We start from the raw sequence: 55389 nt of genomic DNA on the forward strand, positions 1-55389 counted from the left end.
GGATCGCGGTCCTCTTTGGCGGGCGTTCCGCCGAGCATGAGGTATCGGTTCTTTCCGCAACGAATGTCATGAACGCATTGGACCCGGCCAAATATGAAGCCATCCCGATCTATGTCACCCCTGAGGGTCAATGGCTGCTGACGAGCTTTGCAGGCGGCAAGCTGGAACGGCCCGACCATGGCACTGAAGTTTCATTGCTACCGGGCGGCAAGGGGCGCGCCGTTGCGCTGCCCGAAAACGGTTTGCCTTATGAGCTGGCGCGGATCGATATCGTCTTTCCGGTCTTGCACGGACTTCACGGCGAAGATGGCAGTGTACAGGGGTTGGCCGAAGTGGCACGTGTGCCGATGGCGGGTTGCGGTATTTGCGGTTCAGCCAATGCGCTCGACAAGGATATTGCGAAGCGCCTGCTGATGGAAGCTGGCATTCCCGTTGCGCGCGCCATGACGATCACGCGCGAAACGGCTCCATCCTTCGAGACGCTGACGGAGGCGCTTGGCCTGCCGGTCTTCATCAAGCCCGCCCGTCAGGGTTCGTCCGTTGGTGTCAGCAAAGTTCAAACGGAAGCCGATTATCAAAAAGCGCTTGCGGAAGGCTTCCGGCACGATGCCAAGCTTCTGGCGGAAGAGTTCATTCAGGGTCGCGAGATTGAATGTGCGGTGCTGGAGGACGAGAATCACGGCCTGTTTGTGTCGAGAACCGGAGAGATCGTTCCGGCAGAAAGCCATGGCTTTTATAGCTATGACGCCAAATATATCGATGAGGACGGCGCGGCGCTGAAAGTCCCGGCAGATTTGCCGGTGCAAATCGAGACAGAAATTCTGGCGCTGGCAGCGCGGGCGTTTCGGGCGCTCGGTTGTGACAGCATGGCGCGTGTCGATTTTTTCGTCACGCCGGATATGCGGTATCTCATCAACGAGCTGAATACCATTCCCGGCTTCACGAATATCAGCATGTATTCAAAAGTCATGGCGGTCAGTGGCGTCAGCTATCCCGAAGTCATCGACCGGCTGGTGGCCCACGGGCTGGCTCGGGCAGCGCGTGACTGATAAATTGCGGGCGGCATTGCAAAGATGCCGCCTTTTGTGTCTTTAAGAACTTATGACGACAGATCGCCTTTTCCTTGGAATAAAACAATCTGCAACCGGCCAGAAATGGGTGGATCGGCTGGGCCTGCGCGAAGCGAACACAGCGCTTGCCATCGCCCAGCATCACGGCATTTCCGATCTGGTGGCGCGGGTTTTGGCAGGGCGGGGCGTAACGGTCGAAGGCGCGCCGGAATTCGTTGATCCGACACTGCGCAATCTCATGCCCGACCCATCGACGCTGACCGATATGGAAAAGGCGGCAGGCCGTATTGCGGACGCCATTGAGCGCCGCGAGACGGTGGCGATCTTTGGCGATTATGACGTGGACGGTGCATGTTCTTCGGCGCTGATGGCGCGTTTTCTGAAACATTACGGCATCCAACATTCGATCTATATTCCCGACCGCATATTTGAAGGTTACGGCCCAAATCCCGATGCCATGCGCGAGCTGGTTTCCAAGGGCGCGAGCCTGATCGTCACCGTTGACTGCGGTACAAACAGCGCGCCCTCCATCACGGCTGCCAAACAGGCTGGAGCAGATGTTGTCGTGCTCGATCACCATCAGGTGGGCGGTGATTTGCCGGAAGACGCGGTGGCTATCGTCAACCCGAACCGCGAAGACGATATTTCGCAACAAGGCCATCTTTGCGCTGCGGGCGTCGTGTTTCTGACGCTGGTGCAGGTCACCAGGATATTGCGCGACCGGGGCAAGGGCGCAGCGCCGGACCTGCTGTCGCTGCTTGATCTGGTCGCGTTGGCGACCGTCTGCGATGTGGTGCCGCTTCAAGGCGTCAATCGCGCCTTCGTCGTCAAGGGTTTGCTGGTTGCGCGCGCGCAGAGCAATGCCGGTCTGGCAGCGCTTGCGCGGGTGTCGCGTATTGGCGAACCGATCAATGTCTTCCATCTTGGCTATCTCATCGGTCCGCGCATCAATGCGGGCGGTCGTATCGGCGATGCCGGATTAGGTGCGCGGCTCTTGACGCTCGACGATCCTTCGATGGCGGACCGCATCGCCGTCGAACTCGACCGGCTCAATCAGGAACGACAGGCGATGGAAGCGGAAATGCTTCTGGAAGCGGAAGCGGAAGCATCGCTCGAGATTTCAGGCGGCGCGGGCGCCTCTGTCATCGTGACGGCCAGCGAACGCTGGCATCCCGGCATCGTTGGCCTGCTGGCTTCGCGCTTAAAGGAAAAGGCGCGGCGACCAGCCTTCGCCATTGCCTTCAATGCCAATGGCGTAGGCTCCGGCTCGGGTCGCTCGATCAGCGGTCTGGACCTCGGAAAGCTGGTGCGCGGTGCGATGGAGCGCGGGCTGCTGGTCAAGGGCGGAGGCCACGCCATGGCGGCCGGTATCACCATTGAACGCGCCAAGCTCGGCGCGCTCCGAGCCTATCTGGAAGACGAATCCGCCCATATCGTCGCGCGTCTTCGCGAAAACCAGAGCCTTTCCATCGATGGCGCGCTGGCCGCATCGGGCGCAACGGTTTCGCTATATGAAGCCTTGCAGAAGGCTGGACCCTACGGTTCCGCCCATCCGCAGCCGACACTGGCTTTGCCGCATCATGTGCTGGCCGATGTGCGCAGCGTCGGTCGCGACCATGTGCGGGTTGTCTTGCGCGGCGCGGACGGCAAGCGGGTCAATGGCATCGCATTTCGTGTGGCTGAAGGCGATCTCGGGCGCTTCCTGTTCAACAATATCGGGCAGAGCGTCCATGTGGTCGGCAACCTGTCGCTCAATCATTGGAACGGCTCCGTTTCGCCCCAGATCCAGATCCTGGACGCCGCAAAGCCGGTTTGAAATTTCTCGATTTTTTTGAGTTCACGCCCTTGTGAAGAACGGGGGGCAATTCCCATATGTGCAATGATTTAAACATTCACACATGTCTCTAAATGGGAGTAAACAATGCCGGGTTTCGGAAACCGCCTGACAAAACTGACCGCTGCGATGGTCCTGGGCCTGATCGCCTCATTCGCCGCTGTCGATTTCGCCGAGGCTCGCCGTGCAGGCGGAGGCGGTTTTGGCAGCCGTGGCGCGCGTACCTATCAGGCGCCTGCGCCGACGCGTACCGCACCGAATAATGCAGCACCGATCGAACGTTCGATGACGCCGAATACCGGCGCAACGCAGACGACCCGGCCTGCCGCCGCTGGCGCGCAGAACGCGGCTCCGGCGCGTGCGGGCGGCATGTTCGGCAATTTCGGTCGCTCCATGCTGGGCGGTCTGCTGGTTGGCGGTCTGATCGGCATGATGCTCGGTAATGGCCTCGGTGGTCTCGCCGGTATGTTCGGCCTTCTATTGCAGGTAGCCGTGATCGCGCTGATCGCAATGTTCGTTATGCGCATGTTTGCCAATCGCCGTCAGGACGCAACTGCTGCGGCTGGCGCTGGCAATGCCAACGCGCAGCCTTTCGGTGCAGCCAAGAGCGCCGCGCCGCAGCAGGCTGGCGGTTTTGGCGGTCGCACGCCTTCGGTCAATCCATTCGGCGCGGGCGCCAAGCAGGCTGAAGAGCCGGTTGCTCAGGCGGTCGAAGACGAGCCGATGGATGTTGGACAGGAAGAGCTTGATCGTTTCGAGCAGATGCTTTCGGAAGTCCAGAGCGCCTATGGCCGCGAGGATTACGCAGCGCTGCGCAAGCTGACCACGCCGGAAGCCATGTCCTATCTGGCAGAAGAACTGGGCGAAATCGCTTCCAGCGGCATGCGCAACGAAGTGAAGGACGTGAAGCTGCTTCAGGGCGATGTTTCGGAAGCCTGGCGTGAAGGCAATGTCGATTATGCGACCGTGGCGATCCGCTACTCTGCAATCGACGTCATGCTTGACCGCAATACCGGCGCGGTTGTCGAAGGCAACGCGAACGAGCCGGTCGAAAGCACCGAAATCTGGACCTTTACCCGTGTCGATGGCGGCGAGTGGCTGCTCGCAGCCATTCAGGGAACGGAATAAGCGTTCTAATCAAGAAAAAGCCCGGTCGCGAGACCGGGCTTTTTGCGTTTAAGCATTTCCAGCGAAAGCGCGAAGCGGTTTCGCGCGGGATAATGCAGGACAACAGAATATTACCAGCTGCCGATATTCTCGGCGGAAGCCCATGGCTCCTGCGGCGCGAGGCGCTCGCCCTTCTGGATGAGTTCGATGGAAATGCCATCTGGCGACTTGATGAAAGCCATGTGGCCATCGCGCGGCGGGCGGTTGATGGTGATACCGGCATCCTGCAGCTTCTGGCAGGTGGCGTAGATATCGTCCACTTCATAAGCGAGATGACCGAAATTGCGCCCGCCCGTATAGCCTTCCTGATCCCAGTTATAGGTCAGCTCGATTGTCGGTGCGCGCTCAGCCTTGGCGCGCTCCGCATCCCCGGGAGCGGCAAGAAAGATCAGCGTGTAGCGCCCTTTTTCGTTTTCGATGCGGCGGGTTTCTTCAAGGCCGAATTTATTCACGTAGAAATCGAGGGATTCGTCGATGTCGCGGATTCGAACCATCGTGTGCAGATAGCGCATTTTATTCTCCTTGAAGCATTTCCAGCATGGGCCGAAGCGTTTGGCCTCGCGAAAGGATATAGCAAATAGCGGGCGCTTTTCCATGTCGCACTTTTTGTTTTGCATTTTTCCGACACGCGCAGGCACACGCCAACACGTTAAAAAACATTGAATGGGGAATTGTCCTCGGACGGCATTGCCATATGTCCCGAAATGAAGCCGGAAACACAAAGTCTGTGATGATCGTGGGGGAGAACAAAAGTTTAGGCTTGCCGCCTCCGGTTAAGGAAGTGTTATTCTTTGATCAAGAATCAGCTTTGAATCGCAACGGAAGAATAGAGGAGGGGCGAACGCATGGCGGACAAGTCTGTGTCGAATGACCAGTTTCACAGCCAGCACGCCTCGGAAGAGCTGGGCGATATCATTGAAATATCGGGCCACATTAAGTGGTTCGACGTGGCCAAGGGCTACGGTTTCATTGTGCCGGATCAGCCGGGCCTGAACGATATCCTGCTTCATGTGACGTCGCTTCGCCGCGATGGCTTTCAGACGGCGCTGGAAGGCGCACGTATCGTCTGTGAAGTTCGCCAGGGCGAGCGCGGTATGCAATGTTTCCGCGTTCTTTCGATGGACACATCCACTGCCGTTCATCCAGCGCAGATGCCGCCGCAACGCACCCATGTGACGGTTACCCCGTCGAGCGGTCTCGAGCGCGTCATCGTCAAGTGGTTCAACCGGACCAAGGGGTTCGGCTTTCTCACCCGCGGTGAGGGCACCGAGGATATTTTCATTCATATGGAAACGCTGCGCCGTTTCGGCATGATGGAATTGCGTCCCGGTCAGGTCGTGCTCATTCGCTTCGGCACGGGCGACAAAGGTCTGATGGCTGCTGAAATTCATCCGGATATCGGCACGGCGATCCCGGTTTCGCACTGATTTTCCCATCAAATTGAACAGTCTGTGACGATCGTAGTCAAAAGGCGGTGAGGGGCGGGCCTTCATCTCTTGTACCCATTATGGCGGGTTGATAATCTCCCGGCCCGGATTACAGGGTTTTGGCGTGGGTTGAGTATGGCTCGATTATTTTTTGTTATCGCATTTTTATTTGCAGCTTTTGGCGCGCAGGCGCAGGAAAAGCAGCCGATGCGGCTGCCGGTGGATGCCGCGCCGCTGACTTTTATTACAGCCAAGGGCAATAAACTTCCCTTCGCGCTCGAAGTGGCTGATTCCGACGATGCGCGGGTGCGCGGGCTGATGTGGCGCACCGATTTTCCTAAAGACCGCGCAATGATCTTTGTCTTCGGTGAGATGCGCCGCGTGATGATGTGGATGCAGAACACGCCGCTTCCGCTGGACATGGTTTTCCTTGACGACAAGGGCCGCGTCACCGCAATTCATGAAAATGCGGTGCCCTATTCGGAGGATATCATTTCATCCGAGGTTCCGGCAGCCTTCGTGGTCGAGCTTCTGGCCGGTACGGTAAAGCGCACCGGCATCAAGAAGGGCGACAGGGCCGTCCATCGCGTGATATGCGGCGAGTGTCGCGCCTAAAGTGCGCCGCGTTCAATCATATTCACGCGACACACTTTAAGCTTTTGTTTTTACGCATGTCTTTATCCCGAAACCGGTTCCCAGTTTCGGGAGACATGCTTTAAGATCGCGCCGGACACCGCCGACGGAACAATCAAAGGAATGAACAGTTGAGTGCCCTCGATATCGAATATTTCGAAAATGACGGCTTGCGTCTTGCATATCGTCAGGATGGCGAAGGCGATCCGATCCTGCTGATCCACGGCTTTGCGTCTTCAAGTCTCGTCAATTGGGTTTCGCCGGGCTGGTTCCGGACGCTTACCGAGGCGGGTTATCGCGTTATCGCCATGGATGATCGCGGACATGGCTTTTCGGCCAAAAGCCACAATGCGGAAGATTACACGCCGACCAAGATGGCGGGCGATGCGGCAGCACTGCTCGATCATCTGGGCATCGAGAAAGCCCATGTGATGGGCTATTCGATGGGCGCGCGGATCACTGCCTTTCTGGCCATTGAGCATCCGCAGCGTGTTCACAGCGCAATCTTTGGCGGATTGGGCATCGGCATGGTCACCGGCGCTGGCGACTGGGAACCGATTGGCGAGGCGCTACTGGCCGAAGATCCGACGACGATCACCCATCCGCGCGGGCAGATGTTCCGCAAATTCGCAGACCAGACCAAGAGCGACCGCATTGCGCTCGCCGCCTGTGTGATTACCTCAAAGGAATTGGTTCCGGCGGCGGCCATCGCACGGATCATGCAGCCGGTATTGGTTGCTGTCGGCACGACAGACGACATTGCTGGCAATCCGCAGGAACTGGCCGATCTGCTGCCGAACGGTCAGGCGCTCGATATTCCGGGGCGTGACCACATGCTGGCTGTTGGCGACAAGGTCTACAAGCAGGCGGTCCTGGAGTTTCTCAGGAAAAATCCGCTCTGATCGCCCAATAGGGCCTGTGTCAATTTCTGCGGTGTCAAGGCAAAGCGTTTTCAGTTATGCTGCGCGCCGAACTCGTATTGCGGCGCGGAGCCATGTCGGAAAATTCGGCTTTCGTCTGGCCCGCGCGGTGCAAAACCGGAGTATATCCATGTCTGTTCGCTCAACTGCGAAAGTGAATGCCAGCCTCGGGCAAGTCGATCCTATCTGGCACTCCATCCGTGCCGAAGCGGAGGAAGCCGCCAAATCCGACCCCGTGCTCGGAACGTTTCTTTACGCGACGATTCTCAACCAGCCGAGCCTTGAAGATGCCGTCATGCACCGCATTTCGGAACGTCTCGGCCATGCGGATTTGAGTGCCGATATTCTGCGCCAGACATTTGATGCCATGCTGGACGCCAACCCGGAATGGTCGCAGACCGTGCGCGTGGATATTCAGGCCGTTTACGACCGCGACCCGGCCTATAGCCGTTTCATGGACCCGATCCTTTATCTGAAGGGCTTTCATGCGATCCAGACGCATCGCCTAGCGCATTGGCTCTATCATCAAGGCCGCCGGGATTTTGCCTATTATCTGCAGAGCCGTTCGTCGTCGATCTTCCAGACCGATATTCATCCGGCGGCGCAGTTGGGCAGCGGGCTTTTCCTCGATCACGCGACGGGGCTTGTCGTCGGCGAGACCGCACTGATCGAAGACAATGTTTCGATCCTGCATGGCGTTACGCTGGGCGGTACCGGCAAATCGAGCGGTGATCGCCATCCGAAGATTCGCCATGGCGTGCTGATCGGCGCGGGCGCAAAGATTCTCGGCAATATCGAAGTCGGCCATTGCTCAAAGATCGCGGCAGGTTCTGTCGTGCTCAAGCCTGTTCCGCACAATGTCACGGTTGCCGGTGTGCCTGCCAAAATCATTGGCGATACGGGCTGCGCGGAACCGTCCCGAGTCATGGACCAGTTGCTGGGCGATGGCGTGCTGGGCGACGGCATTTAATCACGCAGACGCAGAACGTACAGAATCCGGGCCGCTTGCTGGTTTTTCTCCGCAAGCGGCCTATATTTTGTCGAAAGCGGTGGTTAGGCGCTAAAACCCCGAAGGACTGGCCCTCCGGGGGTTTACATCACAAAAGACCGGGTGCAATAAACCGGCCTCATTCAAATTCAGGAGAAGCCGGTTGAAACCCGAAGAACTCAAAAAACTGGACGCCTATTTCAAACGGACCTTCAACAATCAGGGCCTTCAGGTGAAGGCGCGCCCGCGCAAGAACGACTCAGCTGAGCTCTATCTCGATGATGAGTTTTTGGGTCTGATCTACAAGGATGAGGACGAAGGCGAACTGTCCTATAATTTCTCTATGGCTATTCTCGACGTCGATCTTTGAGGCACGGCTTCGAAAAATCGCAGGATTTTTCGAGCACGACCCATGATGATCCGTCATAGGCTGACGAACTGACGCCCTTTTCGCTTCGTGGAGAGGGCGTTTTCTTTAACTATTTCCCAACAGATGCCCGGTTGCGAACTGACGCATGGCTTCATCGAGTGTTTTCCACTCGGCCAGCATATCGCGGGGAAAGCGATAGAGAATCTGCAGCCCTTTTCCAAACTGGATATCGCGCTCGCAGGCGTTGAAATTTTCTGCCGATGCATCGCTCATGCACCGGGCGACGAAGGCGGGATTGCCGCTCGCCGTATCGGAGACAACAAGTTCTTCATCGGTAAAACCGCTGCCTTTCAGAAATCGGTGAATCGTTAACCCACCCGCCAAAGCTTCGCCCTCCGGCTCGATCAACGCCGCATAGATTGGCAGATAGCGCCCGCTCATGTCGCGGGACATGGTGCGCTCTTCAATCGACATGAATAGCAATTGCCGCTTCGGCGTGAGCAGATTGAAGATTGCGCGGTCCGCTTCGGTATAGCCGGTTAGTCCGGGCCAGCGCGCGTAGAGATCGAGGCGGTTGGTCAGTCCGTCGCGCCGCTGATTGGAAAAGCGGATCATATTGGCCGGTATCGACAGGACATTGTTGCCGATCAGCACTTTATAGAGATGGGTGCTGTCGGAATGACCGCCGCGCGCAATCATTGGGCCGAGCAGGCGGCCGCCAAGATTGATGGCAACGGAAAGCACAACAAGTATGACAATCGCCAGCAAAACGCGGACGTACAGCCGGTTGCCATCTTTTGTCGTGGTGGTTTCGATTGCGCTTTCCATTCGGCGGGAATGCCATGCTGATGATATTGCAGCGATTATCGGCCTTTTATGGTTAACGGAGCATGAAGCCGCGCTTGTTCCACGCCCAAAAAAAGCTTAGCTCTTTTCATGAAGATATTCTGATGGAGGAGCCCACATGCCGATTTATGCTTATAACGGACACAAGCCGCAATTCGCAGACCGCGCCAGCAACTGGATTGCGCCGGATGCGACACTGATCGGCAAGGTCGTCGTGGGCGAAAATGTGGGCTTCTGGTTTGGGGCCGTTTTGCGCGGCGACAATGAAGTGATCTCCATCGGTGACGATACCAATGTGCAGGAACACTGCATCATGCACACCGATATCGGCTTTCCGTTGACGATTGGCGCGGGCTGCACCATCGGCCATCGGGCGATCCTGCATGGCTGCACCATTGGCGAGAATACGCTGATCGGCATGGGCGCTATCGTGCTCAATGGCGCAAAGATCGGCAAGAACTGCCTGATCGGCGCCGGTGCTCTGGTGACGGAGGGCAAGGAAATTCCAGACAATTCGCTGGTTGTCGGCTCGCCCGCGCGCGTTCTGCGTGAGCTGGATGAGGCGGCAGTGGAAAAGCTGAAGCTGTCCGCCAGGCATTATGTCGAGAAGGGGCACTCCTTCATGCGCGGCATGGAACCGGCCTGACGATTCGGTAACAAAAAGGACGGGCCAGAGGGAGACTGGGAACCCGTCCTTTGAACTTCATCTGTGTCTGGTCAGTTCTTGATGCTGCCGACGAGAATGTCGCGGTCATCCTTGATCGAAACCCAGCTGCCGCTGTTCGCGGTCGACTGACGCTTCAGATAGGTGTAGTCGGTCTTGTTCCAGGCCAGAACGCGCTCGTCGAGATTGTCGAGAATGAAATCGCCGCGGTCGGTGCGCACCGTCAGGACGGCATGGCCATCACCATTCGGCTGACGAACCACGGTGAACAGCAGCGTATTGGCAGGAATGCCAAGCGCCATCAGCTCGCGCTGCTTTTCCAGCATGTAATCGTCGCAGTCGCCAGCGGTTACCGGATATTCCCAATATTCCTCGCGCCCCCAGACTTCCATGTCGGTGGCTGGCTTGATTCGCGTATTCACGCTGTCATTGACGGCAATGATCTGTTGCCACAGCTTCGGCGTCAGCTTGAGAGCGCTGGTGTTGCGGCTGACGATCTTGCATTCCGCAGGATAACGCTCGCAAAATTCATAATGCCCGATCGGCTGCGAGGTGCGTTCGCCGGTGGTCATCCATGGCGAGTTGGAGGCCGGGTTCGCTGCCTGCGCCAATCCAACGCCGAGCAGCAGAAATATCGCTGCGATGATGGTTTGCTTGGTCATTCTTTTATCTCCCTGTTGGAGATCAAAATGACCGGGACAATTTGAAGCCGCGCAAATTTGCGCGCGAAAATGCGATTCAAATTCGATTAAAACTGCGCGGAATACTGAAAGTTTTTGTAAAGAAAGTAGCTATTTCAGCCTGAAAACGCGAGTTTTCGCGTTGTTTTACTGTTTATACCCCTGCGCGCGGTTTGCCAATCCGTAACCTTGACAGACGTTCATCTTTTCAGCCGTATAAAGTTTAGCTGAAAAGACTGTCGAGCGTTGTGCTGGTCTGGATGGTGGCAAACTCGATGGCGAAACCATCTGCGAAATGGCGCACGACCCGTCCGCGGATCGGCCCCAACAGAATACCGCTCTTGATGGGCGGTTTGACGTCGCATTCAATAGCCGCGCCCGAAAGCGACAAGTCGGCAATACGGCAGAGCAACTGGGTGCCATCGGGGAAGGTGACATTCTGATGCGACTTGCGCGGGACGACACGCTCATGGCGGCGATCTTCCGGCAGCGAAAGTTCATGCCGATTGGCAAGCCATGTCAGCTGAGCCGAAAGCTTGTCCTTTTTGGTCGCCGTATTGGTAAGGAGAAGATGAAAACCTTCCGCCGAAATCTGATAAGCAGTACCTTCGATGCGTCCGACATGATCGATATAGGCGATGATACGTTCGCCATTGCGCGGCGTGGCGATACCGGTCATCAGGGCGGTGCCGGGAGACATGCGCTTCAGGACACAAGGATATTCGCTGCGGTTTTCCAGCATATAGCGACCGTTGAGATCAACGTTGACGGCATTGAAATTATCCTGCCGCCCGCTATTCGCAGGTGATGTCGCCGCAAATCCCCTCATTGAAGCTGGCCCATCTCAGTCTTTCGCCAATAAGCTGTTATTTACGTTATACTTAAAGCATTTCCAGCAAAAGTGCGAAGCGGTTTTGCGTGGGATAATGCGCAAAGACAAAATTAAATTTCCAGCAAAAGTGCGAAGCGGTTTTGCGTAGGCGCAAAAGAGAAACTGCGATTTCAGGCTTTGCCGCCATTGATGACGCGCAGATGCGGAACCTTGTGGATGGGCGGCGTCGCCATGCGGGTTTCCGTCCACTGGCGGGCACGATTCGAGGCATTGACCGTGAAGATCGCCGCTTTCACCGCTTCATCGGCAAGCGCCACATCCGGCGCAATTGGTTCAATGTGATTGAGATGGCCGAGTACCAGAGGATCGGCGCCTGCCCAGGTCACATTGTCCAGAACGGCCATGCTGCCCATGAGGCCAACGCGACCGTCGCGGGATTCCAATGGCGCAAGCAGCATTTCAAAGCTGAGGCTGCGGCCCGACAGACTGATTCCATCATGCAGGCTAAGCGCGGGGATCTGCATCGCGCTGACATTCTGCGCCAGTTCGCCGAGGGCAGGGCGGTCACGCTCTGGCCACAAGGATAAAAGGCGCACGCCTTTCAGTTCGCGACCGAACAGGGTGCAGATTCGCGTGCCGCCAAGACGAAAGACCAGTTCGCCATTTTCATCCGCTTCAACGAAAAAGAGATCGGACAAATGCCGCCCCAGCCGACGCGGTTCGATATCGGTGCGCTGCGGCGCCTGGAAACCGCGCTCGAGATCGTCATTGCGATCAAAGGCCAGTCGCTGCCATTCGCTGAAGATCGCGATCGTGCTGCGGTGTTTCATCATGCGCCGTTCGTTTGATTCGGGGTGAATTTGGAATGCTGGTCGATTGCGAAGCGCCCTGGCTCCGGCTCGCGACCATTAAAATAGTATTAACGGCGCCGATGCCAGCTTAACCCTTTCTTCATCCACGGTGCTCGACCGTTAAGGTTAACAACAAGTAATTCTTGCAATGCGGATAGCGCTGGCGTTTGATGAGGACATCAGATGAAGCCGTTGTCTTGATTGGTGTTTTTCTGAGATCCAGTCGTTATTTTTGCGAATCTCGCTGGTTCGCGTCAGGGCCGGTGGTTGACCTCCACTGGCCTTTATTTTTAACGATTTCTATCCTATCAAATGCTGGTTTCGCCACGCGACCGGTCCGATTGGGCCGATTGTCGTTACTGGGCGTCATTGGCTCCATCGCGGTTTCGTAATCTGGAAAGCAGTGTTCATGGTCCTTCCGCAACCGGAAATGCAGAATAATCGCGGTCGTTCGGGAGGAAGTGAGCCGATCTTCAATATTCCAGGCGTGGTGATCGCTCTGATCGGCATCTGCGTCGCGGTCTATGTCTATCAGAACTACCTGATCAGCGAGCAGCAGAACTATCAGTTCATGCTGAACTTCTCTCTGATTCCCGCGCGATTCTCGCTGGGCGGCGGCTTTACAGATCCGGCTGGCCTGTTCACGTTGCTCAGCTATTCCTTCATGCATGGCGGCATCGAGCATATCGTGGTCAATATGATCTGGCTTGCTGCCTTCGGTTCGCCGCTGGCAGGGCGTATCGGAACCGCGCGCATGATCATTTTCTGGATCTTCACGGCGATTATCGCCGGATTGACGCATTATGCGGTTTATCCGGATAGCGTGACGCCATTGGTTGGCGCTTCGGGCGCGATTTCCGGCATGATGGGCGCTTCGGCGCGTTACGGGTTCCGGCGTGTGAATTTTGGGCGACGGGCAGAATTTGCCGGCCCGTTGCTGCCGGTCGGCTTCACGCTGACGCTGAAACCGGTCATTACCTTCGTGGGCGTCTGGTTCGTGATCAATATCATTACCGGCATTTACACGACCGGCGGCGCTGATCTCTCGGGCATCGCCTGGGAAGCGCATATTGGTGGTTTTATCGCCGGTTTCTTCGGGATTTCGCTGCTGGATCGTCCGCGCAGCTATGATGCAGTTCTAAGGCGTTAGAACAGTTCCCTCCCAGTTTTATGGTACTTGCTAATCGGGCGATCAAAGCGCACCATCAGGTAACGCGGCGGGAGGAGCTGCGTTCTGTTTTCAGGTGTTTGAATGTCTGAAACAGCGAATGCTAAATCTTTGGAGGGACTTGGCATGACAGTAAGATCGATTCTCGAACATAAGGGCAGGGACGTTATCGTCATCGCACCTGCCGACACGCTTTCCCACGCCGTTGCCATGTTGAACCAACACAAGATCGGCGCTCTGGTGGTTTGCGACGAGGCCGGTCATATCAAAGGCATTCTTTCCGAACGCGATGTGGTCCGGGCGCTGTCCCTCAAGGAAAGCGGCGCGATGGCCATGCCGGTTGCCGAGGTCATGACCGCAAAAGTGCAGGTCTGCCGGGAGCATCATACGATCAATCAGGTCATGGAAATCATGACGCGCAGCCGTTTCAGACATATGCCGGTTGAAGAACACGGCAAACTGGTCGGAATCATCTCCATCGGTGACGTCGTGAAACGGCGAATCGAAGATGTGGAGCGCGAGGCCGAAGAGATTCGCACCTATATCGCGACCGCCTGAGCCTGTCCGTTCAACAATGCCATGCGCCGACAAGAAATTTCACGGCGCATGGGTGTGGAATCAACGATTGCGCAGATAACGCTCCGCCGCATAAAGCGAAATCGCTGCGGCGTTGGAGACATTGAGCGATTTAATCTCGCCGGGCATGTCGAGCCGTGCAAGCGCGGTCACGGTTTCCCGCGTCTTCTGGCGCAGGCCTTTTCCTTCCGCACCGAGAACCAGCGCGATTCGTCGGCCCGTTAGCGTCGCTTCCATCTCCAGCGGGCCTTCCGAATCAAGGCCGATGGTCTGGAAACCCAGCCCGTGCAGCTCTTCAATCGCTTCGGCGAGGTTTCTCACCTCAATATGGGGGATAAGTTCAAGCGCACCGGATGCAGCCTTGGCCAGAACGCCGGTTTCCTGCGGGCTGTGACGGCTGGTTGTGATCAGTGCTCCCGCACCGAAAGCCACAGCCGAGCGCATGATGGCGCCGACATTGTGCGGATCGGTGACCTGATCGAGCACCAGCAAAAGCGGGCTTTCCTGCAATTCAGAGAGTTTTTTGGCGCGCAGCGGTTCTGCTTCGATCATCACCCCCTGATGCACCGCGTCGGAACCGGTTTCCTTGTCGATATCCTTTGGATCGACGATCTCGACAGGGAAGGGCAGCGAATCGGCTTCTCCGATTTCAAGCCGCGCAAAACCGTTGCGCGTGGCGCGCATACGCAAAATTTTGCGAGCCGGATTTTCAACGGCTGCGCGCACCGTATGCAGCCCATAAAGGCGCACGATGCCTTCCGCTACGGCGCTGGCAGATATGGCGGGGCGTTGCGGTCTGTGCGGGGCTTTTCCTTCAGCTGCAGCCTTCTGGTCGCGATGCTGACGGCGCAGGCGCGCATAATGTGTATCTTTAGGTGTACGGGGCGTGTTCTGATCAGTCATTTTGCGCTTATATCCCTTTAGAGAGTGGGAAGATAGCTGCTTGCCTGTAAATGCTATCAGGCTGTTATGGTTGCCCATTGAGAGACGAAACCCCGTTTATCCTGATTTTTTCATGCGAGGAAACGCCTGCCTGTGCCCGGTCTTCTGCGATGCATTGGTCAAACTGTGGATAGGCATGCATTCTTTTCGCTTTTACCCTGTTGACAGGGGAAGCGCTTATCGTCATAAGGCCCCCCGTGGAGCGACGGCGAGCCCAACAGCCAACCGACCGCTTCGCAAAATGCCTAGTCGCTCGACTCTGCTGATAGTGATATCTGGAGGGATGCCCGAGTGGTTAAAGGGGACGGACTGTAAATCCGTTGGCTAAGCCTACGTTGGTTCAAATCCAACTCCCTCCACCACTGTCGGATCAGAGTCATGAGTGCGCGGGTATAGCTCAATGGTAGAGCAGCAGCCTTCCAAGCTGAATACGCGGGTTCGATTCCCGCTACCCGCTCCAAATTTTCAAGAGCGGTTTGGCGTGTAAGGAATCATCGACGGGCGGTTCGCCGTTCCGTTTTGGCAATAATGTCAGTCCGAAAGCCAGCCGGCTTTTGTGCTGGCGCTTGAGCGGTTCTAGAACAAAGAGAACAACGGCGATGGCAAAAAGCAAATTCGAACGTACGAAGCCCCACGTTAACATCGGCACCATCGGTCACGTTGACCATGGCAAGACCTCGCTGACTGCAGCGATCACGAAGTTCTTCGGTGAATTCAAGGCGTATGACCAGATCGACGCTGCACCGGAAGAACGCGCCCGCGGTATCACGATCTCGACGGCTCACGTTGAGTACGAAACCGCCAACCGTCACTATGCCCACGTCGATTGCCCAGGCCACGCTGACTATGTGAAGAACATGATCACCGGCGCTGCACNCATCGGTCACGTTGACCATGGCAAGACCTCGCTGACTGCAGCGATCACGAAGTTCTTCGGTGAATTCAAGGCGTATGACCAGATCGACGCTGCACCGGAAGAACGCGCCCGCGGTATCACGATCTCGACGGCTCACGTTGAGTACGAAACCGCCAACCGTCACTATGCCCACGTCGATTGCCCAGGCCACGCTGACTATGTGAAGAACATGATCACCGGCGCTGCACAGATGGACGGCGCGATCTTGGTTGTTTCGGCTGCTGACGGCCCGATGCCGCAGACCCGTGAGCACATCCTGCTCGCTCGTCAGGTTGGCGTTCCGGCAATCGTTGTGTTCCTGAACAAGTGCGACCAGGTTGACGACACAGAACTGCTCGAACTGGTTGAACTGGAAGTGCGCGAACTTCTCTCGAAGTACGACTTCCCGGGCGACGAAGTTCCGATCATCAAGGGCTCGGCTCTGGCTGCTCTGGAAGATTCCTCGAAGGAACTCGGCGAAGACGCAATCCGCAACCTGATGGACGCCGTCGACAGCTACATTCCGACCCCGGAACGTCCGATCGACCAGCCGTTCCTGATGCCGATCGAAGACGTGTTCTCGATCTCGGGTCGTGGTACGGTTGTGACGGGTCGCGTTGAGCGCGGTATCGTCAAGGTTGGCGAAGAAGTTGAAATCGTCGGCATCAAGCCTACCTCGAAGACGACGGTTACCGGCGTTGAAATGTTCCGCAAGCTGCTCGATCAGGGCCAGGCTGGCGACAACATCGGCGCACTGGTTCGCGGCGTTGGCCGTGAAGACGTTGAGCGCGGTCAGGTTCTCTGCAAGCCGGGTTCGGTGAAGCCGCACACCAAGTTCAAGGCAGAAGCTTACATTCTGACCAAGGACGAAGGTGGCCGTCATACGCCGTTCTTCACCAACTACCGCCCGCAGTTCTACTTCCGTACGACTGACGTGACCGGTGTTGTGACCCTGCCGGAAGGCACGGAAATGGTTATGCCAGGCGACAACGTCACTGTTGACGTTACGCTGATCGTCCCGATCGCCATGGAAGAGAAGCTCCGCTTCGCTATCCGTGAAGGCGGCCGCACCGTCGGTGCAGGCATCGTCGCTTCGATCATCGAGTAATGAATTATCATTGATCGGCGGTTCGCCGCCGGTCATTATGACGCCCGGCGTCATATAGGGGTATAGCTCAGTTGGTAGAGCGACGGTCTCCAAAACCGTAGGTCGCGGGTTCGAGCCCTGCTGCCCCTGCCATTTAGAAACGGGTGCATGCAGCTTGACTGCATGCACCCGTTTTCTATATAAAGGTCAGTCAGGCGGCGTTTACGTTGCCTTAACTTTTGCGACATTGCTCGTATCGAGCGCTTTTATAGCGGTCTATGGCGCTGTCGGAGAATGATAATTTCCTGCCGGATTTGTTGGCCGGGCAGGGAAGGCCGCAGTCACACGATTGAATGGTGTGGTAGGGCGGTGTGTGCAAGGGTCGGATTTCCGACAAGCCTGTATGGTATTCTTTTAACCTTTGGGCTTGTGTTTTGTGGGAATCGATTCTATGTAACGTCAACAGACACGCGGTGCGTGGGGCTGATAATTCAGCTTTGCGCGCCGTATACGCGTGGGTTCCGGCTTTTGATTCGCTGATTGAAACGATTAGCTGTTCAAAGTTTGGAGGTCGCGCTCGATCAATGACAGAGCGGCAGATGGCATCCAAAACGAATCCGATCACCTTTCTTCAGCAGGTCCGTGCCGAAACGGCGAAGGTAACCTGGCCGACCCGGCGTGAAACGGTCATCTCCACCATCATGGTGGTGATTATGGCGTTTCTGGCTGCTGCGTTCTTTTTCCTTGCCGACCAGCTTATGGCCTATGGCGTAGAATTTATTCTCGGCCTTGGTCGATAAGTCAGGATTGGGGAGTTTTTAGATGACGGCGCGCTGGTACATCGTTCACGCCTATTCAAATTTCGAAAAGAAGGTGGCTGAGGACATCGAAGCCAAGGCTGCGCAGAAGGGTCTGTCCAATCTGATTGAGCAGATCGTTGTGCCGACCGAAAAGATCGTTGAAGTGCGCCGCGGCCGCAAGGTTGATGCCGAGCGCAAGTTCTTTCCGGGTTACGTGCTCGTCCGCGCCACGCTCACCGACGCTGTCTTTTCGCTGATCAAGAACACGCCGCGCGTCACCGGCTTCCTCGGTGACTCCAAGCCGGTTCCGGTTTCCCAGAAGGAAGTCGATCAGATTCTGAACCAGGTTCAGGATGGTGTTGATCGTCCGAAGACTTCGGTCTCCTTCGAAATCGGTGAGCAGGTTCGCGTTTCCGACGGTCCGTTCGCGTCGTTCAATGGCATCGTTCAGGAAGTCGATGAAGAGCGCGCGCGTCTCAAGGTCGAGGTTTCCATCTTCGGGCGCGCGACGCCTGTGGATCTGGAATACGGTCAGGTCGATAAGCTCTGATCGTTTGCCCGCAAGGGCATTTCACTCCGGAGCGAGATCCTGAACTGGCCCAAGGGCATAAGCGGGATCAAAATTTCAACCGGAGTGGAAGTGGTGGAAGGGAAGGCGGCTTAGCCGGTCGTCGATCTCCGCACCACCGAACTGCCCGCCAGTCTGACATTTTGTCTGATTGGCGTCAGTCGAAAGCCGGGTTTCCCGGCGTCAATCGAGAAGCCGGTTTTCCGGCATTGTAAAAAAGGCAGAAAGTAATGGCTAAGAAAATTGCAGGCCAGCTCAAGCTGCAGGTAGCAGCCGGTGCGGCCAATCCGTCGCCTCCGATCGGCCCGGCTCTGGGTCAGCGCGGCATCAACATCATGGAATTCTGCAAGGCGTTCAATGCTGCCTCGCAGGAAATGGAAAAGGGTTCGCCGATTCCAGTCGTGATCACCTATTACCAGGACAAGTCTTTCACTTTTGTGATGAAGACGCCTCCGGTGACCTACTTCCTCAAGAAGGCCGCTAACCTGAAGTCCGGTTCGAAGACTCCGGGCAAGGCAAGCGCTGGCACGATCTCCCGCGACAAGGTTCGCACGATCGCTGAAGCGAAGATGAAAGATCTGAACGCCGCTGACATTGAAGCAGCGATGCGCATGATCGAAGGTTCTGCCCGTTCGATGGGCCTGGAAGTGGTGGGCTGAGACGATGGCGAAGATTTCCAAGCGCATTAACAAGATCCGCGAAGGCCTCGATCGTAACAAGCTGTACGATCTGTCGGCTGCTATAGGTCTCGTCAAGGAACGTGCTGTCGCCAAGTTCGATGAAACCATCGAAATCGCGATGAATCTCGGCGTTGATCCGCGTCACGCTGACCAGATGGTCCGCGGCGTTGTCAACCTGCCGAACGGCACCGGCCGTACGGTTCGCGTTGCTGTTTTCGCACGCGGCGACAAGGCTGAAGAAGCCAAGAAGGCTGGCGCCGACATCGTCGGTGCGGAAGAACTGTTCGAAATCGTCAATGGCGGCAAGATCGACTTCGATCGCTGCATTGCAACCCCGGACATGATGCCGCTCGTCGGTCGTCTCGGTAAGGTGCTCGGCCCGCGTGGCATGATGCCGAACCCGAAGGTTGGCACCGTCACCACCGACGTTGCTGCCGCTGTTGCTGCTTCCAAGGGCGGTGCAGTCGAATTCCGCGTCGAGAAGGCTGGTATCATCCATGCCGGTATCGGCAAGGTTTCGTTCGACTCGCAGAAGCTCGAAGAAAACATCAAGGCTTTCGCTGACGCCGTCATCAAGGCAAAGCCGTCGGCTGCCAAGGGCGAATACGTCAAGCGCGTGTCGATTTCCTCGACCATGGGCGTTGGCGTCAAGGTCGATCCGGCAACCGTCAAGGTTGTTGCTTAATCTATCTGGGCTCCGGTTCGCCGGAGCCTGAGCCTTTCCTTCAGGGGGGGCGCAACGGCGGCACGCCGGGGATGTGAAAGCAGACAAAGTGCAAGAATTCCGGATCGCAAGATCCGGATAGCCGGATGAAAATCCGGTTATCCTGTCCGAGATTGCAGGCGGATCATCATCTTCGGGTGATAGTCCTTAAACATACGGCCTGCATGAGACGTGGAATAACCCTGTTTCGCACGAATGTGCATGCAAGGTTTGAACCGTAGTTGCCTTTGAGTGATGCCTGGCTTCCAGGATAGCTGAAGGGGACAGGATCCTCGAGCGCCGGACCAACTGTGAAGTTCGTTCGGCAAAGGCAACCGGCAGGGCCATGTGGTCCTGCCTACTGGAGAGAGACAGTGGATAGAGCGGAAAAACGCGAATTTGTCTCGTGGCTGAACGGCGCTTTCAAAGAGTCCGGTTCGGTCGTCGTGGCCCACTATACCGGTCTCACCGTTGCGCAGATGAGCGATCTTCGCTCGAAGATGCGCGATGCAGGTGGGTCCGTTAAAGTCGCGAAAAACCGCCTTGCCAAGATCGCTCTTCAGGGCACGGAATCGGAAGGCATTTCTGATCTGTTTACAGGTCAGACGGTTGTTGCTTACGCAAACGACCCGATTGCTGCTCCGAAAGTAGCCGTCGAATTCGCCAAGACTAACGACAAGCTCGTTATTCTCGGCGGTGCAATGGGTGCAACGACGCTTAACGCCGATGGCGTCAAGTCGCTTGCTTCGCTCCCATCGCTCGACGAACTGCGCGCAAAGCTGGTTGGAATGATCCAGACCCCGGCTCAGCGTCTCGCAGTACTTACCAGCGCACCAGCGGGCCAGATCGCTCGCGTTATTGGCGCGCACGCCCGGAAGAACGAGGCGGCGTAAGGCCGTTTTTCGCTGTCAATTGTTCAAACCTTGAAACTAAGGAAATACCAAAATGGCTGATCTCGCAAAGATCGTTGATGACCTGTCGGCACTGACCGTTCTCGAAGCTGCTGAGCTTTCGAAGCTTCTCGAAGAGAAGTGGGGCGTTTCGGCTGCTGCTCCTGTAGCAGTTGCTGCTGCTGGTGGCGCTGCTCCGGCTGCTGCTGCTGAAGAAAAGACCGAATTCGACGTCGTTCTCGCTGACGGCGGCGCTAACAAGATCAACGTGATCAAGGAAGTGCGCGCAATCACCGGTCTCGGCCTCAAGGAAGCCAAGGACCTCGTCGAAGGCGCTCCGAAGGCTGTCAAGGAAGGCGCTTCGAAGGACGAAGCTGAGAAGATCAAGGCACAGCTCGAAGCTGCTGGCGCCAAGGTCGAACTCAAGTAAGTTCGGACTATTCTGGCGGATGGTTTCCATCCGCCAGTTTCCGCCCGTCAAACGGTGGATCGACTGACTGGAAACCCTTTTTCTGAACGCCAGAACGGCTTTCAGGAAATGGGTTTTAGCCCATTAGAGCGCCACGTGTCGGTAACGATGCGTAAGCTGCTCTGATACGACGAGATTGCGCATGGTCCGTTTCAGGTCTCATCAACTTGAAAATCCATGCGCTCGAAGGACCGCCGCAAGGCGGCGCATGATAAAGGCCGCAAGGCGTGAGCAAGCCGCAAGGCTATAGAACGAGGAGCGACGATGGCTCAGACCCATTCTTTCAATGGTCGCAAGCGCGTACGCAAATTTTTCGGCAAGATCCCAGAGGTCGCCGAGATGCCGAACCTTATCGAGGTTCAGAAGGCGTCTTACGACCAGTTCCTAATGGTTGAAGAACCATCCGGTGGGCGTCCTGACGAGGGTTTGCAGGCGGTTTTCAAGTCTGTTTTCCCTATCCAGGATTTCTCCGGCGCTTCCATGCTCGAATTCGTCCGTTACGAATTCGATCCACCGAAGTTCGACGTTGACGAATGCCGTCAGCGCGACCTGACCTATTCCGCGCCGCTCAAGGTGACGCTGCGTCTGATCGTATTCGATATTGACGAAGATACCGGCGCGAAGTCCATCAAGGACATCAAGGAGCAGGACGTGTACATGGGCGATATGCCGCTCATGACCGACAACGGCACCTTCATCGTCAACGGCACGGAGCGCGTGATCGTTTCGCAGATGCACCGTTCGCCGGGCGTCTTCTTCGATCACGACAAGGGCAAGACCCATTCTTCGGGCAAGCTTCTGTTCGCTGCTCGCGTCATTCCTTACCGCGGTTCCTGGCTCGACATTGAGTTCGATTCCAAGGACATCGTCTATGCGCGTATCGACCGTCGCCGCAAGCTGCCGGCCACGACGCTGCTCATGGCGCTCGGCATGGACGGCGAAGAGATTCTGTCGACCTTCTACAAGACTGTCACCTATACGCGTGACGGCGACAACTGGCGCATTCCGTATTCCGCCGACCGCTTCAAGGGCATGAAGATCATTTCCGATCTCATCGACGCGGATACGGGCGAAGTTGTTCTGGAAGCCGGCAAGAAGCTCACGGCCCGTTCGGCTCGTCAGCTTGCCGAGAAGGGCCTCAAGGCCATCAAGGCAACGGAAGACGATCTGTTCGGTTCCTATCTGGCGGAAGATATCGTCAATTACGCAACCGGCGAGATCTATCTCGAAGCCGGTGACGAAATCGACGAGAAGGTCCTCAAGACGCTGCTCGATACCGGTGAAACCGAGATCAACGTCCTCGACATCGATCATATCAACATTGGCGGTTACATCCGTAACACGCTGGCTGTCGATAAGAACGAAAGCCGTCAGGATGCGCTGTTCGACATCTACCGCGTGATGCGTCCGGGTGAACCGCCTACGATGGATTCCGCCGAAGCGATGTTCAACTCGCTCTTCTTCGATGCAGAACGTTACGACCTTTCGGCCGTCGGTCGCGTCAAGATGAACATGCGTCTGGATCTCGACGCGGAAGACACCGTGCGCGTTCTGCGCAAGGAAGACATCCTGGCCGTGGTCAAGATGCTGGTCGAACTGCGTGACGGTCGTGGCGAAATCGACGACATCGACAATCTCGGCAACCGCCGCGTGCGTTCGGTCGGCGAGCTGATGGAAAATCAGTACCGCGTCGGTCTGCTCCGCATGGAGCGCGCGATCAAGGAACGTATGTCCTCGATCGAAATCGACACGGTCATGCCGCAGGATCTCATCAACGCGAAGCCCGCAGCGGCTGCCGTTCGTGAATTCTTCGGTTCGTCGCAGCTGTCGCAGTTCATGGATCAGACCAACCCGCTTTCGGAAATCACCCACAAGCGCCGTCTTTCGGCTCTTGGACCAGGCGGTTTGACCCGTGAGCGCGCTGGCTTCGAAGTCCGCGACGTGCATCCGACCCATTATGGCCGTATCTGCCCGATTGAAACGCCGGAAGGCCCGAATATCGGTCTGATCAACTCGCTTGCAACCTTTGCCCGCGTCAACAAGTACGGCTTCATCGAAAGCCCGTACCGTAAGGTGATCGACGGCAAGGTAACGAACGAGGTTGTCTATCTGTCGGCGATGGAAGAAGCCAAGCACTCGGTTGCCCAGGCAAACGTTGAGCTGGACGAACAAGGCGGTTTTGTTGACGAATTCGTCATCTGCCGTCATGCCGGTGAAGTGATGATGGCGCCGCGTGAAAACGTGGATCTGATGGACGTTTCGCCGAAGCAGCTCGTTTCGGTTGCAGCAGCGCTCATTCCGTTCCTCGAAAACGACGACGCCAACCGCGCTCTCATGGGCTCGAACATGCAGCGTCAGGCTGTGCCGCTCGTTCGCGCTGAAGCGCCGTTCGTCGGCACGGGTATGGAACCGATTGTGGCTCGCGACTCCGGTGCAGCGATTGCAGCGCGTCGCGGCGGTATTGTCGATCAGGTCGATGCGACCCGTATCGTTATCCGCGCTACGGAAGATCTCGATCCGTCCAAGTCGGGCGTCGATATCTATCGTCTGCAGAAGTTCCAGCGTTCGAACCAGTCGACCTGTATCAACCAGCGTCCGCTCGTTCGCGTCGGCGATCCGATTGGCAAGGGCGACATCATTGCTGACGGTCCGTCGACCGATCTCGGCGATCTGGCTCTCGGCCGCAACGTGCTCGTCGCGTTCATGCCGTGGAACGGCTACAACTACGAAGATTCGATCCTCCTCTCGGAAAAGATCGTTTCGGACGACGTGTTCACCTCGATCCACATCGAGGAATTCGAAGTTGCCGCCCGCGACACCAAGCTTGGACCTGAGGAAATCACCCGCGACATTCCGAATGTTTCGGAAGAAGCGCTGAAGAACCTCGACGAAGCGGGTATCGTCTACATCGGTGCTGAAGTGCATCCTGGCGACATTCTTGTCGGCAAGATCACCCCGAAGGGCGAAAGCCCGATGACGCCGGAAGAAAAGCTTCTGCGCGCCATCTTCGGTGAAAAGGCGTCCGACGTTCGTGACACCTCCATGCGCATGCCGCCCGGAACCTACGGTACGGTTGTGGAAGTTCGCGTTTTCAATCGCCACGGCGTTGAAAAGGACGAACGCGCCATGGCTATCGAGCGCGAGGAAATCGAGCGTCTCGCCAAGGACCGTGACGACGAACAGGCTATCCTGGACCGCAACGTCTATGGCCGTCTCGCCGACATGATCGATGGCAAGGTTGCCGCTGCCGGCCCGAAGGGCTTCAAGAAGGGCACGACGATTAGCCGCGAGCTCATGACCGAGTATCCGCGTTCGCAGTGGTGGCAGTTTGCCGTTGAAGACGAAAAGCTTCAGGGCGAGCTGGAAGCTCTGCGTGGCCAGTACGACGAATCCAAGAAGCTGCTCGAAGCACGCTTCATGGACAAGGTCGAAAAGGTACAGCGCGGCGACGAGATGCCTCCAGGCGTCATGAAGATGGTCAAGGTCTTTGTCGCTGTGAAGCGCAAGATCCAGCCAGGCGACAAGATGGCTGGCCGTCACGGCAACAAGGGTGTGGTTTCGCGCATTCTGCCGGTCGAGGACATGCCGTTCCTCGAAGACGGTACGCATGCCGACATCGTGCTGAACCCGCTTGGCGTTCCAAGCCGCATGAATGTGGGCCAGATTCTGGAAACCCACCTCGGCTGGGCATGCGCTGGCATGGGCAAGAAGATCGGTGAGCTTCTCGACGTCTACCGCAAGACGGCCAATATCGAGCCGCTGCGCGAGACGCTGGAGCACATCTATCCGGACAATGACCGCAACGAGCCGATCCGCTCTTATGACGACGATTCCGTTGTCATGCTGGCCAATCAGGTTAAGCGCGGCGTGTCCATTGCAACGCCGGTCTTCGACGGTGCCGTCGAAGCCGACATCAATGCGATGCTGACGGATGCCGGTCTTGCGACCTCGGGTCAGTCGACGCTTTACGATGGACGTACGGGTGAGCCGTTCGACCGTCAGGTGACCATGGGCTACATCTATATGTTGAAGCTCCACCACCTGGTCGACGACAAGATCCACGCCCGTTCGATCGGACCTTACTCGCTCGTGACGCAGCAGCCTCTGGGCGGCAAGGCCCAGTTCGGCGGCCAGCGCTTCGGCGAAATGGAGGTCTGGGCACTGGAAGCATACGGTGCAGCTTACACGCTGCAGGAAATGCTTACGGTCAAGTCGGACGACGTGGCAGGCCGTACCAAGGTCTACGAAGCCATCGTGCGCGGAGACGACACGTTCGAAGCGGGCATTCCAGAGAGCTTCAACGTTCTCGTCAAGGAAATGCGCTCGCTCGGCCTCAATGTCGAACTCGACGACACGCGTGATGCTGAACAGCCGGCCCTGCCGGACGCTGCAGAGTAAAAAATCGAGGCGCGCCATGGTCTTGCCGTGGCGCGCCCGTATACTCGTTTCATTCGAGTGGTTTTCATGGCCGCCAGAGGGAACGAGACTACGGCAAGCCAGTTCAAAAACTGTGTAGTACCGCGATTTCTTTTCCGGATGACAGGGATTTTCAGCCTGTCATCGACGACAGACAGGGCGGCGGATCGCCCTTAAGGAGAACGGCATGAACCAAGAGGTCATGAATCTTTTCAATCCTCAGGCTCCGGCGCAAACGTTCGATTCCATCAGAATCTCGATCGCCAGCCCTGAGAAGATTCTGTCCTGGTCATACGGCGAGATCAAGAAGCCGGAGACGATCAACTACCGTACGTTCAAGCCAGAACGCGATGGTCTCTTCTGCGCGCGCATCTTCGGCCCGATCAAGGACTATGAATGCTTGTGCGGCAAGTACAAGCGCATGAAATACAAAGGCATCATCTGCGAAAAGTGCGGTGTGGAAGTCACGCTCTCGCGCGTTCGTCGCGAGCGTATGGGCCATATCGAACTCGCAGCTCCGGTTGCTCACATCTGGTTTTTGAAGTCGCTGCCGAGCCGTATCGGCACGCTGCTGGACATGACGCTCAAGGATATCGAGCGCGTCCTGTATTTCGAAAACTACATCGTGACCGAACCGGGCCTGACCTCGCTGAAGGAGCATCAGCTTCTTTCGGAAGAGGAATATATGATCGCCGTCGATGAATTCGGCGAAGATCAGTTCACGGCTCTGATCGGCGCGGAGGCTATCTACGAGCTTCTGGCTTCGATGGAACTCGAAAAGATCGCCGCCGATCTGCGCGTCGAACTGGCCGAGACCACGTCGGACCTGAAGCAGAAGAAGCTGATGAAGCGTCTGAAGATCGTCGAAAACTTCCTGGAGTCGGGAAACCGCCCGGAATGGATGATCATGAAGATCGTGCCGGTCATTCCGCCGGATCTGCGTCCGCTCGTGCCGCTGGATGGCGGTCGTTTCGCGACGTCGGATCTGAACGATCTGTACCGCCGCGTCATCAACCGTAACAACCGTCTGAAGCGCCTGATCGAACTGCGCGCACCGGGCATCATCATCCGCAACGAAAAGCGCATGCTGCAGGAAGCTGTGGACGCGCTGTTCGACAACGGCCGTCGTGGCCGCGTCATCACCGGCGCCAACAAGCGTCCGCTGAAGTCGCTGTCCGACATGCTCAAGGGCAAGCAGGGCCGCTTCCGTCAGAACCTGCTCGGCAAGCGCGTCGACTATTCCGGCCGTTCGGTTATCGTGACTGGTCCGGAACTGAAGCTGCACCAGTGCGGTCTGCCGAAGAAGATGGCGCTCGAACTGTTCAAGCCGTTCATCTACGCTCGCCTTGACGCGAAGGGCTATTCCTCCACCGTCAAGCAGGCGAAGAAGCTGGTTGAAAAGGAACGTCCGGAAGTCTGGGATATCCTTGACGAAGTGATCCGCGAGCATCCGGTTCTGCTGAACCGCGCTCCGACGCTGCACCGTCTTGGCATTCAGGCCTTCGAACCCACGCTGATCGAAGGCAAGGCTATCCAGCTGCATCCGCTCGTCTGTACGGCGTTCAACGCCGACTTCGACGGTGACCAGATGGCTGTTCACGTCCCGCTGTCGCTTGAAGCCCAGCTTGAAGCACGCGTGCTGATGATGTCGACCAACAACATCCTGCACCCGGCCAACGGCGCGCCGATCATCGTTCCTTCGCAGGACATGGTTCTCGGCCTCTATTATCTGTCCATCGTGGCAGACAAGGAGCCGGGCGAGGGCATGGTGTTTGCGGATATGGGCGAACTCCAGCACGCGCTGGAAACCAAGGTCGTCACGCTGCACACCAAGATCAAGGGCCGCTTCAAGACGGTCGATGCCGAAGGCAAGCCTGTGTCGAAGATTTACGACACGACGCCTGGCCGCATGATCATTGGCGAGCTTCTGCCGAAGAACGTCAATGTGCCATTCGACATCTGCAATCAGGAGATGACCAAGAAGAACATCTCCAAGATGATCGATCACGTCTACCGCCATTGCGGTCAGAAAGAGACGGTTATCTTCTGCGATCGCATCATGCAGCTCGGCTTTGCCCATGCCTGCCGTGCGGGTATCTCGTTTGGTAAGGATGACATGGTCATTCCGGACACCAAGGCGAAGATCGTTGCGGACACCGAAGCGCTCACGACCGAATATGAACAGCAGTACAATGATGGCCTGATCACTCAGGGCGAAAAGTACAACAAGGTCGTGGACGCCTGGGGCAAGGCAACCGACAAGATCACCGAAGAGATGATGGCGCGCCTGAAGGCCGTCGAATTCGATCCGGTGACCGGTCGCCAGAAGCAGATGAACTCGGTCTACATGATGTCGCATTCGGGTGCCCGTGGTTCGGTCAATCAGATGCGTCAGCTTGGCGGTATGCGCGGCCTGATGGCCAAGCCGTCGGGTGAAATCATCGAAACCCCGATCATCTCGAACTTCAAGGAAGGCCTGACCGTTAACGAGTACTTCAACTCGACCCACGGCGCTCGCAAGGGTCTGGCAGACACCGCCTTGAAGACCGCCAACTCGGGCTACCTGACCCGTCGTCTCGTTGACGTTGCACAGGATGCGATCATTTCGGAAGTCGATTGCGGCGCCGAAATCGGTCTCACCATGCAGCCGATCGTCGATGCCGGCCAGATCGTGGCTTCGATTGGTCAGCGCGTTCTGGGCCGTACGGCTCTCGATCCGATCCTGCATCCGGCAACCGGCGAAGTCATCGTCGAAGCTGGCCGCATGATCGAGGAAAAGGACGTCGAGATCATCGAGAAGGCTGGTATCCAGTCGATCCGCATCCGTTCGGCACTGACCTGCGAAACCCGCAACGGCGTTTGCGCCAAGTGCTACGGTCGCGACCTCGCACGCGGTACGCCGGTCAACCAGGGTGAAGCTGTCGGCGTTATCGCTGCGCAGTCCATCGGCGAGCCGGGCACCCAGCTCACCATGCGTACCTTCCACTTGGGCGGCACGGCACAGGTTGTCGACTCGTCCTATCTGGAAGCTTCGTATGAAGGCACCGTCAAGCTGCGCAACCGCAATGTGGTTCGCAACTCCGATGGCAACCTCGTGGTGATGGGCCGTAACATGGCCGTCCTGATCCTCGACGCTACGGGCAAGGAACGTGCGGTTCATCGCGTGACCTACGGGTCGCGTCTGTTCGTGGACGAGGGCGACACGGTCAAGCGCGGTCAGCGTATTGCCGAGTGGGACCCGTATACCCGTCCGATCATGACCGAAGTTGAAGGCTACGTAGAGTTCGAAGATCTCGTTGATGGTCTTTCGGTTTCGGAAACGGCGGATGAGTCGACGGGTATCACCAAGCGCGTCGTTATCGACTGGCGTTCGACCCCGCGCGGTTCGGATCTCAAGCCTGCCATGGTCATCAAGGACAAGAGCGGCAAGATCCTCAAGCTGTCGAAGGGGGGCGATGCACGCTTCCTGCTCTCGGTGGAATCGATCCTTTCGGTAGAGCCGGGCGCGCATGTGAAGGCTGGTGACGTTATCGCTCGTCTGCCGATGGAAAGCGCCAAGACCAAGGACATCACCGGTGGTCTGCCGCGCGTTGCAGAACTGTTCGAAGCACGTCGTCCGAAGGACCACGCCGTCATCGCAGAGATCGATGGTACTGTTCGTTTCGGTCGCGACTACAAGAACAAGCGTCGCATCATCATCGAGCCGAATGACGACACGATCGAGCCGGTCGAGTATCTCATCCCGAAAGGCAAGCCGTTCCATCTTCAGGACGGTGACGTCATCGAAAAGGGTGAATACATCCTCGACGGCAACCCGGCGCCGCATGACATTCTGGCGATCAAGGGCGTCGAAGCTCTGGCTTCGTACCTCGTGAACGAAATCCAGGAAGTCTATCGTTTGCAGGGCGTTTTGATCAACGACAAGCACATCGAAGTGATTGTCCGTCAGATGCTGCAGAAGGTCGAGATCACCGATTCCGGCGATACCGGTTACATTCCGGGCGATCACGTGGATCGTATCGAACTCGACGAGATCAACGAACGTCTGATCGAAGAAGGCAAGAAGCCGGGTTCCGGCAATCCTGTCCTCCTCGGTATCACCAAGGCTTCGTTGCAGACTCCGTCCTTCATCTCGGCTGCGTCGTTCCAGGAAACGACCCGTGTGCTTACCGAAGCTGCGGTTGCCGGCAAGATGGACACGCTGCAGGGTCTCAAGGAAAACGTCATCGTCGGTCGTCTCATCCCGGCCGGTACTGGCGGCATGACCAACCAGATCCGTCGTATTGCGACGGCTCGCGACGATCTGATCATCGACGAGCGCCGCAAGTCTTCCGGTTCGTCGGAAGCCAATGCGATGCTGGTGGACATGACCAACAACGCTGCCGAATAATCGGTAGAAACCAAACTGAAAAAGGCCGCCCTTCGAGGCGGCCTTTTTGTTTGTCCCTTTGAGCGGGAGAGGGGGCTATGAAAGCAAAAGAAAAAGGCGCATCCGGTTTTCGGAATGCGCCTTGTCCTCGGAAGCATTTTCCGCACAGTGCTTCGCACCCGTACCGGAAACGCTTTCTCTAAATCTTACTCTTCTTCTTCGTCGTCGCCGTCGAATTCGATCAGCGCGACTTCGCCGCTCAGAGCGGTCGCCCATGCACTTTTGTGCGGTTCTTCGGCGGGCTCTTCGGTGAGGGTGCCCATCTCGAGAAGTTCGGCTTCATGATAACCTTCCTCGGCGAGAATGCCGAGAACGGTCTGAACAAGATCTTCGTCTTCGTCAGCTTTCAGAAGCAGATGGACTTCGATGGGGGATTCTTCACCTTCATTCCAGACGTCGGCGATGACCAGATGGACGGTGGGCGAATCGTCGCCGGTGGATGCGGTAGTGGAAGACATTGAGAATCCCTTAATAGTGGGTTGCGTTTCGACTCGGATGTGTTTCAATAACGGCTCCGGGGCGCCAAAGCCATGGACCTTAGTGAAAATGACAGTTTTGATCGCGAAATAAGTGCGATTTCGCGCAGATGACAGCGCAATAACCTGTCCAGCCAAAGCCAAAACGCCGGTTTCGCGCCCTTTGGCGAAGAAACTTGCCTCAACTCCCTTGACGAAACGCCGCTAAAGACGTATCAGCAGCCCATCTGAGCCGATGTGAGACTGGCTTGTTCGGGGCGACGCGCCCTGAAGTTCGTCTCAAACAGGGTTCGTTTTACGATCGAAATGCAACTTGCCGTTCGCATGAAGCGTCAGCTTCCTCTGCTTTTGTTCGGGGTGGCCACCGGTTGACGATGGCTGACTCCGAGTTCGTGCATGATCACTTCGGTGAAACGGCCCTTTTGGGCGTGGATACGAGATTTTTTAAAGAGGAAGGTTGTATGCCAACCGTAAACCAGCTTATCCGCAAGCCGCGCATTGCGCCGGTAAAGCGCAATAAGGTTCCTGCACTGCAGGCAAACCCTCAGAAGCGCGGCGTTTGCACCCGCGTGTACACGACAACCCCGAAGAAGCCGAACTCGGCTCTCCGTAAGGTTGCCAAGGTTCGTCTGACGAACGGCTTCGAAGTCATTGGTTATATTCCTGGTGAAGGGCATAACCTGCAGGAGCACTCTGTCGTCATGATCCGCGGCGGTCGCGTAAAGGACTTGCCGGGTGTGCGTTACCACATCATCCGCGGCGTTCTCGATACCCAGGGTGTCAAGAACCGCAAGCAGCGCCGTTCCAAGTACGGTGCAAAGCGTCCGAAGTAAGATTTTCCGGGGATACCGGCCGCCAAAAGGCGAGCTGAGCCCGATGTAATTGAAAGAAGAGACGAAATGTCCAGACGCCATAAGGCTGAGAAGCGTGAGATCAATCCGGATCCGAAGTTCGGCGATCTCGTTATCACGAAGTTCATGAATGCAGTCATGCTGCATGGCAAGAAGTCGGTTGCTGAAAGCATCGTTTACGGTGCGCTCGATTCAATCGAAGCCAAGGCGAAGTCCGAGCCGGTCGCGCTGTTCCATCAGGCGCTCGACAACGTAGCTCCGCACATCGAAGTCCGTTCGCGCCGCGTTGGTGGTGCAACCTATCAGGTTCCGGTTGATGTGCGTCCAGAACGCCGCCAGGCACTTGCCATCCGTTGGCTCATCAATGCTGCTCGTGGCCGTAACGAGACGACGATGATCGATCGTCTTTCCGGTGAGCTGCTTGACGCTGCTAACAACCGCGGTTCTGCTGTGAAGAAGCGTGAGGACACGCATCGCATGGCTGAAGCCAACCGCGCCTTCTCGCATTACCGCTGGTAATCGTCGAAACCTATTCAAAGAGCGACTATCATGGCCCGCGAATATAAAATCGAAGACTACCGCAATTTCGGTATCATGGCTCACATCGACGCCGGTAAGACGACGATGACCGAGCGTATTCTGTTCTACACCGGTAAGAACCATAAGATCGGCGAAACCCACGATGGTGCGTCGACAATGGACTGGATGGAGCAGGAACAGGAACGCGGTATCACGATCACCTCCGCTGCTACGACCACGTTCTGGCAGGGCCGTGATGGTAAGAAGCGCCGCTTCAACATTATCGATACGCCCGGTCACGTGGACTTCACGATTGAAGTCGAGCGTAGCTTGCGCGTTCTCGACGGCGCAATCGCGCTGCTCGACGCCAATGCTGGCGTTGAGCCTCAGACGGAAACGGTGTGGCGTCAGGCTGAAAAGTACCACGTCCCGCGTATGGTCTTCGTCAACAAGATGGACAAGATCGGCGCTGACTTCTACCGTTGCGTAGAAATGGTTGGCTCGCGTCTTGGCGCCGTGGCACTTCCGGTTCAGCTGCCGATCGGCGCTGAAAATGAATTCACCGGCGTTATCGATCTGATCGAAATGAAGGCTCTGACCTGGGACGGCTCCATCGGCGCTGCTGCCGAAGTTGGCGAAATCCCTGCAGACCTCAAGGATCAGGCTGAAGAATACCGCGAAAAGCTCATCGAGCTGGCCGTGGAAATCGACGAAGCTGCAATGGAAGCTTACCTCGAAGGCACCATGCCGACGAACGAACAGCTCCGTGCACTGATCCGCCGTGGCACCATCGACGTTAAGTTCCATCCAGTTCTTTGCGGCACGGCGTTCAAAAACCGTGGCATTCAGCCGCTTCTCGACGCTGTTGTGGAATTCCTGCCGGCTCCGACCGACGTTCCTGCCATCAAGGGCATCGACGTCAAGACCGAAACGGAAACCACCCGTGAATCTTCGGATGAAGCACCGCTTTCGATGCTCGCATTCAAGATCATGAACGATCCGTTCGTTGGTTCGCTGACCTTTGCTCGTATCTACTCGGGCAAGCTGACCAAGGGCATTTCGCTCGAAAACACCGTCAAGGGCAAGCGTGAGCGCATCGGCCGTATGCTGCAGATGCACTCGAACAGCCGTGAAGACATCGAAGAAGCCTTTGCAGGCGACATCGTTGCTCTGGCTGGCCTCAAGGAAACCACCACTGGCGATACGCTCTGCGATCCGCTGAAGCCGGTTATCCTTGAACGCATGGAATTCCCGGATCCGGTTATCGAAATCGCTATCGAGCCGAAGACCAAGGCCGACCAGGAAAAGATGGGCATCGCGCTCAATCGTCTGGCTGCTGAAGATCCTTCGTTCCGCGTCAAGTCGGACGAAGAATCCGGTCAGACCATCATCGCCGGCATGGGCGAACTTCACCTCGACATTCTCGTCGATCGCATGAAGCGCGAGTTCAAGGTTGAAGCCAACGTCGGTGCTCCGCAGGTTGCTTACCGTGAATCGATCACCCGTCAGGCTGAAATCGATTACACCCACAAGAAGCAGTCGGGTGGTTCGGGTCAGTTCGCTCGCGTCAAGATCATCTTCGAACCGCATGATGGCGACGATTTCATCTTCGAATCGAAGATCGTCGGTGGCTCGGTTCCGAAGGAATACATTCCGGGTGTCCAGAAGGGTATCGAAAGCGTCATGGGTGCGGGTCCGCTCGCCGGCTTCCCGATGCTCGGCGTGAAGGCCACCCTGATCGACGGCGCATATCATGACGTTGACTCGTCTGTTCTCGCCTTCGAAATCGCGTCCCGTGCAGCGTTCCGTGAAGGTGCGCAGAAGGCTGGCGCTCAGCTCCTCGAGCCGATCATGAAGGTCGAGGTTGTGACGCCGGAAGATTACGTTGGTGACGTTATCGGCGATCTGAACTCGCGTCGCGGTCAGATTTCCGGCACCGAAGCCCGCGGCATCGCCACGGTCGTCAATGCAAACGTTCCGCTCGCCAACATGTTTGGTTACGTGAACAGCTTGCGTTCGATGTCCCAGGGCCGTGCACAGTACACGATGCAGTTCGACCATTATGAGCCGGTTCCGACGGCGGTCGCACAGGAAATCCAAAAGAAGTTTGCGTAATCGGAGCGCATGTCTCCCGGGAGTGGATACCGGTTCCGGGAGAAAGACATGCGTAATCTGAAGGTTACGCTCCCAATCAAAAGAATGCCTGAGCAGGCTAAATTTACGGAGAGCTCAAATGGCAAAGAGTAAGTTTGAACGTACGAAGCCCCACGTTAACATCGGCACCATTGGTCACGTTGACCATGGCAAGACCTCGCTGACTGCAGCGATCACGAAGTTCTTCGGTGAATTCAAGGCGTATGACCAGATCGACGCTGCACCGGAAGAACGCGCCCGCGGTATCACGATCTCGACGGCTCACGTTGAGTACGAAACCGCCAACCGTCACTATGCCCACGTCGATTGCCCAGGCCACGCTGACTATGTGAAGAACATGATCACCGGCGCTGCACAGATGGACGGCGCGATCCTGGTTGTTTCGGCTGCTGACGGCCCGATGCCGCAGACCCGTGAGCACATCCTGCTCGCTCGTCAGGTTGGCGTTCCGGCAATCGTTGTGTTCCTGAACAAGTGCGACCAGGTTGACGACGCAGAACTGCTCGAACTGGTTGAGCTGGAAGTGCGCGAACTTCTTTCGAAGTACGACTTCCCGGGCGACGAAGTTCCGATCATCAAGGGCTCGGCTCTGGCTGCTCTGGAAGATTCCTCGAAGGAACTCGGCGAAGACGCAATCCGCAACCTGATGGACGCCGTCGACAGCTACATTCCGACCCCGGAACGTCCGATCGACCAGCCGTTCCTGATGCCGATCGAAGACGTGTTCTCGATCTCGGGTCGTGGTACGGTTGTGACGGGTCGCGTTGAGCGCGGTATCGTCAAGGTTGGCGAAGAAGTTGAAATCGTCGGCATCAAGCCTACCTCGAAGACGACGGTTACCGGCGTTGAAATGTTCCGCAAGCTGCTCGATCAGGGCCAGGCTGGCGACAACATCGGCGCACTGGTTCGCGGCGTTGGCCGTGAAGACGTCGAGCGCGGTCAGGTTCTCTGCAAGCCGGGTTCGGTGAAGCCGCACACCAAGTTCAAGGCAGAAGCTTACATTCTGACCAAGGACGAAGGTGGCCGTCATACGCCGTTCTTCACCAACTACCGCCCGCAGTTCTACTTCCGTACGACTGACGTGACCGGTGTTGTGACCCTGCCGGAAGGCACGGAAATGGTTATGCCTGGCGACAACGTCACGGTTGACGTTACGCTGATCGTCCCGATCGCCATGGAAGAGAAGCTCCGCTTCGCTATCCGTGAAGGTGGCCGCACCGTCGGTGCAGGCATCGTCGCTTCGATCATCGAGTAATTAAGGTTTGTGCAGGAGCGTCTCTCCGGAGACGCTCCGCGTAACAAGGAACAGATGAAATGAACGGTCAAAACATCCGCATTCGCCTTAAGGCGTTTGATCATCGGATCCTTGACGCTTCGACGCGGGAAATCGTGTCGACTGCCAAGCGTACCGGTGCAAATGTGCGCGGACCGATCCCGCTTCCAACACGGATCGAAAAGTTCACAGTTAACCGGTCGCCGCACATCGACAAGAAGAGCCGCGAGCAGTTCGAGATGCGCACGCACAAGCGTCTTCTCGATATCGTTGACCCGACCCCGCAGACTGTGGACGCGCTGATGAAGCTCGATCTGTCCGCCGGTGTCGATGTCGAGATCAAGCTTTAATCGGCTTGAGGACGGAAGGAACGAACCCGATGCGTTCAGGTGTTATTGCACAGAAGCTGGGCATGACCCGCGTCTATAACGACGCCGGCGAGCATGTGCCGGTGACGGTTCTCCGCATGGAGAATTGCCACGTGGTAGCTCAGCGTACAGTTGAAAAGAATGGTTACACGGCTGTTCAGCTTGGCGTTGGTATCGCCAAGGTAAAGAACACGTCCAAGGCTATGCGCGGTCATTTCGCGAAGGCCGAGGTCGAGCCCAAGGCGAAGCTTGCGGAATTCCGCGTTTCTCCGGACAACCTCCTCGAAGTCGGCGCGGAAATCACCGCCGAGCACTTCGTCGCCGGCCAGAAGGTCGACGTGACGGGTACTTCGATCGGTAAAGGTTTTGCCGGTGTTATGAAGCGTCACAATTTTGCTGGTCATCGCGCCTCTCACGGTAACTCCGTTACCCACCGCGCTCACGGTTCGACCGGTCAGCGCCAGGACCCGGGTAAGGTGTTCAAGGGCAAGAAGATGGCTGGTCATATGGGCCAGACCCGCGTGACCACGCAGAATATTGAAGTTGTCTCGACGGACACTGATCGTGGCCTCATTCTGGTCCGCGGTGCGGTTCCGGGCTCTAAGGGCGCCTGGATCATCGTCCGCGACGCAGTCAAGGTCTCGCTGCCTGAGAACGCGCCGAAGCCGGCCGCTCTGCGTGCAGGTGCCGCCAAGGCTGAAGCCGCCGCGACTGAGGGAGCCGAATAATGGATCTCACGATTACAACTCTTGAAGGCAAGGATGCCGGCAAGGTCAAGCTGAACGAAGATATCTTCGGCCTCGACCCGCGTGACGACATTCTTCAGCGCGTTGTGCGCTGGCAGCTGGCTCGCCGTCAGCAGGGCTCTCATGACGCCAAGGGCCGTAGCGACATTAGCCGCACCGGTTCGAAGATGTACAAGCAGAAGGGTACGGGTCGCGCTCGTCACCATTCGGCTCGCGCTCCGCAGTTCCGCGGTGGTGGTCAGGCTCACGGACCAGTTGTTCGTAGCCATGAACACGATCTGCCGAAGAAGGTTCGCGCGCTTGGCCTGCGTCATGCTCTTTCCGCCAAGGCAAAGGCATCCGACCTGATCATCATTGATGATCTGGCGGCTTCCGAAGCCAAGACGAAGCAGCTTGTTTCTCAGTTCGCCAAGCTCGGTCTGGAAAATGCACTCCTCATCGGCGGTGCAGAGATCGACGTGAACTTCCAGCGCGCCGCTTCGAACATCCCGAACATCGACGTTCTGCCGGTGCAGGGCATCAATGTTTACGACATTCTTCGTCGTGGCAAGCTCGTGCTTTCCAAGGCGGCTGTCGAAGCACTTGAGGAGCGTTTTAAATGACTGATCTTCGCCATTACGACGTGATCGTCAGCCCGGTTATCACCGAGAAGTCCACTCTGGTTTCTGAACACAACCAGGTCGTCTTCAACGTAGCCCGCAAGGCAACGAAGCCGGAAATCAAGGCTGCAGTCGAAGCGCTGTTCGGCGTCAAGGTTACCGCAGTCAACACTGCAGTGCGCAAAGGTAAGGTCAAGCGGTTCCGCGGCATTATCGGGCGCCAGAGCGACGTCAAGAAAGCGATCGTTACTTTGGCTGAAGGCCAGAGCATCGACGTTTCGACCGGTCTCTGAGAGGCCATGGAGTAAGAGACAATGGCACTCAAGCATTTTAATCCGACCACGCCGAGCCAGCGTCAGCTGGTCATCGTGGATCGCTCGGAACTCTACAAGGGCAAGCCGGTCAAGTCCCTGACCGAAGGTCTGTCCAAGAAGGGTGGCCGTAACAACACCGGTCGTATCACCGTTCGCTTTCAGGGCGGTGGTCACAAGCGTTCGTACCGCTTCATCGACTTCAAGCGTCGCAAGCTTGACGTCGTCGGCACTGTCGAACGCCTGGAATACGATCCGAACCGCACCGCGTTCATCGCGCTGATCCGTTACGAAGACGGCGAACTCGCATACATCCTGGCTCCGCAGCGTCTTGCTGTTGGCGACAAGGTTATTGCCGGTAACTCCGTCGACGTTAAGCCGGGCAACGCAATGCCGCTGAGCTCCATGCCGGTTGGCACGATCGTCCACAACGTCGAACTGAAGCCTGGTAAGGGCGGTCAGATCGCACGTTCGGCTGGCACCTATGCCCAGCTCGTCGGTCGCGACCAGGGCATGGCGATCCTGCGCCTCAACTCTGGCGAACAGCGTCTGGTTTCCGGCGCCTGCTTCGCTTCGGTCGGTGCAGTTTCGAACCCGGATCACGGCAATATCAACGACGGCAAGGCCGGTCGTTCGGTATGGCGTGGCAAGCGTCCGCACGTTCGCGGTGTTGCAATGAACCCGGTCGATCACCCGCATGGTGGTGGTGAAGGTCGTACCTCGGGTGGTCGTCACCCTGTCACTCCGTGGGGCAAGCCTACGAAGGGCAAGAAGACGCGCTCGAACAAGGCGACTGACAAGTTCATCATGCGTTCGCGCCATCAGCGCAAGAAGTAAGAGAGGTAGTCTGAAGTGGCTCGTTCAGTTTGGAAAGGTCCGTTTGTCGACGGCTATCTTCTCAAGAAGGCTGAGAAGGTACGCGAAGGCGGTCGTAACGAAGTTATCAAGATGTGGAGCCGCCGCTCCACCATCCTGCCGCAGTTTGTCGGTCTGACTTTCGGCGTCTACAACGGCAACAAGCATGTGCCGGTGTCGATTTCGGAAGAAATGGTCGGACACAAGTTCGGTGAATTCGCGCCCACGCGTACCTATTACGGTCATGGCGCGGACAAGAAGGCAAAGAGGAAGTAACGATGGGCAAGGCCAAGGCTCCCCGCCAGCTTAAGGATAACGAGGCGAAAGCCGTCGCCCGTACGCTCCGCGTCAGCCCGCAGAAGCTTAACCTTGTCGCGAGCATGATTCGCGGCAAGAAAGTGAATGCGGCACTTGCCGATCTGACGTTCTCGCGCAAGCGGATCGCCGATACGGTTAAGAAGACGCTAGAGTCGGCGATTGCAAACGCTGAAAATAATCACGACCTCGACGTCGATGCTCTGATCGTCGCCGAAGCCTATGTGGGCAAGTCGATCGTCATGAAGCGCTTCCACGTCCGTGGCCGTGGCCGCGCGAGCCGTATCGAGAAGCCGTTTTCGCATCTCACCATTGTTGTCCGCGAAGTCGCGGAAAAAGGGGAGGCCGCATAATGGGTCAGAAGATTAATCCGATCGGTCTTCGTCTCGGCATCAACCGCACCTGGGATTCGCGTTGGTACGCAAATACCGGTGAGTACGGCAAGCTGCTGCATGAAGATGTCAAGATCCGTGAGTACCTCACCGAGGAACTCAAGCAGGCTGCGATTTCGAAGATCGTAATTGAGCGTCCGCACAAGAAGTGCCGCGTGACGATTCACTCGGCTCGTCCGGGCATCATCATCGGCAAGAAGGGTGCAGACATCGAAAAGCTTCGCAAGAAGCTTTCCGAGATGACCAATGCCGATACTTCGCTCAACATCGTTGAAGTTCGCAAGCCGGAAATCGACGCTACGCTGATCGCTCAGTCGATCGCTCAGCAGCTCGAACGCCGTGTGGCATTCCGTCGCGCCATGAAGCGTGCCGTTCAGTCGGCAATGCGTCTTGGAGCCGAAGGTATCCGTATCAATTGCTCGGGTCGTCTGGGTGGCGCGGAAATCGCTCGCATGGAATGGTACCGTGAAGGTCGCGTTCCGCTTCACACTCTGCGCGCCGATATTGACTACGGCACGGCAGAAGCGAAGACCGCTTATGGTATCTGCGGCGTGAAGGTCTGGGTCTTCAAGGGCGAGATCCTTGAACACGATCCGATGGCTTCCGAACGTCGTGCGGTCGAGGGTGACAATCAGGGTTCCTCGTCGAACCGCCGCCGCGAAAACGCTTAAAAAGCGGGCCGCGGGCGAGAAATTTGGAGTAGAGAACAATGATGCAGCCTAAGCGCACCAAGTTCCGCAAGCAGTTCAAGGGCCGTATCCACGGCAACTCGAAAGGCGGCACGGATCTGAATTTCGGTGCTTTCGGTCTGAAGGCTCTCGAGCCGGAACGCGTCACCGCACGTCAGATCGAAGCGGCTCGCCGCGCGATCACCCGTCACATGAAACGTGCCGGTCGCGTGTGGATCCGCATCTTCCCTGACCTGCCGGTTACTTCGAAGCCTACCGAAGTCCGTATGGGTAAAGGTAAGGGTTCGGTTGACTACTGGGCATGCCGTGTGGCACCAGGTCGCGTAATGTTTGAGCTTGACGGCGTACCCGAAGATGTGGCACGCGAAGCCCTCAGACTCGGCGCAGCAAAGTTGCCGATCAAGACGCGCTTTATCCAGCGCATTGCTGAATAAGGAGAGGCAACTATGAAAGCCGCAGACGTTCGGGCGAAAAGCACCGATCAGATGAACGACGAGTTGGCCGCACTGAAGAAAGAACAGTTCAATCTGCGCTTTCAGAAGGCGACCGGCCAGCTCGAAAAGACCGCGCGCGTGAAGCAGGTTCGCCGCGACATCGCGCGTATTAAGACTATTGCCCGCCAGAAGGCGGCCGAAAGCAAGGCATAAGGAAAAAATATCATGCCTAAACGCGTTCTGCAGGGCGTTGTCGTCAGCGATAAGAACGACAAGACTGTTGTGGTTAAGGTTGAGCGTCGCTATTCGCATCCGCTTCTCCAGAAGACCGTGCGTCAGTCGAAGAAGTACAAGGCGCATGACGAAAACAACCAGTTCAAGGTTGGTGATTCCGTTTCCATCCAGGAATCGGCTCCGATCTCGAAGGACAAACGCTGGATCGTTCTAACGAACGAAGCAGCGGGCTAAATTACAAACACGCAGCTTAGGTAGGGCAGGAGCCCTTAACCAGCTGAAGGAAAAGAAGGCGGCCAGTCATGATTCAGATGCAAACAAACCTCGACGTGGCGGATAACTCCGGCGCACGTCGTGTCATGTGCATCAAGGTGCTGGGCGGCTCGAAGCGGCGTTATGCTTCCGTTGGCGACATCATTGTGGTGTCGATCAAGGAAGCTATTCCGCGCGGCCGCGTCAAGAAGGGTGACGTGATGAAGGCGGTTGTTGTACGCACCGCCAAGGACATCCGTCGTCCGGACGGCAGCGTAATTCGTTTTGATAACAACGCAGCTGTTCTCATCGATAACAAGAAAGAGCCTATCGGCACGCGTATCTTCGGACCGGTTCCGCGCGAACTCCGCGCAAAGAACCATATGAAGATCATCTCGCTGGCTCCGGAAGTTCTGTAAGGAAGCACAACGATGCAAAAGATTCGCAAAGGCGACAGCGTTGTCGTGCTGTCCGGTAAGGACAAGGGCCGTAAGGGCGAAGTTCTTAAGGTCATGCCTAAGGACGAGCAGGCGCTCGTTCGCGGCATCAATATTGTGAAGCGTCATCAGCGCCAGACCCAGACCCAGGAAGCCGGCATCATCTCCAAGGAAGCGCCGATCCACCTGTCCAACCTGGCAATTGCTGATCCCAAGGATGGCAAGCCGACCCGCGTCGGTTTCCGCGTTGAGGACGGCAAGAAGGTTCGTGTCGCAAAACGTTCTGGAGCGCTGATCGATGGCTGAAGCTAAGGCACTTCCACGCTTCAAGAAGCTTTATCAGGATAGTATCCGTAAGGCTCTACTTGAAGAGTTCAAATACGACAACGAGATGCAGATCCCACGCATCACCAAGGTTGTCCTCAATATGGGCGTTGGCGAAGCCACCGGCGATTCGAAGAAGCCGTCGGTAGCTGCAGAAGACCTCAGCCAGATTGCTGGCCAGAAGGCCGTCATCACGCGCGCCCGTAACTCGATCGCAACCTTCAAGTTGCGTGAAGGCATGCCGATTGGCACGAAGGTCACCCTTCGCCAGGACCGCATGTATGAATTCCTTGATCGTCTGGTGACGATCGCTCTTCCTCGCGTTCGCGACTTCCGCGGCCTGAACCCGAAGAGCTTCGACGGACGTGGCAACTACGCCATGGGCATCAAGGAGCACATCGTGTTCCCCGAAATCAACTACGATAAGGTTGATCAGATCTGGGGCATGGACATCATCGTTTGCACGACCGCCAAGACGGATGATGAAGCGCGCTCTCTTCTGCGTGCATTCAACTTCCCGTTTCGGCAGTAACGGCAAGCGTAGCGAGGTATAGATAACATGGCCAAGACTAGCGCAGTCGAAAAAAACAAGCGCCGCGAAAAGTTGGTTAAGCGTCATGCTGAAAAGCGTGCACGTCTGAAGGCGATCGTAATGGATCAGGGCCTTCCGCTGGAGGAGCGCTTCCGCGCCACTATCCGGCTTGCCGAACTGCCGCGCAATTCGTCGAAGGTTCGTATTCGCAATCGTTGCGAAGTATCGGGCCGTCCGCGTGGTTATTACCGTAAACTGAAGATGTCGCGTATTGCGCTGCGTCAGTTGGGTTCGCTCGGACAGATTCCGGGCGTCGTCAAGTCGAGCTGGTAAGGAGTAGCATATGTCTGTGTCAGATCCTCTCGGCGATATGCTGACCCGTATCCGCAACGCAGTAGGCCGCAAGAAGACCAAGGTTACGACCCCGGCTTCCAAGCTGCGCGCTCGCGTTCTCGATGTTCTTCAGTCTGAAGGTTACATCCGCGGTTACTCGCAGAGCGAATTCGTGAACGGCAAGGCCGAGATCGAAATCGAGCTGAAGTATTATGAAGGTGTTCCGGTTATCCGTGAGATCAGCCGCGTATCGAAGCCTGGTCGTCGCGTTTACGTGTCGGTCAAGTCGATCCCGCAGGTCGCGAACGGCCTCGGCATCTCGATCCTCTCCACGCCGAAGGGCGTGATGGCGGATCATGAAGCCCGTGAACAAAACGTTGGTGGTGAGCTGCTCTGCCGCATCTTCTGATGCGGTTGACAGCGAACAGATAAAAGACAGGTATTAAAATGTCTCGTATCGGTAAAAAACCCGTGCCGGTCCCGGCAGGCGTGACCGCCAGTGTTGATGGGCAGATCGTCAAGGCCAAGGGCGCGAAGGGTGAACTCTCCTTCGTCGTGCACGATGAAGTTCTGGTCAAGATGGAAGACGGCGCTGTCAGCGTCGATCCGCGCGACCAGTCGAAGGAAGCTCGTTCGAAGTGGGGCATGTCCCGCACGATGATCTCCAACATTTTTGTTGGCGTGAAGGACGGCTTCGAGAAGAAGCTCGAAATCAGCGGCGTCGGTTACCGCGCTGCCATGCAGGGCAAGAACCTGCAGCTTTCGCTCGGCTTCAGCCATGAAGTGGTCTATGACGTGCCTGCTGGCATCACTGTTGCCGTGCCGAAGCCGACGGAAATCGTCGTCACCGGCATCGACAAGCAGCAGGTCGGTCAGGTCGCGGCTGAGATCCGCGAATATCGCGGCCCCGAGCCTTACAAGGGCAAGGGCGTCAAGTATGCTGGCGAGAAGATCGTCCGCAAAGAAGGCAAGAAGAAGTAAGGGAAGCGCGTCATGGCATCGCCAAAAGAAACTTTGCAGCGTCGCGCTGCTCGCGTGCGCCGTCAGCTCAAGTCTGCCGCCAACGGCCGACCACGCCTCAGCGTACACCGCTCTTCGAAGAACATCTACGCCCAGATCATCGACGACGTCCGCGGCGTTACGCTTGCGGCCGCTTCGACCCTCGATGGCGACCTCAAGGGCAAGCTCAAGACCGGCGCAGACCAGGCAGCAGCTGCTGCTGTTGGCAAGCTGGTTGCTGAGCGCGCCGTCAAGGCTGGCGTTAAGGACGTAGTGTTTGACCGTGGTGCATTCATTTTCCACGGCCGCGTGAAGGCTCTCGCCGAAGCTGCCCGCGAAAGCGGCCTCAGCTTCTAATAGAAGTTTGTGCTTCCGGAAAAGAAAAAAGGAAATCAGGATATGGCACAGAGAGAACGTAACCGCGAAGACCGCGGTCGCGAGGAGCGCGACAGCGAGTTCGTTGACAAGCTCGTTCACATCAACCGCGTAGCCAAGGTCGTCAAGGGCGGCCGTCGCTTCGGTTTTGCTGCTCTCGTCGTCGTTGGCGACCAGAAGGGCCGCGTCGGCTTCGGTCATGGCAAGGCACGTGAAGTGCCGGAAGCTATCCGTAAGGCCACCGAAGCTGCCAAGCGCGACATGATCTTCGTTCCGCTGCGTTCGGGTCGTACTCTGCATCATGACGTCGAAGGCCGTCATGGCGCTGGCAAGGTTCTGCTCCGTGCAGCTCCTGCCGGTAAGGGTATCATCGCCGGTGGTCCGATGCGTGCAGTGTTCGAAACGCTCGGCGTTCAGGACGTTGTCGCCAAGTCGCTCGGTTCGTCGAACCCATACAACATGGTTCGCGCGACGTTTGATGCTCTCAAGCATCAGATGCATCCGAAGGATATCGCGGCACAGCGCGGCATCAAGTACTCGACCCTTCAGGCTCGCCGCCATGATGTGGTCGGTTCGGAAGAATAGCCGATAGTTTGTGTTAGTCCGGGGCCCGACAGTTTCTGCAAGAAGTTGCATTCGATACTGAAACGGGCCACCGGATACGCCATAGACAAAGGATTTGAGTGATGGCTGAGAAGAAGGGTAAGACGGTTACGGTCGAACAGATCGGAAGCCCTATCCGTCGTCCAGCCGAACAGCGTGCAACGCTGATCGGCCTCGGACTTAACAAAATGCACCGCCGCCGCACGCTGGAGGATACTCCTTCGGTTCGTGGCATGATCGCCAAGGTTCAGCATCTCGTCCGCATCGTGGACGAGGCCTGATAACGCAGGGGATAGAGACATGAAACTCAACGATCTGCGTGACAAGCCAGGTTCCGTCAAGGCGCGCAAGCGCGTTGGCCGTGGTATCGGCTCGGGCACAGGCAAAACCGCTGGCCGCGGCGTCAAGGGTCAGAAGTCCCGTTCGGGCGTCTCGATCAATGGCTTCGAAGGCGGCCAGATGCCAATCTACCGCCGTCTGCCAAAGCGCGGCTTCACCAACATCTTCGCAAAGAGCTTCAACGTTGTGTCGCTCGGCCGTGTTCAGGCCGCTATCGACGCCGGCAAGCTGGACGCCAAGGCTGTTGTGAACCTCGAAGCGCTGAAGGCTGCTGGTGTGATTCGTCGCGCCAAGGACGGCGTTCGCATTCTTTCGGATGGCGAATTGAAGGCTAAGGTGACCTTTGAGGTTGCTGGCGCTTCCAAGTCGGCAGTCGAGAAGATCGAAAAGGCTGGCGGTAGCGTCAAGCTTCCTGAAGCTGCAGCTGCCGAATAAAGCTTCTGCATCAAAATTATAAGCGGCGGCCCAGAGCGATTCCGGAAAAATGCAGCGCATTTTTCTATTTGGAATTGCGATAAAAACTGGGCCGCCGCTTGCACATTTATGCCAATGCGCATATCTGGGTTGGGTCTTCTTGTCCGTGAGGACGCGGGTTGAATAAACGCGTGTCGATGGGGTAGGGGACCGGAGACTTTTCACCGGAGAAATTTAATGGCATCGGCTGCTGAACAGCTAGTTTCCAATCTCAATTTCTCGGCTTTTTCGAAAGCTGATGAACTCAAGAAGCGCATCTGGTTCACGCTGGGTGCTTTGCTCGTATATCGGTTCGGCACCTATATTCCGCTTCCGGGAATCAATCCTGACGCTCTTGCGCAGGCTTTCCAGCAGCATAGCCAGGGTGTGCTCGGACTTTTCAACATGTTCGCCGGTGGCGCCGTCGGTCGTATGGCCATTTTCGCGCTCGGCATCATGCCTTACATCTCGGCCTCTATCATCGTGCAGCTCATGACGTCGGTTGTCCCGTCGCTTGAAGCGCTGAAGAAGGAAGGCGAGGCGGGCCGCAAGATCATCAATCAATATACGCGTTACGGCACGGTGCTTCTGGCGCTCGTACAGGCCTATGCCATTTCGGTCGGTCTGCAGGCGGGCAATGGAATCGTCACCAATCCGGGACCGTTCTTCGTCGTTTCATCGGTGATCACGCTCGTTGGCGGCACCATGTTCCTGATGTGGCTCGGTGAACAGATCACGGCGCGCGGCATCGGCAACGGCATTTCGCTGATCATCTTCTCCGGTATCGTTGCAAACCTTCCGCATGCCATTTCCGGTACGCTGGAACTGGGCCGTACCGGCGCTCTGTCGACGGGTCTCATTCTGGGCGTCATCGTACTTGCGATCGCTTTGATCGCAGTGATCGTATTTGTCGAGCGTGCGCAGCGCCGCCTGCTGATCCAGTATCCGAAGCGTCAGGTCGGCAACCGGATGTTCCAGGGCGACACGTCGCACCTGCCGCTGAAGCTCAACACTGCGGGCGTCATTCCGCCGATCTTCGCATCCTCGCTGCTGCTTCTGCCGGCGACGGTGGCTGGCTTCGCCAACACGACAGAAATGCCGGGCTGGGCTACTACTATCCTCAATGCATTGGGCCATGGACAGCCGCTTTACATGCTGTTCTACGCTGGCTTGATGGCGTTCTTCTGCTTCTTCTACACGGCCATCGTGTTCAATCCCAAGGACACGGCTGACCAGCTCAAGAAGCATTCCGGCTTCATCCCGGGTATTCGTCCCGGTGAGCGGACCGCCGAATATATAGACTATGTGTTGACCCGTATCACGGTTGTCGGCGCCATCTATATTGTGCTTGTCTGCCTCCTGCCGGAATTCCTGATTTCCGCGACCGGCGTGCCGTTCTATCTTGGTGGTACATCGCTGCTGATCGTCGTGAGCGTGACGCTCGATACGGTTGCGCAAGTTCAGGGACATCTTATCGCCCATCAGTATGAAGGGCTGATCAAGAAGTCCAAACTCAGAGGTGGGAAACGCAATAAATGAGACTGATACTTCTTGGGCCGCCCGGAGCAGGTAAGGGGACGCAGGCTGGACTTCTTACCAAGAAGCATGGAATTCCGCAGCTTTCGACTGGCGATATGCTGCGTTCGGCAGTCGCCCAGCAAAGCGAAGTCGGAAAGCGCGCCAAGGCGGTGATGGATGCCGGTCAACTGGTATCCGACGAGATCGTCAACCAGATCGTGTCGGAGCGCATCGACGCTCCCGATTGCGCGAACGGTTTCATTCTCGATGGCTACCCGCGCACAGTTCCGCAAGCTGAGGCTCTCGGCGGGATGCTCGCAAGCAAAGGCCTCAAGCTCGATGCAGTCATCGAGCTGAAGGTTGACGAGAATGCCCTGGTCAAGCGGATGGAGAGCCGCGTGGCCGAGACGATTGCCAAGGGCGGTCAAGTACGTTCGGATGACAATCCGGAAGCGTTTCGCAAGCGTCTGGTCGAATATCGAGAGAAGACTGCGCCGCTTTCCGCCTACTATGCCGGGACTGGCGAATTGCGTGTCCTCAACGGTATGGCTCCGGTTGAAGAAGTTACCGCCGAAATCGAGAGAATTCTCGTTCCGGCGTGAAATCAGAATAAGGCTTGAACAGAGCCTTTGCATATTACGGGCAGAAAAGCGGTTGGCTTTTTTGCCCGTTTGTTGCTTCCAGAAGTCGCATTAATTGTCTGTAAGGCCGGTTTAGAGGCTTTACGAACGTTTAAGAGTTGACTTTTTCGGGCGATTCCGTCAAAGACTGCGCCACTTCATTTGGTTTTGAATGGCGGGTAGCGGCGGAAATCGAAAAGAGGCCGATACCGGTCATTTTATGCTGTCTGGGGGATCAGTCTTTCAGGCGGAAGTGATTAACATTAAGGAGAACAGACGTGGCACGTATCGCTGGCGTCAACATCCCGACGAACAAGCGCGTTGTTATTGCGCTTCAGTACATCCACGGGATTGGACCGAAATTTGCTCGGGAAATTGTGACGAAGGTTGGCATTGCCGACGATCGTCGCGTTAACCAGCTGACGGATGCTGAAGTCCTTCAGATCCGCGAAGCAATCGATGCTGACTATCAGGTCGAAGGTGACCTGCGTCGTGAAGTTTCGATGAACATCAAGCGCCTGATGGACCTGGGTTGCTACCGCGGCCTGCGTCATCGTCGTTCGCTGCCGGTTCGTGGCCAGCGTACGCATACCAACGCACGCACCCGTAAGGGTCCGGCGAAGGCTATCGCAGGCAAGAAGAAGTAATTTCGACGGAACGTTTTCGTTCCGTCGGGCCTTTCCGGTGCGCCGGTTGGGTTTGATGCTGGTCCTTTCGTGAGGACCGGTGTAGCCGCTGGAATTACGGCGGTGTAGAGATCGATTGAAAGGACTATCATGGCCAAGGAAGCCACGCGCGTTCGCCGTCGCGAGCGTAAAAACATCTCGTCGGGCGTTGCCCACGTAAATTCGACGTTCAACAACACCATGATCACCATCACGGACGCTCAGGGCAATGCGATTGCCTGGTCTTCTGCAGGTGCTCAGGGTTTCAAGGGTTCGCGTAAGTCGACCCCGTTCGCCGCACAGATCGCTGCCGAAGATTGCGCCAAGAAGGCTCAGGAACACGGCATGCGCTCCCTCGAAGTCGAGGTTTGCGGACCGGGTTCTGGCCGTGAATCCGCGCTGCGCGCCCTTCAGGCTGCCGGCTTTGTGATCACGTCGATCCGCGATGTTACGCCGATCCCGCACAACGGTTGCCGTCCGCGCAAGAAGCGCCGGGTCTAATCCTCGTTCACATGCCGTACGAACCCTGGAGAAATCCAGGGTTCCTCTGCGGTTTCTTCACTTGATCGCTACGATAGGATGGTAGCGACGATTGATAGAGGGATACTCACATGATCCAGAAGAACTGGCAGGAACTGATCAAGCCGAACAAGGTGGAATTTATCACCCACGGCTCCCGCACGCATGCAACCGTCGTCGCTGAACCGCTGGAACGCGGCTTTGGTCTGACGCTCGGCAATGCTCTGCGTCGCGTGCTTCTGTCGTCGCTGCGCGGCGCTGCTGTGACCGCCGTACAGATCGACGGCGTTCTGCATGAATTCTCTTCTATTCCGGGCGTCCGCGAAGACGTGACGGATATCGTTCTGAACGTCAAGGAAATCGCCATCCGTATGGAAGGCGAGGGCCCGAAGCGCATGGTCGTTCGTAAGGAAGGCCCAGGCGTCGTTACGGCTGGCGACATTCAGACTGTCGGCGATGTCGAGATCCTTAACCCGGATCACGTCATCTGCACGCTGGACGAAGGCGCTGAAATCCGCATGGAATTCACCGTCAACACCGGCAAGGGCTATGTGCCTGCCGACCGCAACCGTGCGGAAGACGCTCCGATTGGACTGATCCCGGTCGACAGCCTGTATTCCCCGGTTCGCAAGGTGTCGTACAAGATTGAGAACACCCGTGAAGGTCAGGTTCTCGATTATGACAAACTGACGTTGAACATCGAGACCAACGGTTCGGTCACGGGTGAAGACGCTGTGGCTTACGCTGCTCGTATTCTCCAGGACCAGCTGGCGATCTTCGTCAACTTCGAAGAGCCTCAGAAGGAAGCTCCGCAGGAACAGGTTGCGGAACTGGCTTTCAACCCGGCTCTGCTCAAGAAGGTGGACGAACTCGAACTGTCTGTCCGTTCGGCAAACTGCCTGAAGAACGACAACATCGTCTATATCGGCGATCTGATCCAGAAGACGGAAGCCGAGATGCTGCGGACTCCGAATTTCGGCCGCAAGTCGCTCAACGAGATCAAGGAAGTTCTCGCGTCGATGGGTCTCCATCTTGGTATGGAAATCCCGTCCTGGCCGCCGGAAAATATCGAAGATCTCGCAAAGCGCTACGAAGACCAATACTAAGCATTTCCAGCGAAAGTGCGAAGCGGTTTCGCGTCGGACAATGCGTAAAACGAAAATAAGACCGGCATATCCCGGTACGTTACGAATTAAAGGAGAAGGCCATGCGCCACGGTAATGGACAGCGTAAGCTGAACCGCACTGCCTCGCATCGCAAGGCAATGTTCGCCAACATGGCGGCTTCGCTCATCGAGCATGAACAGATTGTGACCACGCTTCCGAAAGCTAAGGAAATCCGTCCAATCGTAGAAAAGCTTGTCACGCTCGGCAAGCGCGGCGATCTGCATGCACGCCGTCAGGCTATCTCGGCTATCCGCGACGTTAAGGTCGTGGCTAAGCTGTTCGATACGCTGGCTACGCGCTATGCAACCCGCAACGGCGGCTACATCCGCATCATGAAGGCTGGCTTCCGCGCTGGCGACAACGCGCCTCTGGCCGTTGTTGAATTCGTGGAACGCGATGTCGATGCAAAGGGCAAGGCTGACCGCGCCCGCGTCGAAGCTGAAGCTGCTGCTGAAGCCGACGCAGCGTAATTCACGCTGAATAAATTCGAAAAGGGCCGCCTGGTGCGGCCCTTTTTATTTGCGCTGCTGCTTGTATATGCGCCCACACGTTGATGTGACGGAAATTTGCATCCGCATTTTGTTCTCGGTCACAATGTGGCCCTTTATCCTTGGCCTCACTCCATTACATATGGACGACGAATCCCGTATCCTTTCATGGGAAGCTAAGCGGGAAGGCTGGGAAAGCGCGGAGTTTGTGCATGAATTGGCGACATTTCGGAATCACGGGCATCATTCTGGCATCGATTGGCATGGCGAGCCTGCCAGCCATGGCGCAGGATGCGCCAGCAGTTCCGGCAAAGCAGATACCGCTCAGCCGGGCCGATATGCAGCTTTCCTTCGCGCCCCTGGTCAAGGAAACGACGCCCGCCGTCGTCAACGTCTATGCTGCCCGGCAGGTACAGGCGCAAGCGCAATCGCCCTTTGCAGGCGATCCGTTTTTCGAACAGTTTTTTGGCAGGCAGTTCGGCGATAGCAAGCCGCGTATCCAGCAGTCGCTTGGGTCTGGCGTTATTGTCGATGCGTCGGGCATTGTCGTGACCAATAATCACGTCATCAAGGGTGCGGACGAGATCAAGATTGCGCTGTCTGATGGTCGCGAATTCGAAAGCAAGCTGTTGCTGCGTGACGAAACCACCGATCTGGCCGTATTGAAGATTGATTCCAAGGAAAAATTCCCGGTTCTGTCGCTTGGCAATTCCGATGAGGTGGAAGTGGGCGATCTTGTGCTTGCGGTCGGTAATCCGTTCGGCGTGGGCCAGACCGTGACGAGCGGTATTGTTTCGGCGCAATCGCGCACGCAGGTCGGAATTTCCGATTTCGACTTCTTCATCCAGACCGATGCCGCCATCAATCCCGGTAATTCCGGCGGCGCTCTGGTGGATATGCGCGGACGGCTGATCGGTATCAATACGGCGATCTATTCGCGTTCAGGAGGCTCTGTCGGTATCGGTTTTGCCATTCCGTCCAATATGGTGCGCGCGGTAATCGATGCGGCGCAGCGTGGCAGTTCCAGTTTTGAGCGCCCCTATATCGGAGCGACCTTCCAGGGCGTGACGGCTGATCTGGCCGAAGGCCTCGGTATGGAAAAGCCTTATGGCGCTCTGATTACTGCTGTTGCCAAAGACGGACCGGCGGAAGCCGCAGGCTTGAAGGTTGGCGATGTGGTTCTTTCCGTGCAGGGGACGCGCATCGATAATCAGGATGTCCTCGGCTATCGTCTGTCGACTGCCAGGATCGACAGCACAGTTTCCATTGCGATCCTGCGCGGCGGTAAAAATCTGACGCTGCCGGTCAAACTGACCAAAGCGCCGGAAGTGAAGCAGACACCACCCCTGGTGATCGAGGGCGATAATCCTTTCGCTGGCGCCGCCGTTCAGGAGCTGACGCCGTCCACGGCCACAAAGCTGCGCCTGAAGCGCGATGCAAACGGCGTGGCGGTGATGGATGTTTATTCCGGGTCGCCCGCAGCACGGCTGGGCTTGCGGCCGGGTGATATCATTCGCAACCTGAATGGCAATGTGATCCGCAGCGTAACCGATCTTTCTTCGGTCCTGAATGCGGGTCGCGGTCTGGCATGGCGGATGGAAATCGAACGCAACGGAACGCTTCTGCGCCAGTTCGTTCGATAAATCGCTACAGAAAGTTGCATGCCGCTTCAGGTAAGCTTATGCCTGAAGCGGCATTTTATTTAGCGACCGAGTTATCGAATGAGCGATCTTTTTTCATCGGCGTCAGACCCGAATGCGGACCGTAATCGTCCGCTGGCCGACCGCCTGCGTCCGAAGCATCTGTCTGAGGTCACTGGTCAGGAACATCTGACCGGGCCGGAAGGCGTGCTGACGCGGATGATTGCCTCCGGTTCGCTCGGTTCGATGATTTTCTGGGGCCCGCCCGGAACCGGCAAAACCACCGTCGCCCGGCTGCTGGCTGGCGAAACCGATCTTGCTTTCGAACAGATTTCCGCAATCTTTTCCGGCGTTGCCGATCTCAAGAAAGTTTTCGAGACGGCCCGCGCGCGGCGCATGTCCGGTCGGCAGACCTTGCTTTTCGTGGACGAGATTCATCGCTTCAATCGCGCCCAGCAGGATTCTTTTCTGCCGGTAATGGAAGACGGTACCGTTATTCTGATTGGTGCGACCACGGAAAACCCGTCCTTCGAACTCAACGCCGCTCTTTTGTCGCGGGCGCGGGTGCTGACCTTTCATCCGCATGACGCAGAAAGCATCGCGACGCTCCTGATCCGCGCCGAAGAACAGGAAGGCCGTCCGCTGCCACTGGATGAGGAGGCGAGGGCCAGTCTGATTCGCATGGCCGATGGCGATGGTCGCGCCGCGTTGACGCTGGCCGAAGAGGTGTGGCGTGCTGCGAGGCCCGACGAGGTCTTTACCGCGGAGAAACTTCGGGATGTAGTGCAGCGTCGTGCGCCGGTTTATGACAAGAGCCAGGATGGGCATTACAATCTGATTTCGGCGCTGCATAAATCGGTGCGCGGATCCGATCCCGACGCGGCGCTTTATTATCTGTCGCGTATGTTCGATGCAGGCGAAAATCCGCTGTATCTGGGGCGGCGTCTGGTGCGCATGGCGGTCGAAGATATCGGGCTCGCCGATCCGCAGGCGCTCGTCATCTGCAACGCCGCCAAGGACGCCTATGACTATCTGGGATCGCCGGAAGGGGAGCTGGCGCTGGCGCAGGCTTGCGTCTATCTGGCGACGGCGCCGAAATCGAATGCCGTTTATATGGCTTACAAAGCCTCTATGCGCGCCGCCAAGGAACACGGCTCTCTGGTGCCGCCGAAGCACATTCTAAACGCTCCGACCAAGCTGATGAAGAATGAGGGCTATGGCGACGGTTACGCCTATGACCACGATCAGCCGGATGCTTTTTCGGGTCAGGATTATTTCCCGGAAAGTCTCGGGCGGCAGAAATTCTACGATCCTCCGGCGCGCGGCTTTGAGCGCGATATCCGCAAGCGACTCGACTACTGGGCGCGGCTGCGTCAGGAGCGTCAGGGCAGGAACGGCTAAGAACCTGCCCCCTGCCGCTTAATGGGCCAGTGCTGGATAGGTGAAGAACAGTGCGTGGGTCAGATTCAGCAGAAAATGCACTGTGATCGATGAGATCAACCGGCCTGTCTTGTAATAGGCTGTACCGTAAAAAATCCCGGCAAGGGTCGCCAGCGCGATGTAGCTCAGACCGCCTTGATAGTGCAGCAGACCGAACAGGATTGCGGCGATCGTGATTGCAAAGGCCGGATGCCAGCCACGATAATAGGAATAGGCCAGCAGGCGTCCCTGTATCATGCCACGAAACAGCACTTCTTCGGCAAAGGTAACAAAGACCAGATTGTTGACGGCCCATATGCCGAAATAGGGCATGATTTTTGGGTCGAACTTGATATAGTTGATCGCCAATGCGACGGGGATCAGGGTGACAAGGCAACCGCCCCACATCAGGCCTATGATCTTCACCGTGTCGGCTGTTCCCGCTCGCTTTATCGGGGCGTCGAATTCCGTTCCTGACGTGAAAAACCGCCCGCTGAGAGCAAGAATGATCGCCGCCGCTGTCTTGTCGAGATTCAAATACATCGAAAATGGCACGCCGCCGTTGGACATAACCACCGCATCAATGATCTTCGTGTTATGAAAGCCCCGCATGTAATGCACGAAGAACGTAAGACATGCGATGACCACAAGCATATCTGTCGCCGGTTCAGTCCATGGAAAACGAGCATACAAATCTTCGCGAAGAATATTGAACCGCCACTGCGCGAGGACTGCGAACAGCGCTAATGCCAACAGGCCAATTGGAGACACGGATTCTCCAAGCAGTGCTGCAATGAATACCGGGATCAGCAAGGCGAGGGCGACAAATCCATGTTGGGTTACGATTGCGATGACAGATGCCGCTAGAAATATGTAGGTTATTCCATAGGGAATAAAATATTGCGTATACCCCATAGTTTATTCTCCAAATTATTTACATAATAATAATCGAATAAGTATTTCAGTAAAATTCCAAAATTTTTATCAAAAATTACGAGCTTAATTTTATAAATATAAATTGCACCATCAATTCATGTGCACAATAATATTTATTATTGCTCGTAAAATATTTCCTTCTGCAAATGCGAACTCATCCCTTCATTTTTCCGAATACGAAACGCGCCCATACGCTCCGGTTAACACGAAGTTTACTTTTACATTTTATCAATCTTTACAATTTGATGAGGTCTTCCATGATGCGCGTTTTGTGTCTCGTAGCGCTCGTGATCCTTGGAGGCTGCGCGACCGCCCCCCGGCAGGTCAGCAATGTTTGTGCAGTCTTCGATCAGCGTGACGGTTGGTTCAACAATTGGCAGAGCGCCGCAACGCGCGTATCGCGTGAATTCGGCGTGCCGGTTCCGGTTCTGATGGCGACGATCTATACGGAATCGGGCTTTCAGCCCTATGCACGGCCGCCCCGCACCAAGATTCTTTGGATTATCCCATGGAAGCGCCCATCCAGCGCCTATGGTTATTCACAGGCGCTCAATGGAACCTGGGAACGCTACAAGCGCGAGACCGGCCGCTGGACCGCCTCGCGCACCAACTTTGCCGACGCTGTTCATTTCATAGGCTGGTATCACTATCAGAGCTATCAGAAGAACGGCATCAACCGTAACGACGCTTACAGCCTCTATCTGGCTTATTACACCGGCCATGGCGGTTATGCGCGTGGGGCCTGGCGCGGCAATGCCACGGCACTTAATGGGGCCAAACGGGCGCAGGCGATGGCCAATCGTTACGCGGTGCAGTTGCGTTCCTGTGGCGGCATTAGCTAAAAGATGAAGATAGTGGATTCAAATACGAGATTTGGAACACCATCCGGCCTTAATCGCAATTATCATGCGCGCGGAATCGCAAATTGAGGATGACCTTTGCATGTTGAAAAAAATCGGTATCGCCCTGATTGGAGCCACATTGCTGGCGGGCTGCACCACTGACCCGTATACGGGCGAACAGAAGATGTCGAACACGGCGGGCGGCGCGGCTATCGGCGCAGCGGTCGGGGCTCTGGGTGGCCTCATGGTGGGCGGTTCCAGCCGCGCGCAGCGCAACGCGGTGCTGATCGGCGCAGGCATTGGCGCGCTCGGTGGCGGCGCCATCGGTAACTATATGGATCGTCAGGAAAATGAACTGCGTGCGCAGTTGCAGGGCACCGGCGTTTCCGTGACGCGTAACGGCGATCAGATCATCCTGAACATGCCGTCGAGCATCACCTTCGACACGGATCAGGATCAGGTGAAGAGCCAGTTCTATCCGACGCTGAATTCGGTAGCCATCGTGCTGCGCAAATTCAACCAGACCCTCGTTGACGTTCTGGGTCATACCGACTCGACGGGTAGCGCCAGCTATAATCAGGATCTTTCGCAGCGTCGTGCTGGATCTGTCGCGAGCTATCTCGGCTCGCAGGGCATTGATCCGCGCCGCTTTGCGATCATCGGCTATGGCGCAAGCCAGCCAGTGGCGACCAACGCGACGCCGGAAGGCCGCGCTCAGAACCGTCGCGTTGAAATCCAGATTTCGCCGCTGCGGGGCGCAAGCTGACGCTCCGGTAGACAGAATCAGGCCGTCTAGGCTTGGCGTATC

Annotated in this window: 63 protein-coding genes and 3 tRNA genes (1 of these 66 running past the window's edge); 58 read left to right on the top strand and 8 right to left on the bottom strand. The window is 56.8% G+C overall.

Annotated features, from left to right (window positions below):
• The 3 genes from JAU75_RS00785 to JAU75_RS00795 form a co-directional block, all read left to right on the top strand.
• A protein-coding gene (locus tag JAU75_RS00785) for a D-alanine--D-alanine ligase family protein (protein ID WP_199053834.1) crosses the window boundary here: on the top strand, positions 1 to 1049 show its 3' portion. Its footprint begins 25 nt before the window's first position; 1049 of the gene's 1074 nt are visible here — the last part of the coding sequence; its start codon lies beyond the left edge, outside the window; it ends in the stop codon at positions 1047 to 1049.
• Positions 1050 to 1101: 52 nt separating this feature from the next.
• On the top strand, positions 1102 to 2886 hold the full coding sequence (gene recJ / locus JAU75_RS00790) for a single-stranded-DNA-specific exonuclease RecJ (protein ID WP_199053836.1): 1785 nt from the start codon (positions 1102 to 1104) through the stop codon (positions 2884 to 2886).
• A gap of 105 nt (positions 2887 to 2991) precedes the next feature.
• Positions 2992 to 4032, top strand: coding sequence for a Tim44 domain-containing protein (locus tag JAU75_RS00795; protein WP_199053838.1), 1041 nt, complete (start codon positions 2992 to 2994; stop codon positions 4030 to 4032).
• Positions 4033 to 4142: 110 nt separating this feature from the next.
• Here JAU75_RS00795 and JAU75_RS00800 read toward each other — a convergent pair whose 3' ends face one another.
• Positions 4143 to 4583: a VOC family protein gene (locus tag JAU75_RS00800; protein ID WP_199053840.1), complete on the bottom strand. Its 441-nt coding sequence runs from the start codon at positions 4581 to 4583 to the stop codon at positions 4143 to 4145.
• A gap of 333 nt (positions 4584 to 4916) precedes the next feature.
• Between JAU75_RS00800 and JAU75_RS00805 the strand changes: the two genes are divergently transcribed.
• The 5 genes from JAU75_RS00805 (at position 4917) to JAU75_RS00825 (ending at position 8409) form a co-directional block, all read left to right on the top strand.
• Positions 4917 to 5498 (top strand): cold-shock protein, encoded by a 582-nt coding sequence (locus tag JAU75_RS00805; RefSeq protein WP_199053842.1) that lies wholly within the window; start codon positions 4917 to 4919, stop codon positions 5496 to 5498.
• Positions 5499 to 5633: 135 nt separating this feature from the next.
• The gene (locus JAU75_RS00810; RefSeq protein ID WP_199053844.1) at positions 5634 to 6113 is read left to right on the top strand and encodes a DUF192 domain-containing protein; all 480 of its coding nucleotides are present in this window, start codon (positions 5634 to 5636) and stop codon (positions 6111 to 6113) included.
• Positions 6114 to 6262: 149 nt separating this feature from the next.
• Positions 6263 to 7033, top strand: a complete 771-nt coding sequence (locus JAU75_RS00815) for an alpha/beta fold hydrolase (RefSeq protein ID WP_199053846.1) — start codon at positions 6263 to 6265, stop codon at positions 7031 to 7033.
• A 148-nt stretch (positions 7034 to 7181) separates the two neighbouring features.
• Positions 7182 to 8021 carry a serine O-acetyltransferase gene (cysE, locus tag JAU75_RS00820; RefSeq protein WP_199053848.1) on the top strand — a complete coding sequence of 280 codons (840 nt, stop codon included), beginning with the start codon at positions 7182 to 7184 and terminating at the stop codon, positions 8019 to 8021.
• A 181-nt stretch (positions 8022 to 8202) separates the two neighbouring features.
• Positions 8203 to 8409 carry a DUF3126 family protein gene (locus JAU75_RS00825; protein ID WP_138786258.1) on the top strand — a complete coding sequence of 69 codons (207 nt, stop codon included), beginning with the start codon at positions 8203 to 8205 and terminating at the stop codon, positions 8407 to 8409.
• Between the two features lie 105 nt (positions 8410 to 8514).
• On the opposite strand, the gene JAU75_RS00830 is transcribed toward JAU75_RS00825, so the two are convergent.
• On the bottom strand, positions 8515 to 9237 hold the full coding sequence (locus JAU75_RS00830; RefSeq protein ID WP_199053849.1) for a hypothetical protein: 723 nt from the start codon (positions 9235 to 9237) through the stop codon (positions 8515 to 8517).
• Positions 9238 to 9373: 136 nt separating this feature from the next.
• On the opposite strand from JAU75_RS00830, the gene JAU75_RS00835 reads away from it, so the two are divergent.
• Positions 9374 to 9901 carry a gamma carbonic anhydrase family protein gene (locus JAU75_RS00835; protein ID WP_199053850.1) on the top strand — a complete coding sequence of 176 codons (528 nt, stop codon included), beginning with the start codon at positions 9374 to 9376 and terminating at the stop codon, positions 9899 to 9901.
• A 71-nt stretch (positions 9902 to 9972) separates the two neighbouring features.
• Here JAU75_RS00835 and JAU75_RS00840 read toward each other — a convergent pair whose 3' ends face one another.
• From JAU75_RS00840 to JAU75_RS00850, 3 genes are all read right to left on the bottom strand, one after another.
• Complete coding sequence (locus JAU75_RS00840; RefSeq protein WP_199053851.1) at positions 9973 to 10581, bottom strand: transglutaminase-like cysteine peptidase; 609 nt, start codon at positions 10579 to 10581, stop codon at positions 9973 to 9975.
• 241 nt (positions 10582 to 10822) lie between these two features.
• On the bottom strand, positions 10823 to 11428 hold the full coding sequence (locus tag JAU75_RS00845; protein WP_199053852.1) for a PilZ domain-containing protein: 606 nt from the start codon (positions 11426 to 11428) through the stop codon (positions 10823 to 10825).
• Between the two features lie 173 nt (positions 11429 to 11601).
• A complete protein-coding gene (locus tag JAU75_RS00850; protein ID WP_199054886.1) occupies positions 11602 to 12261 on the bottom strand; it encodes a PAS domain-containing protein in 660 nt (219 codons plus the stop codon).
• Between the two features lie 430 nt (positions 12262 to 12691).
• On the opposite strand from JAU75_RS00850, the gene JAU75_RS00855 reads away from it, so the two are divergent.
• Both JAU75_RS00855 and JAU75_RS00860 read left to right on the top strand, forming a co-directional pair.
• On the top strand, positions 12692 to 13432 hold the full coding sequence (locus JAU75_RS00855) for a rhomboid family intramembrane serine protease (protein WP_199053853.1): 741 nt from the start codon (positions 12692 to 12694) through the stop codon (positions 13430 to 13432).
• Between the two features lie 144 nt (positions 13433 to 13576).
• On the top strand, positions 13577 to 14008 hold the full coding sequence (locus JAU75_RS00860; RefSeq protein ID WP_199053854.1) for a CBS domain-containing protein: 432 nt from the start codon (positions 13577 to 13579) through the stop codon (positions 14006 to 14008).
• Between the two features lie 60 nt (positions 14009 to 14068).
• Here the strand turns inward: JAU75_RS00860 and rlmB are convergent, their stop codons facing one another.
• Positions 14069 to 14929 (bottom strand): 23S rRNA (guanosine(2251)-2'-O)-methyltransferase RlmB, encoded by an 861-nt coding sequence (gene rlmB, locus JAU75_RS00865; protein ID WP_199053856.1) that lies wholly within the window; start codon positions 14927 to 14929, stop codon positions 14069 to 14071.
• Positions 14930 to 15245: 316 nt separating this feature from the next.
• Between rlmB and JAU75_RS00870 the strand changes: the two genes are divergently transcribed.
• The 12 genes from JAU75_RS00870 to rpoC all read left to right on the top strand — a co-directional run bounded on the left by JAU75_RS00870 (position 15246) and on the right by rpoC (position 29866).
• A tRNA-Tyr gene (locus JAU75_RS00870) sits at positions 15246 to 15330 on the top strand.
• Between the two features lie 24 nt (positions 15331 to 15354).
• Positions 15355 to 15428 (top strand) — tRNA-Gly (locus JAU75_RS00875).
• 94 nt (positions 15429 to 15522) lie between these two features.
• Positions 15523 to 16971 carry an elongation factor Tu gene (gene tuf, locus JAU75_RS00885; protein ID WP_371836109.1) on the top strand — a complete coding sequence of 483 codons (1449 nt, stop codon included), beginning with the start codon at positions 15523 to 15525 and terminating at the stop codon, positions 16969 to 16971.
• 56 nt (positions 16972 to 17027) lie between these two features.
• Positions 17028 to 17103: transfer RNA gene (locus tag JAU75_RS00890), tRNA-Trp, on the top strand.
• Positions 17104 to 17549: 446 nt separating this feature from the next.
• A complete protein-coding gene (gene secE, locus JAU75_RS00895; RefSeq protein ID WP_109370252.1) occupies positions 17550 to 17750 on the top strand; it encodes a preprotein translocase subunit SecE in 201 nt (66 codons plus the stop codon).
• Between the two features lie 22 nt (positions 17751 to 17772).
• Positions 17773 to 18300 (top strand): transcription termination/antitermination protein NusG, encoded by a 528-nt coding sequence (nusG, locus tag JAU75_RS00900; RefSeq protein WP_109369237.1) that lies wholly within the window; start codon positions 17773 to 17775, stop codon positions 18298 to 18300.
• A gap of 248 nt (positions 18301 to 18548) precedes the next feature.
• Positions 18549 to 18977, top strand: coding sequence for a 50S ribosomal protein L11 (gene rplK, locus JAU75_RS00905; RefSeq protein ID WP_010659903.1), 429 nt, complete (start codon positions 18549 to 18551; stop codon positions 18975 to 18977).
• Between the two features lie 4 nt (positions 18978 to 18981).
• On the top strand, positions 18982 to 19683 hold the full coding sequence (rplA, locus tag JAU75_RS00910) for a 50S ribosomal protein L1 (RefSeq protein ID WP_199053858.1): 702 nt from the start codon (positions 18982 to 18984) through the stop codon (positions 19681 to 19683).
• Positions 19684 to 20075: 392 nt separating this feature from the next.
• The gene (gene rplJ, locus JAU75_RS00915) at positions 20076 to 20594 is read left to right on the top strand and encodes a 50S ribosomal protein L10 (RefSeq protein WP_182523226.1); all 519 of its coding nucleotides are present in this window, start codon (positions 20076 to 20078) and stop codon (positions 20592 to 20594) included.
• Positions 20595 to 20646: 52 nt separating this feature from the next.
• Entirely contained in the window at positions 20647 to 21021 is a 375-nt protein-coding gene (rplL, locus tag JAU75_RS00920; protein WP_010659906.1) for a 50S ribosomal protein L7/L12, read from the top strand.
• Positions 21022 to 21324: 303 nt separating this feature from the next.
• Positions 21325 to 25458 (top strand): DNA-directed RNA polymerase subunit beta, encoded by a 4134-nt coding sequence (gene rpoB / locus JAU75_RS00925; protein WP_199053860.1) that lies wholly within the window; start codon positions 21325 to 21327, stop codon positions 25456 to 25458.
• 205 nt (positions 25459 to 25663) lie between these two features.
• Entirely contained in the window at positions 25664 to 29866 is a 4203-nt protein-coding gene (gene rpoC, locus JAU75_RS00930; RefSeq protein ID WP_199053862.1) for a DNA-directed RNA polymerase subunit beta', read from the top strand.
• 185 nt (positions 29867 to 30051) lie between these two features.
• Here the strand turns inward: rpoC and JAU75_RS00935 are convergent, their stop codons facing one another.
• Positions 30052 to 30363 carry a hypothetical protein gene (locus JAU75_RS00935; protein WP_199053865.1) on the bottom strand — a complete coding sequence of 104 codons (312 nt, stop codon included), beginning with the start codon at positions 30361 to 30363 and terminating at the stop codon, positions 30052 to 30054.
• 479 nt (positions 30364 to 30842) lie between these two features.
• Between JAU75_RS00935 and rpsL the strand changes: the two genes are divergently transcribed.
• The 33 genes from rpsL (at position 30843) to JAU75_RS01100 (ending at position 52785) form a co-directional block, all read left to right on the top strand.
• Positions 30843 to 31214, top strand: a complete 372-nt coding sequence (gene rpsL, locus JAU75_RS00940; RefSeq protein WP_006471111.1) for a 30S ribosomal protein S12 — start codon at positions 30843 to 30845, stop codon at positions 31212 to 31214.
• 66 nt (positions 31215 to 31280) lie between these two features.
• Positions 31281 to 31751, top strand: a complete 471-nt coding sequence (rpsG, locus tag JAU75_RS00945) for a 30S ribosomal protein S7 (RefSeq protein WP_109369231.1) — start codon at positions 31281 to 31283, stop codon at positions 31749 to 31751.
• Positions 31752 to 31781: 30 nt separating this feature from the next.
• Complete coding sequence (gene fusA, locus JAU75_RS00950; protein WP_199053867.1) at positions 31782 to 33866, top strand: elongation factor G; 2085 nt, start codon at positions 31782 to 31784, stop codon at positions 33864 to 33866.
• Positions 33867 to 33984: 118 nt separating this feature from the next.
• Complete coding sequence (gene tuf / locus JAU75_RS00955; RefSeq protein WP_199053868.1) at positions 33985 to 35160, top strand: elongation factor Tu; 1176 nt, start codon at positions 33985 to 33987, stop codon at positions 35158 to 35160.
• Positions 35161 to 35219: 59 nt separating this feature from the next.
• Entirely contained in the window at positions 35220 to 35528 is a 309-nt protein-coding gene (rpsJ, locus tag JAU75_RS00960) for a 30S ribosomal protein S10 (RefSeq protein ID WP_002964363.1), read from the top strand.
• 29 nt (positions 35529 to 35557) lie between these two features.
• Entirely contained in the window at positions 35558 to 36274 is a 717-nt protein-coding gene (gene rplC, locus JAU75_RS00965; RefSeq protein ID WP_199053869.1) for a 50S ribosomal protein L3, read from the top strand.
• Positions 36274 to 36894 (top strand): 50S ribosomal protein L4, encoded by a 621-nt coding sequence (gene rplD / locus JAU75_RS00970; protein WP_199053870.1) that lies wholly within the window; start codon positions 36274 to 36276, stop codon positions 36892 to 36894. Before rplC ends, rplD begins: the two co-directional genes overlap by 1 nt.
• The gene (locus tag JAU75_RS00975; RefSeq protein WP_078340773.1) at positions 36891 to 37184 is read left to right on the top strand and encodes a 50S ribosomal protein L23; all 294 of its coding nucleotides are present in this window, start codon (positions 36891 to 36893) and stop codon (positions 37182 to 37184) included. The genes rplD and JAU75_RS00975 overlap by 4 nt, the downstream gene beginning before the upstream one ends.
• A 21-nt stretch (positions 37185 to 37205) precedes the next feature.
• Positions 37206 to 38039, top strand: coding sequence for a 50S ribosomal protein L2 (gene rplB / locus JAU75_RS00980; RefSeq protein WP_199053871.1), 834 nt, complete (start codon positions 37206 to 37208; stop codon positions 38037 to 38039).
• Between the two features lie 15 nt (positions 38040 to 38054).
• A complete protein-coding gene (gene rpsS, locus JAU75_RS00985) occupies positions 38055 to 38333 on the top strand; it encodes a 30S ribosomal protein S19 (protein ID WP_070997411.1) in 279 nt (92 codons plus the stop codon).
• A 2-nt stretch (positions 38334 to 38335) separates the two neighbouring features.
• On the top strand, positions 38336 to 38725 hold the full coding sequence (gene rplV, locus JAU75_RS00990) for a 50S ribosomal protein L22 (protein WP_109369225.1): 390 nt from the start codon (positions 38336 to 38338) through the stop codon (positions 38723 to 38725).
• Complete coding sequence (gene rpsC / locus JAU75_RS00995; protein WP_199053872.1) at positions 38725 to 39435, top strand: 30S ribosomal protein S3; 711 nt, start codon at positions 38725 to 38727, stop codon at positions 39433 to 39435. Before rplV ends, rpsC begins: the two co-directional genes overlap by 1 nt.
• Positions 39436 to 39473: 38 nt before the next feature.
• Entirely contained in the window at positions 39474 to 39887 is a 414-nt protein-coding gene (gene rplP / locus JAU75_RS01000) for a 50S ribosomal protein L16 (protein ID WP_002964355.1), read from the top strand.
• Positions 39888 to 39899: 12 nt separating this feature from the next.
• Positions 39900 to 40100, top strand: coding sequence for a 50S ribosomal protein L29 (gene rpmC / locus JAU75_RS01005; RefSeq protein ID WP_078340776.1), 201 nt, complete (start codon positions 39900 to 39902; stop codon positions 40098 to 40100).
• Between the two features lie 12 nt (positions 40101 to 40112).
• A complete protein-coding gene (rpsQ, locus tag JAU75_RS01010; RefSeq protein ID WP_078340777.1) occupies positions 40113 to 40355 on the top strand; it encodes a 30S ribosomal protein S17 in 243 nt (80 codons plus the stop codon).
• Positions 40356 to 40423: 68 nt separating this feature from the next.
• Positions 40424 to 40792 carry a 50S ribosomal protein L14 gene (rplN, locus tag JAU75_RS01015; RefSeq protein WP_004683923.1) on the top strand — a complete coding sequence of 123 codons (369 nt, stop codon included), beginning with the start codon at positions 40424 to 40426 and terminating at the stop codon, positions 40790 to 40792.
• Positions 40793 to 40804: 12 nt separating this feature from the next.
• Positions 40805 to 41116: a 50S ribosomal protein L24 gene (gene rplX / locus JAU75_RS01020; RefSeq protein WP_006467020.1), complete on the top strand. Its 312-nt coding sequence runs from the start codon at positions 40805 to 40807 to the stop codon at positions 41114 to 41116.
• Positions 41109 to 41666 carry a 50S ribosomal protein L5 gene (gene rplE, locus JAU75_RS01025; protein ID WP_199053873.1) on the top strand — a complete coding sequence of 186 codons (558 nt, stop codon included), beginning with the start codon at positions 41109 to 41111 and terminating at the stop codon, positions 41664 to 41666. The genes rplX and rplE overlap by 8 nt, the downstream gene beginning before the upstream one ends.
• Before the next feature lie 27 nt (positions 41667 to 41693).
• On the top strand, positions 41694 to 41999 hold the full coding sequence (rpsN, locus tag JAU75_RS01030) for a 30S ribosomal protein S14 (protein WP_109369221.1): 306 nt from the start codon (positions 41694 to 41696) through the stop codon (positions 41997 to 41999).
• Positions 42000 to 42009: 10 nt separating this feature from the next.
• Positions 42010 to 42408: a 30S ribosomal protein S8 gene (rpsH, locus tag JAU75_RS01035; protein ID WP_078340781.1), complete on the top strand. Its 399-nt coding sequence runs from the start codon at positions 42010 to 42012 to the stop codon at positions 42406 to 42408.
• A 38-nt stretch (positions 42409 to 42446) separates the two neighbouring features.
• Positions 42447 to 42980 carry a 50S ribosomal protein L6 gene (rplF, locus tag JAU75_RS01040; RefSeq protein ID WP_010659923.1) on the top strand — a complete coding sequence of 178 codons (534 nt, stop codon included), beginning with the start codon at positions 42447 to 42449 and terminating at the stop codon, positions 42978 to 42980.
• 12 nt (positions 42981 to 42992) lie between these two features.
• Positions 42993 to 43355 carry a 50S ribosomal protein L18 gene (gene rplR, locus JAU75_RS01045; protein WP_078340783.1) on the top strand — a complete coding sequence of 121 codons (363 nt, stop codon included), beginning with the start codon at positions 42993 to 42995 and terminating at the stop codon, positions 43353 to 43355.
• A gap of 42 nt (positions 43356 to 43397) precedes the next feature.
• Positions 43398 to 43958 (top strand): 30S ribosomal protein S5, encoded by a 561-nt coding sequence (rpsE, locus tag JAU75_RS01050; protein WP_006467009.1) that lies wholly within the window; start codon positions 43398 to 43400, stop codon positions 43956 to 43958.
• A gap of 101 nt (positions 43959 to 44059) precedes the next feature.
• Entirely contained in the window at positions 44060 to 44257 is a 198-nt protein-coding gene (rpmD, locus tag JAU75_RS01055; protein ID WP_078340784.1) for a 50S ribosomal protein L30, read from the top strand.
• A gap of 19 nt (positions 44258 to 44276) precedes the next feature.
• Positions 44277 to 44750, top strand: a complete 474-nt coding sequence (gene rplO / locus JAU75_RS01060) for a 50S ribosomal protein L15 (RefSeq protein WP_199053875.1) — start codon at positions 44277 to 44279, stop codon at positions 44748 to 44750.
• Between the two features lie 216 nt (positions 44751 to 44966).
• Positions 44967 to 46307, top strand: coding sequence for a preprotein translocase subunit SecY (secY, locus tag JAU75_RS01065; RefSeq protein ID WP_199053877.1), 1341 nt, complete (start codon positions 44967 to 44969; stop codon positions 46305 to 46307).
• A complete protein-coding gene (locus JAU75_RS01070; RefSeq protein WP_199053879.1) occupies positions 46304 to 46888 on the top strand; it encodes an adenylate kinase in 585 nt (194 codons plus the stop codon). Before secY ends, JAU75_RS01070 begins: the two co-directional genes overlap by 4 nt.
• 296 nt (positions 46889 to 47184) lie before the next feature.
• Positions 47185 to 47553, top strand: a complete 369-nt coding sequence (gene rpsM, locus JAU75_RS01075) for a 30S ribosomal protein S13 (RefSeq protein ID WP_078340788.1) — start codon at positions 47185 to 47187, stop codon at positions 47551 to 47553.
• Between the two features lie 129 nt (positions 47554 to 47682).
• Positions 47683 to 48072: a 30S ribosomal protein S11 gene (rpsK, locus tag JAU75_RS01080; protein WP_002964339.1), complete on the top strand. Its 390-nt coding sequence runs from the start codon at positions 47683 to 47685 to the stop codon at positions 48070 to 48072.
• A 110-nt stretch (positions 48073 to 48182) separates the two neighbouring features.
• Positions 48183 to 49196 (top strand): DNA-directed RNA polymerase subunit alpha, encoded by a 1014-nt coding sequence (locus tag JAU75_RS01085; RefSeq protein ID WP_109369215.1) that lies wholly within the window; start codon positions 48183 to 48185, stop codon positions 49194 to 49196.
• 101 nt (positions 49197 to 49297) lie between these two features.
• Complete coding sequence (rplQ, locus tag JAU75_RS01090) at positions 49298 to 49726, top strand: 50S ribosomal protein L17 (RefSeq protein WP_078340790.1); 429 nt, start codon at positions 49298 to 49300, stop codon at positions 49724 to 49726.
• 230 nt (positions 49727 to 49956) lie between these two features.
• Positions 49957 to 51387: a DegQ family serine endoprotease gene (locus JAU75_RS01095; protein ID WP_199053881.1), complete on the top strand. Its 1431-nt coding sequence runs from the start codon at positions 49957 to 49959 to the stop codon at positions 51385 to 51387.
• 78 nt (positions 51388 to 51465) lie between these two features.
• Complete coding sequence (locus tag JAU75_RS01100; protein WP_199053883.1) at positions 51466 to 52785, top strand: replication-associated recombination protein A; 1320 nt, start codon at positions 51466 to 51468, stop codon at positions 52783 to 52785.
• Between the two features lie 18 nt (positions 52786 to 52803).
• On the opposite strand, the gene JAU75_RS01105 is transcribed toward JAU75_RS01100, so the two are convergent.
• Entirely contained in the window at positions 52804 to 53718 is a 915-nt protein-coding gene (locus JAU75_RS01105) for a CPBP family intramembrane glutamic endopeptidase (protein ID WP_199053885.1), read from the bottom strand.
• A gap of 278 nt (positions 53719 to 53996) precedes the next feature.
• Here JAU75_RS01105 and JAU75_RS01110 point away from each other — a divergent pair, with 278 nt between their 5' ends.
• Both JAU75_RS01110 and JAU75_RS01115 read left to right on the top strand, forming a co-directional pair.
• The gene (locus tag JAU75_RS01110; RefSeq protein WP_199053890.1) at positions 53997 to 54581 is read left to right on the top strand and encodes a transglycosylase SLT domain-containing protein; all 585 of its coding nucleotides are present in this window, start codon (positions 53997 to 53999) and stop codon (positions 54579 to 54581) included.
• A 100-nt stretch (positions 54582 to 54681) separates the two neighbouring features.
• On the top strand, positions 54682 to 55347 hold the full coding sequence (locus tag JAU75_RS01115) for an OmpA family protein (protein WP_199053892.1): 666 nt from the start codon (positions 54682 to 54684) through the stop codon (positions 55345 to 55347).
• Positions 55348 to 55389 lie beyond the last annotated feature (42 nt).

It is taken from the genome of Ochrobactrum sp. Q0168, from assembly GCF_016427605.1.
Taxonomy (GTDB): Bacteria; Pseudomonadota; Alphaproteobacteria; order Rhizobiales; family Rhizobiaceae; genus Brucella.

Bases quoted from the DNA above. Each gene is read 5' to 3' on its own strand.
- rplF (WP_010659923.1), top strand. From the start codon at position 42,447: ATGTCTCGTATCGGTAAAAAACCCGTGCCGGTCCCGGCAGGCGTGACC.
- rpsN (WP_109369221.1), top strand. From the start codon at position 41,694: ATGGCCAAGACTAGCGCAGTCGAAAAAAACAAGCGCCGCGAAAAGTTG.
- JAU75_RS00830 (WP_199053849.1), bottom strand. From the start codon at position 9,237: ATGGAAAGCGCAATCGAAACCACCACGACAAAAGATGGCAACCGGCTG.
- JAU75_RS00840 (WP_199053851.1), bottom strand. From the start codon at position 10,581: ATGACCAAGCAAACCATCATCGCAGCGATATTTCTGCTGCTCGGCGTT.
- JAU75_RS00800 (WP_199053840.1), bottom strand. From the start codon at position 4,583: ATGCGCTATCTGCACACGATGGTTCGAATCCGCGACATCGACGAATCC.
- rpsG (WP_109369231.1), top strand. From the start codon at position 31,281: ATGTCCAGACGCCATAAGGCTGAGAAGCGTGAGATCAATCCGGATCCG.
- rpmC (WP_078340776.1), top strand. From the start codon at position 39,900: ATGAAAGCCGCAGACGTTCGGGCGAAAAGCACCGATCAGATGAACGAC.
- tuf (WP_199053868.1), top strand. From the start codon at position 33,985: ATGGCAAAGAGTAAGTTTGAACGTACGAAGCCCCACGTTAACATCGGC.
- fusA (WP_199053867.1), top strand. From the start codon at position 31,782: ATGGCCCGCGAATATAAAATCGAAGACTACCGCAATTTCGGTATCATG.
- JAU75_RS01085 (WP_109369215.1), top strand. From the start codon at position 48,183: ATGATCCAGAAGAACTGGCAGGAACTGATCAAGCCGAACAAGGTGGAA.
- JAU75_RS01100 (WP_199053883.1), top strand. From the start codon at position 51,466: ATGAGCGATCTTTTTTCATCGGCGTCAGACCCGAATGCGGACCGTAAT.
- rpsQ (WP_078340777.1), top strand. From the start codon at position 40,113: ATGCCTAAACGCGTTCTGCAGGGCGTTGTCGTCAGCGATAAGAACGAC.
- rplV (WP_109369225.1), top strand. From the start codon at position 38,336: ATGGGCAAGGCCAAGGCTCCCCGCCAGCTTAAGGATAACGAGGCGAAA.
- rpsJ (WP_002964363.1), top strand. From the start codon at position 35,220: ATGAACGGTCAAAACATCCGCATTCGCCTTAAGGCGTTTGATCATCGG.
- rplP (WP_002964355.1), top strand. From the start codon at position 39,474: ATGATGCAGCCTAAGCGCACCAAGTTCCGCAAGCAGTTCAAGGGCCGT.
- JAU75_RS00855 (WP_199053853.1), top strand. From the start codon at position 12,692: ATGGTCCTTCCGCAACCGGAAATGCAGAATAATCGCGGTCGTTCGGGA.
- recJ (WP_199053836.1), top strand. From the start codon at position 1,102: ATGACGACAGATCGCCTTTTCCTTGGAATAAAACAATCTGCAACCGGC.
- rplX (WP_006467020.1), top strand. From the start codon at position 40,805: ATGCAAAAGATTCGCAAAGGCGACAGCGTTGTCGTGCTGTCCGGTAAG.
- JAU75_RS00835 (WP_199053850.1), top strand. From the start codon at position 9,374: ATGCCGATTTATGCTTATAACGGACACAAGCCGCAATTCGCAGACCGC.
- rplN (WP_004683923.1), top strand. From the start codon at position 40,424: ATGATTCAGATGCAAACAAACCTCGACGTGGCGGATAACTCCGGCGCA.
- rplK (WP_010659903.1), top strand. From the start codon at position 18,549: ATGGCTAAGAAAATTGCAGGCCAGCTCAAGCTGCAGGTAGCAGCCGGT.
- JAU75_RS00935 (WP_199053865.1), bottom strand. From the start codon at position 30,363: ATGTCTTCCACTACCGCATCCACCGGCGACGATTCGCCCACCGTCCAT.
- rpsK (WP_002964339.1), top strand. From the start codon at position 47,683: ATGGCCAAGGAAGCCACGCGCGTTCGCCGTCGCGAGCGTAAAAACATC.
- rpsE (WP_006467009.1), top strand. From the start codon at position 43,398: ATGGCACAGAGAGAACGTAACCGCGAAGACCGCGGTCGCGAGGAGCGC.
- JAU75_RS00810 (WP_199053844.1), top strand. From the start codon at position 5,634: ATGGCTCGATTATTTTTTGTTATCGCATTTTTATTTGCAGCTTTTGGC.
- rpsL (WP_006471111.1), top strand. From the start codon at position 30,843: ATGCCAACCGTAAACCAGCTTATCCGCAAGCCGCGCATTGCGCCGGTA.
- rplB (WP_199053871.1), top strand. From the start codon at position 37,206: ATGGCACTCAAGCATTTTAATCCGACCACGCCGAGCCAGCGTCAGCTG.
- nusG (WP_109369237.1), top strand. From the start codon at position 17,773: ATGACGGCGCGCTGGTACATCGTTCACGCCTATTCAAATTTCGAAAAG.
- rplA (WP_199053858.1), top strand. From the start codon at position 18,982: ATGGCGAAGATTTCCAAGCGCATTAACAAGATCCGCGAAGGCCTCGAT.
- JAU75_RS00845 (WP_199053852.1), bottom strand. From the start codon at position 11,428: ATGAGGGGATTTGCGGCGACATCACCTGCGAATAGCGGGCGGCAGGAT.
- secY (WP_199053877.1), top strand. From the start codon at position 44,967: ATGGCATCGGCTGCTGAACAGCTAGTTTCCAATCTCAATTTCTCGGCT.
- cysE (WP_199053848.1), top strand. From the start codon at position 7,182: ATGTCTGTTCGCTCAACTGCGAAAGTGAATGCCAGCCTCGGGCAAGTC.
- JAU75_RS00975 (WP_078340773.1), top strand. From the start codon at position 36,891: ATGACTGATCTTCGCCATTACGACGTGATCGTCAGCCCGGTTATCACC.
- rpsC (WP_199053872.1), top strand. From the start codon at position 38,725: ATGGGTCAGAAGATTAATCCGATCGGTCTTCGTCTCGGCATCAACCGC.
- JAU75_RS01115 (WP_199053892.1), top strand. From the start codon at position 54,682: ATGTTGAAAAAAATCGGTATCGCCCTGATTGGAGCCACATTGCTGGCG.
- rplC (WP_199053869.1), top strand. From the start codon at position 35,558: ATGCGTTCAGGTGTTATTGCACAGAAGCTGGGCATGACCCGCGTCTAT.
- JAU75_RS01095 (WP_199053881.1), top strand. From the start codon at position 49,957: ATGAATTGGCGACATTTCGGAATCACGGGCATCATTCTGGCATCGATT.
- JAU75_RS00795 (WP_199053838.1), top strand. From the start codon at position 2,992: ATGCCGGGTTTCGGAAACCGCCTGACAAAACTGACCGCTGCGATGGTC.
- rlmB (WP_199053856.1), bottom strand. From the start codon at position 14,929: ATGACTGATCAGAACACGCCCCGTACACCTAAAGATACACATTATGCG.
- JAU75_RS00805 (WP_199053842.1), top strand. From the start codon at position 4,917: ATGGCGGACAAGTCTGTGTCGAATGACCAGTTTCACAGCCAGCACGCC.
- rplD (WP_199053870.1), top strand. From the start codon at position 36,274: ATGGATCTCACGATTACAACTCTTGAAGGCAAGGATGCCGGCAAGGTC.
- rpoC (WP_199053862.1), top strand. From the start codon at position 25,664: ATGAACCAAGAGGTCATGAATCTTTTCAATCCTCAGGCTCCGGCGCAA.
- rplL (WP_010659906.1), top strand. From the start codon at position 20,647: ATGGCTGATCTCGCAAAGATCGTTGATGACCTGTCGGCACTGACCGTT.
- secE (WP_109370252.1), top strand. From the start codon at position 17,550: ATGGCATCCAAAACGAATCCGATCACCTTTCTTCAGCAGGTCCGTGCC.
- rplE (WP_199053873.1), top strand. From the start codon at position 41,109: ATGGCTGAAGCTAAGGCACTTCCACGCTTCAAGAAGCTTTATCAGGAT.
- JAU75_RS01110 (WP_199053890.1), top strand. From the start codon at position 53,997: ATGATGCGCGTTTTGTGTCTCGTAGCGCTCGTGATCCTTGGAGGCTGC.
- rplQ (WP_078340790.1), top strand. From the start codon at position 49,298: ATGCGCCACGGTAATGGACAGCGTAAGCTGAACCGCACTGCCTCGCAT.
- JAU75_RS01105 (WP_199053885.1), bottom strand. From the start codon at position 53,718: ATGGGGTATACGCAATATTTTATTCCCTATGGAATAACCTACATATTT.
- JAU75_RS01070 (WP_199053879.1), top strand. From the start codon at position 46,304: ATGAGACTGATACTTCTTGGGCCGCCCGGAGCAGGTAAGGGGACGCAG.
- JAU75_RS00860 (WP_199053854.1), top strand. From the start codon at position 13,577: ATGACAGTAAGATCGATTCTCGAACATAAGGGCAGGGACGTTATCGTC.
- rplO (WP_199053875.1), top strand. From the start codon at position 44,277: ATGAAACTCAACGATCTGCGTGACAAGCCAGGTTCCGTCAAGGCGCGC.
- rplR (WP_078340783.1), top strand. From the start codon at position 42,993: ATGGCATCGCCAAAAGAAACTTTGCAGCGTCGCGCTGCTCGCGTGCGC.
- JAU75_RS00850 (WP_199054886.1), bottom strand. From the start codon at position 12,261: ATGAAACACCGCAGCACGATCGCGATCTTCAGCGAATGGCAGCGACTG.
- rpoB (WP_199053860.1), top strand. From the start codon at position 21,325: ATGGCTCAGACCCATTCTTTCAATGGTCGCAAGCGCGTACGCAAATTT.
- rpsH (WP_078340781.1), top strand. From the start codon at position 42,010: ATGTCTGTGTCAGATCCTCTCGGCGATATGCTGACCCGTATCCGCAAC.
- rpmD (WP_078340784.1), top strand. From the start codon at position 44,060: ATGGCTGAGAAGAAGGGTAAGACGGTTACGGTCGAACAGATCGGAAGC.